Consider the following 43,046-nt stretch of genomic DNA (forward strand, 5'->3'; position numbering starts at 1 on the left):
TCTCTAAACATCAGTAACTCCATATATGCTTATCTAATATGATGCCAATGTATTACTGATGCTGATTCTGTCAAGTAATTTCTCATCATTTATTTAGATACTATTCGTGTCAAGCATGGACTTTTTTCTATGGAGTCGTAATAGATCACTGATGACTTTATGGATATGATGCTCGTGATATATGAGTGGTAGGGGAAATAGGCGAAGCCGAAAATATGGAACGCTGATGACGCGGATGATCATGACCTGATTGATTTTGGGAGACAACATCGCCCCTAAAGAAATCACCGACTTTGATAGAGGGTGTTCCGGTAGATTCAGTCAGGATCATTCTTGCCCTTGTCTCTGTGCTGCTCTGTGTTTTGTTTCTGAAACCTAATAGGGAAATTTGTTCTGGACAAAATCCATCATTTCTGGATAGCAGTTTCGACAATAAATACCAAGGATAGCAAGATGGAAAATCCTTATCAACAAAATTGGCAAGCCAGTCGGGAACGGGTCGGTTGGAGTCCTTTGAATGAAACCGCCGCCGAAACCTATCGAAGGATCGGTTTCAAATGCGGCTTGGAAGTGCATCAACAACTCTTGACCGCACGCAAGCTATTTTGCCGCTGCCCTGCCGGTATCTATCACGATTTTGACAATTTTGACGCCGAGATCGTCCGCCACATGCGTCCCACACTTTCCGAACTTGGCGAATACGATGGCACCGCGTTAATGGAATTCAAAACGCGCAAAAAGATCGTCTATCGCATCAAGAACGACAGTGCCTGCACCTATGAAGTGGACGACACGCCTCCCTTTCCCATGAACCGGGAAGCTCTCTCACACGCGATGCAGATCGCGCTGCTGTTAAAAATCAAGATCGTGGGCGAGCTGCATCTCACACGCAAACAATACCTGGACGGAAGCATACCCACAGGGTTTCAACGCACCACGATTCTCGGCATCGAAGGCGAATTTCCCATATCCAACAAGACCATCCGCGTGATCCAATTTAGCATTGAGGAAGACAGTTGCCGCGAGGTTTCTGATCTTCGTCACACGCGTGTCTATTATGGAGACCGGCTGGGCATGCCCTTGGTCGAAACGGTCACTTATCCAGATATGCTGACTCCTTATGAAGCGGCGGAAGCGGCGCAACACATCAGATTCATCTGTCGCAGCTCCGGAAAAGTCAGAACCGGCATCGGAGCCGCCCGCGAAGATGTAAACGTTTCCGTGACCGGCGGGACGAGAGTGGAGATCAAAGGCGTGGCGCATATCCGTTGGATCCCCAAACTCACTCACAACGAGGCTTTCCGCCAAGTGGCACTTTTGTCTATGATGTCCGATCTCAAAGCTAAAAAGATCGAAAACTGGAAACTTACAAGCCAAATCCTCAAGCTCGAGGATTTCAAACACGTTCCGATCCCTGAAACCGCTTTGGCAGAGGGCTGGAAACTGATCGGAATCAATCTTCCCCAATTCAAAAATCTGCTCTCCTTTTTCACTTCCCCGGGAAGATGCTTTGCAGATGAGATTTCCGATCGTCTCAAGGTCATCGCCTGTCTCGAAAAGCCGAACATGCTGCACAGTGAAGAGCTTCTCCCAAATTTGCCTCAAAGCGCTTGGGATGTATTAAAGAAACTCCTCGGCGGGGGAGAGGACGACGCGCAAATCATCTTTTGGGCACCGGATGAAGATATCAAAACCGCGATCGAGACCATCGAAGAACGCTGCAATCTGGCGTTTAAGGGGGTTCCGAACGAGACCCGCAAGTCCCTGCCAGATGGTACAACTCTGTTTGAGCGGGTCCTTCCCGGAGCGGACAGAATGTATCCGGATACAGATTCCGCGCCAATCCCCATTGGAGACGAGATGATCGAAAGCGCGAGAGCTAATCTTCCCACCGGACTTCAGGACAGATTGAATCAACTGAAACAGTGGGATGTCCCCCGCGACGCCTATACATATATTTTAAGGAACAACCTGATGCCTGTGATCGAAAAGCTGGCAAGCGAACATTTGCTGCCCGAACGTTTCCTCGCGTTGCTCTATGCGCACCATCTCAAAAGCTTGCAGGGGTATCGGGATCTGCCCTTTGATCATGGCAGGATCAACGATCTTCTGCGTTTTGCAAAGAATCGGAATCTGGCTTTGGACATACTGCCCGCCATGCTGAAAGTTCTCTTTGAAAACCCGAATATGCAGTTTTCCTCCATCCTCGAAGTACTCGGATTTCGCGAAACTCCGCGCGAAGAGATATTTGCACAGATACCCGTTCTCATCTCGATGTTTTCCAGGATTAAAAGAGTGAGATATCTCGAAATGGAGGATAGAGCGATGCTCAAATGGATCATGGGACGCCTGCGCAAACCGGCTTTGGGAAACATCCCACTCGTGGAACTGAGCCAATATGTGAAGCACCTGCGGGAGGAAAACCATGCTTGATCTTTTCAAAGGCTATAAAGGCAGGGCGCTGGAAGTCCTAAAACACTTTCAAGCACGCGTTTGGGGAGACGCAAGCGTGGAAACCACCCGCGGCACTTTTCAAGGTATCATCCTTCCGAGAAGCGAAAACGACGACGATCAACACATCGTGATCAAATTGTCCACCGGCTACAACGTCGGTATCGACGTCAAAACGATACTGGACATGAAAGAACACGGATACAAAGAAGCGCATTACAAGATTCCGGAACGCGAATTTCCCTTCACGCCGGGCTTGCCGAAAGTGAAACTCATCGGCACCGGCGGAACCATCGCCTCACGTCTTGATTATCGCACCGGAGCTGTGATTCCGGCATTTTCACCCGGAGAGCTATATGGTGCGGTTCCGGAACTTGCGGAGATCTGCAATCTCGAAACTGAAAAACTCTTTGCCGTCTTTTCCGAAAATATGGGTCCTGAACAGTATAAAAAACTGGCAATCACGATCGGTAAGGAGATCCACAAAGGAGTGGCGGGCATCATCATCGGTCATGGAACGGATACCATGCACCACACCGCGGCGGCACTTTCCTACATGCTGCAAGATCTTCCCATCCCGATTGTAATGGTAGGTTCGCAACGCTCCAGCGACAGACCTTCCTCAGACGCGGCGCTCAATCTGATGAACGCATCTTTCGCGGCAGGACATTCGGACATCGCGGAAGTGATGGTTTGCATGTTTGGTCCCACCAGCGATGAATATGGCCTTTTACATCAGGGTACAAGGGTGCGCAAGATGCATTCCTCCTATCGCAGCACTTTCAGAACGATCGGAGAAGTTCCCATCGCCAGAGTGACCAGAGATTCAATCGTTCACATCAAGCAAAACTATAACAAACGCCGCACCGACAAACAGGTGAAAGTCCTGCCTTTCTTCGAAGAACGCGTGGCGATCGTATATTATTATCCAAACATGCATCCGGACATCATCGATTCCCTCACGGACAACGGCTATAAGGGCATCGTGATCGCCGGTACGGGACTCGGACACATCAACAAACCGGTCTATCCGGCTATCAAGCGCGCTGTGGAAAAAGGGGTGCACATCTATATGACCGTCCAAACCCTCTGGGGCTATGTCCACATGTTTGTCTATGACACAGGACGCGATTTGATGAGCATGGGCATCGTCCCCGGCGAAAACCTCCTGCCGGAAGTTGCCTACATCAAGCTTGGCTGGGCACTGGGACAATCCAATGATCCTGAAATAGTTCGCGAATTGATGCTAACACCCATTGCGGGAGACATTACCCCAGGAGAACCTTACAACGGATATCTCATCTTCCAAGGTGGTATTCCGGAAGTGGAGGAGTTTATCCGAAAGTACCACAAATAGGTGGAAGGGTGTAGCGCAGCATGCCACTGCTGCGAAGGTGGAAAGGAGGAAGGGTTAGATAATTTCCTCATAATCATCTCTCTGACACTCTTTCTCTGATTCCTCCATTTCTCTGTGGTGAGATCAATCTCTGATCTTGCTCCGCTATTACTCCGCTATTTCTCTGTGTTTCAAAAAAAGAAGTCCCCCAAAAGAATAGTTCAGATTTTTATTGACAAGACAAGGCTGCTGATACATCTTGCCCTAAATGCCTTAATGATTTGAGAGTGAAATAGATATAGATATGATAAACGAAACGGTTACACTGGCTGAAACCGAGGATAGCCCCTTTGGAAAAGACTTCGTGCGCTGTCATAGGATAGCTGCTGAGAGGTCTTTTAGTATTTTGGGACATAGCCCGCGTTTTCCATATTCACACACTCACTCACGAATTTTCATTTAATCGCATAACCAACAGCACATCAAAGCGTTACATTATTCGCTGCCTAAGCGAAGCGGCGAAGCTGCGAAAATCCCAAACACTGAGATTAGCTACAAGATTTAGAGTTTATTGGCTAACCGCGCAACACTAAACAAAGGACAACCATTGAACAATCAACCCCTATCTCTGGATTTGAAATCGAAGCTCGAATTCCTCATGTGGGATTATAATGTTTCCGCGCAGGAGAGCTACGAAGTTCTGATTGGGGCAAGGGAAATGGCGGGTCACTACGATCAGTTCAATCTATTCAGAAAGGTTTTGGAAACTTACCCGTGGTTCACAATCATGGAGATGCTGCCCTTATCAAGGATCAAAGAACTTCTAAACGATCAAGTAGTTTCCAAGCTGCGCTCAAAGCAATTACAAAAAAGATATGAATATATCCGCAACAGACTATCAGGCATTATATAGACTGCAGGATCAGGCGATTGCCGTTTTGTCAGACGTTCTTGGAGGTTTCTACCTGACCGGTGGCACTGCCTTGGACCGTTTCTATTTACATCACCGATACAGCGATGACCTGGATTTTTTCATCAACGCTGCAGATGACTTCAAAGACAGGGTAAACAAAATCTTCCGAAAGCTGAAAAGCTCCTTTGTTCTGGATGAAAGTCTCACTCTCGAGGCTGAGACATACACCAGATTTTACATTGCTGGTTTACCCAAACTGAAGATTGAAGTGGTAAATGATGTCCCAGAGCGTTGGGGAGCATCTAACAAAGCAATGGGAATTGATATCGATAATCCTGCGAATATATTGTCCAATAAGCTCGGATGCATTATGAGCAGAGATGAACCCAAAGATGTCTTTGATATCATCGTCCTGGCAGAAACATATTCTTTCAATTGGAAAGATGTCTATACTCAAGCGATAAGCAAGCAGATAACCAACGAAACCGATATTGCCATGCGCCTAAATAGCTTTCCCGTCCATTGGCTCGAAGATGTTCCTTGGATCAAAAAGGCTTTTAATCCAAAAGACATTTCCGCTAAACTTAACAAAATTGCAGATGATTTACTCTTTGCCAGGGATAATTCTCTTGGGCTGAACAAACCAAAGATCGAGAATGCCGTAACATCGCAAAGCTAATTGAGAATTACTGCTAATTGAGAATTGAGAATTGAGAATTGAGAATTGAGAATTGAGAATTGAGAATTGAGAATTGAGAATTGAGAATTGAGAATTACTGCTAATTGAGAATTACTGCTAATTGAGAATTGAGAATTGAGAATTGAGAATTGAGAATTGAGAATTGAGAATTGAGATCGTCTGATGCCTAAACAGAATCCTGTGGTCGATAAGTCATTTGCTTTTGCTTTGAAAGTTATAGAATTGTATAAGTACCTTACTTTGGAAAAGAAGGAATATGTCCTTTCAAAACAGTTTCTTCGATCCGGCACATCAATTGGTGCGAACGTTAACGAAGCAATTGAAGCTCAATCAAAAGCAGACTTCATTCACAAATTGTCTATAGCCCTTAAAGAAGCAAGAGAAACAAACTATTGGGTCAGGCTGCTTATAGAATCAAACTACCTTACAGCCTGCGATGCAATTCTATCCGACAGCACTGAACTCATCCGGATTCTTACTGCCATCATCAAAACCTCAAAAGAAAACAAATGATAATTCTCCACTTACGTAATTCCCCATTTTCAATTCTCAATTCTCAATTCTCAATTCTCAATTCTCAATTCTCAATTCTCAATTCTCAATTCTCAATTCTCAATTAGCAGTAATTCTCAATTAGCAGTAATTCTCAATTATTCCCCCACTAACCAACCGACCCATTAACCACCCGTTCCCGCCGCCTCACCCCATAATCCCCGCGGCATCCCGCCCGCATCTATATGCCGGGATGAAAGGGAACAGGATAAATTAAGTTTTACTAAAATAATTCTTGACAAACCCCCGCCTCCGATAATACTGGCGTCATCCCAAGGGGAAATATCAAACACGGAGGCTCTTATGAAAGCCACAGTAAAGGTAATGCTGCCGGGCTACACGGGAAATATGAATGATATCACATTCTATTTCAACCGCAAGCTCAACTGCATGGTCGCACGCAAGAAAGTGATGCCAAAGTTCGTTCCATCACACGAACCAATGCAACAGATCTTCGCATTTGCGCGTAGAATCGGTCTTTCGGAAGCTTACAAGCAGGATTGTAATCTCTACATCGACCGCTACAACCAAAAAAACCGCAAACATCATCGGGCGCACAGCTCCTGGCCCAGCATTTTCGCCAAGCTAATGTTTGCCCAGCTTATCGCAAAACCAGATCTCGATCTGACCACGCTCACCCGTGACGCCGCGATCGCTCAAAACCTTCCCTGCCGCAGCATCGCCGCTTCGATCCAAGCCGGTTTGCTGGAAAAGGTGAGGGATGGGGAGATGCTGACTAATCCAATATAAACTCGATTCATTTGAGTGTGACGCGGGCAGGGATCCTGTCCACGTCACACTTATACTGTAAAAACGATGATATCCCAATACCGAGCCAAACATCAATAGTGGATACATCAATATCATCTAAGCTCAAACAAAGAGCGAGGGAAAATGTGCCCATCTCGTAACACAATCTATACTCTACTCTGGACAATGACTGTGGTAGCGTTATCATTCCTTTTTACCGGCTGTGATAGGACATCAGACGTGGAAAAGGGATCTCTTACCGGAAAGGTAATCCTGGTAAACGACACTGATGACCCCTCTCTCGATCCGGTCGATTTTTCTGGAGTTACGGTTGCTCTTTATCCTCTTGCGATATTAGATACTACGATCGTGAGAATTAACAACACATTTCCGGACACAGGAATTCAGATTTCTCAAATGACGGAATTTGACCATCGTCTGCAAAACCCGATGGCTATAACGAGCACAGGTGCAGATGGGAAATTTCTGATTAAGAAAATCCCGGTGGGGGCGTACAATGTTGTTTTTCTAAAGGAAGGTTGGTCTATCAAATACTTATTTTCGGTTGGAATAGTTCAAAATGATTTGGTAGATGTGTCCGAGAATCAAATCAAGCCGGCTGTATATTTTTCAGGATATGTCAGCGAATCAGTTACATTCAAAGCAGATAAAGTATATATAGTGACGGGAACTACTTCGTTTATCGCGCCTGTAACCATAGAATCGGGGACTCAAATATATGTTTCTCCGGACGAATCAATTAGGTTCCATGAAAATATGCAAATTAGTGGTGGGACAGGCGCCAATTTATATTGGAAAATGGGATCTGCGCATAATTTGTACACCAATTCTGCGACTGTCATAGACTCTAACTTATACTTTACTGCTTTATCTATGTATGCAGGTAACATAAACCTTAATCATGGGCTTATTAGGCACGTTAGAGATGGTGTGAACTTTTTTTCAAATGGATCTTCTGCCTCCATGATGGACATCAAACATTTTAGCTCAGGCTTCTCGTTTAACAATTGCGGAGGGTCTGCTACCCGTATAAGTGCCAGATATGGCAGTTTGAAGGCAATACAAATTCTTAGCCCGACAGATTCTTTGACGGTCTCGCACAGCATTTTATATAAAACCCATGATGGTATATCAGCTTATACAGCCGGGAGAGCTCTGATAACCGACAACTATTTTCATATCAACTACAATGCGATTCGAGCTGAGAATAACAATGGCACGATATCCCATAATGAATTCAATTTAAACCAGTTTGACATCAATCTATATTCTTCATCCTACACAATATCAAACAACAACTTTTATTACACAAAAGATACAACGATAGCCCCAAGAGGATTTGTCTTGGTTTCGCGCAACAATTTCTACAGAACAGGTAAGTACTTTGTATCGATAAGAAAACTTGGTGGCACTGTCTTTAGCTGGGTATATGCCAATGTAGATGCAAAATACAATTACTGGGCAGTAGCAGATATTGATTTGTATATCTACGATGCACTCGACAACGCTCAATTCCCAGAATATCCCTGCCCGTTTTCCGTTATTTATCTTCCGAAACTCAACACAAAAAATCCATTTGCCGGGATTCGTAGATAGATTCTGCACACAAAAAATGAATTTGCAAATCAAGATAGCACAACAGTGTCTCGTCAAGCATTCCATGTCGTAAAAAAACACATCGTCATTCCAGCGAAGGCTGGAACTGGATTCCAGTTCCAGCCTTCGCTGGAATGACACGCTGGAATGACAAACGCACAGGCAAGCTTGACTTGACAATAGTGCATAATTATCATATTACGCCTCACCAACAAGGAGATCATAATGAATAGCTATTATAGTAAGATAGATTCGGAAAGGTTTGGATTTAAAATCGCAAAGTTCGGCAATGATGTTGATAACGCAATCGATGTTGTGGATGAGCTTAAGCGGGACGGATTTAGACTGATTATTGCAAGGACGGAGTTTACAAATCTTAGCTTGATTAATACTCTTGAAAAAATTGGCTTTGTTTATAAGGATGCTCAGCTAACGTTTGGCTACGATATGAAAAGAGAATTACCTCTCCGATTAACAAGCACGGTCATGATGCACCCATATCGAGATGCATTCCAAGATAGACTAATTCAAATCACGGAGAACTCGTTTCAAGAATATGGGCATTATTTTGCGGATGAGAGGCTGGATAGACATAGTTGTAGGCAGATTTATATTGACTGGGTTTATCGTTGTTGCACTGATAAGCTCGTATCCGATCATATGATAGTTGCCGTATTGGACGAAGAACCAATAGGATATTTAGCGCTAAAAACAGTAAAGGAGAATGAGCAATTTCATTTAGCCGGTATTATTGGAGCTGTGTCCTCCAAACATCGCCATTTAGGTGTTTTTCGGATGATAAATATCGAGAGTCTGTATTTATCAAATAGTCTTGGAGCAGCGCATTATGAAGGAAATGTTCATTTGACAAATTTCCCGGTAATGAAGACGTACACCAGCTTATCATATCGGATTATCCGGTCTGAGATAACCTTACACTTATGGTTGGACTAAATTATGAATCACTATCGGGAGCAGATTCAGATCATTGGATACGTGATTTCCAAGGTATTCAGCTACATAACATGTTCTCGAGGAGTGAGCTAAAGTGCCAAACCTAATATCTGTGGTAATTCCATTATACAATACAAGAGATTGCTTAGAGATGCTATATTCAAGGCTTTTAGAATCTTTAAATGAGACTCTCGCAGACTTTGAAATAATATTCGTAGATGACAACAGCCCTCAAGCAGATCACATTTTAATCAGCAAGATATCCAAAAAAGACGAACGGGTAAAACTGGTCAAACTCTCTCGCAATTTTGGGCAGCAAGCTGCGATTTCTTGTGGAATTAGCTATGCAAAAGGGGATTGGGTTGTGGTGATGGACGCCGACCTTCAGGATCGACCAGAGGAAATATCAAGCCTATATCAAAAGGCTCTCGAGGGCTATGACATAGTATTCACGGAGGTCAATAGCCGGAGAGACAATATTATTAAAAAGCTATATTCCAAAGCATTCCATACACTGTTTGCATATCTTACCGGCAGCATGGCAAATTATGGAATGAGGAATTTTGGAATTTACAGCCGCAAAGTGGTTGATGCCTTCTTGACGCTTGAGGAGCAATTCAGAGGTTTTGCCCTACTTGTGAGGTGGCTTGGTTTCAACAGTGCAACGATTCAAATTCAACATGATAAAAGGGAGACGGGCAAATCCTCCTATGATTTCTCAACAGGCTTAAGCCTGGCTTTGGATTCCTGGGTAACGTTTTCGGATAAACCACTGAGAATCACTGTGTCGGCTGGTTTTTTAATATCGTTGATTTCGTTCATGATAGGCTTATTTTATTTACTAAGAGCTTTGTTAGGGTATCGGGTTGTGCTTGGCTGGACAAGTCTTATCCTTTCAGTGTGGTTTCTTAGCGGCTTTACTGTTTTTTGTATAGGTTTGATAGGTCTTTACATTGGTAAGGTGTTTAAAGAGACAAAGAAGAGACCTCACTATCTAATCGATTACACGGAGAATTTGCCATGAAGCATTTATATATATTTGGCACAATCTTGTTCACTGTGTATGGGCAAATGATCATCAAATGGAGAATGAGTTATTACGGAGAATCTCCTGTTGCGTTTCAAAGCAAGGTCACATTTCTGTTAAACTGCTTGGCGGATCCGTATATAATTAGTGGGTTTGCAGCAGCTTTTATGGCGTCACTTTTTTGGATGTCTGCCGTATCAGTATTTCCTTTAAGTTATGCATATCCATTTATGGGGTTAAATTTTGTGATTGTCCTTTTCTTATCGGCGTCTCTATTTAAGGAGAAAATCTCAGTTCCTACTATTTTGGGGACACTGCTGATCGTCGCGGGAATTGCGCTTCTGAGTATGAAAAAGTGAAAACTATGATACCCTTTAACAAACCATACTTGTCCACAAACGAAGAACAATACGTGCTTGATGCTTTGAAGTCTGGAAGAATATGTGGCAATAATCAATACGCACAAAAAGTCTTCGGGCACTTGGAGCAAAAACACGGGCTGGAGAATTCTTTCCTGGTTCCGTCAGGCACATCCGCATTAGAAATGGGAGCTATTCTCGCTGATTTGGGTCCTGGTGATGAAGTGATTCTACCTTCATATACTTTTAGCTCGACTGCAAATGCAGTAGTTCTTACCGGAGCAAAGCCGGTATTTTGCGAGATTGATCCGGGCACGATGAATGCCGATGTAGGGCATGCGGCTTCACTTGTTTCAGAGCGGACGAAGATGCTCTTGCCCATAGATTATGCCGGTATTCCATGCGACCTTGATGGCTTTTTATCCCTTGCTGAAATACATAATCTCTCTTTGATGGTGGATGCCGCTCAGTCTTACGGAAGTTATTACAAAGGGCAGGCTTGTGGCAGCATGGGGGATTTGGCTGCATTCAGTTTTCATGAAACAAAGAATATTAGTTGTGGCGAAGGCGGTGCCTTGATCGTGAACAATCCCGAGTGGATTGAACGGGCTCATTTTTTACAGGAAAAAGGGACGGATCGCAGATTGGTGCTTTATGGTCAAAAAACAAAATATCACTGGGTGGATAAGGGATCAAGCTATTTGCTTTCTGACATCCTGGCAGCGTTGTTGTTGTCCCAATTGGAGAGCGAAGACATCATTCATGGTTTACGCAGGAAGGTAGCGGATGCTTATTTTGAGTTATACAAACCTTATCGGGATTGGGATTTGATCAGCTTTACACCCTATGATAAATTTGAACAGGTGAACAACCATGCCTTTTGGGTTATATTTGACACAGAGCAGAAAAAAGAAGATTTTATCATGAGCCTCAAGGCAATGAATATCCATGCCTACATAGGCTACCTACCCCTGCATTCATCCCCAATGGGAATCAAATTGGGCAATGACATAAATGATCTTCCTATTACCCAAGATGTTGCATCCAGGATTGTGAGGCTGCCTATGTATGCCAGTCTCGCAAATGAAGGTCTGGATTACTGCCTTGAAAAAATGCAGAATGTAATGAAACAAATCTATGGAGAATGATGACCAAGCAAAGAGTGCATGAGCTGAAAAACAGACTCTCAAAACATCTTGGTGAGTATTCTCAGAGCGTCGAATTCGAAATGTTTTTTTCGGCTCTAATAGACTTTAATCCCTACAATTCGACGGAAGAAATCTTACAGTGGTTGAAAGAACTTAACAATACCCAATATTTTAGTGTTGAAGAGATTTCTTTTTCGGAATTACAACAATGGCATTTTGATAACATAACAGGAGATTTAAAACACAATAGAGGGAAATTCTTTAGCATAAGAGGTTTTCAGGTTTTTAATAGCTGGTCAGGAGAATTGCTTTGGGATCAACCAATCATCGACCAACCTGAGATCGGTGTCTTGGGCATCCTGTGTAAGAAAATGGATGGTGTCTTGTATTTTCTGATGCAAGCAAAAGCAGAACCGGGAAATATCAATACATATCAGATTTCACCAACTGTTCAAGCGACACGTAGTAATTACATGCAAGCGCATGGAGGTCTCAGCACCAGATATTTGGAGTATTTTAACGGTGTGGCACCGGTCAAGATTATATTTTATCAATATCAATCGGAACAAGGTGCAAGGTTCATGGAAAAAAGGAACCGGAATATCATTGTTTATGACGAATCCAGCTCTCTGATCGAGCTTAGTGAAAATCACAGATGGCTAACCATGGGGCAGATCAAGAGCATGATGGAACATGATAATACGGTGAATATGGACTGCCGGTCGGTGATTTCGCAGATCAGGTATTGGAATGAAGAGAATGTTCTTGATACTGAGAAGTTGCTTTGCATATTGAACGACTATCGGGACGTGATCAGCCGAAGCGACTTTTGGTTGAAGTCTGTGTCCCAGTCTTTTGCAATTCACAAATCAGACAATGAACTTAACGAGATTAAAAAAAAACTGGACTGGAAGCGGTTTTTTTGTTTTATGAGCAAAAAACCAATCTCTCTTAACGAGGTCAAGCATTGGAATATTGGAGATAAGACAATTGAACATATCTCTGCCAAATACTTCCAGGTTTTGGCTGTACGTATCAAGGCAAGCAATCGAGAGGTCGATGGTTGGGATCAACCCATTATGAGTCAGCGTCATAATGGAGTGATCGGTATACTTGCTACGGATATCGGTGGAGAGATTCGTTTCTTGGTGCAGATGAAGATTGAACCTGGATTATACGATCTGGTTGAGCTGGCTCCGACCGTTCAGTGTATAGAGCAGAATTATGATTCTGACCCCAAGCCGAATTTCTTAGAGGCTTTTAGACGCGGACCGTTTATCTATGGGGCAAAACAATCTGAGGAAGGTGGCAGATTTTACCGCGAATGCAGTAGTAACATCATAAAAGTGATCGACAGTGTTGATATCTCAGATGATCAGAACTATCTCTGGATATCGTTGAAACATTTGAAAGAACTGGTTCAGACGCAACAAATGCTAAACGTGGAACTGAGAAGCCTGTTAGCATATTTCTAATAAGGACATCGATGAAGAAGATAAGATTTGGAGTGATTGGCTGCGGGTATCAGACTACCAAGAACATGGCGCCTGCCATGGCAAAATGTTCATCAGTCAATATTCACGGTTTTTATGATCTTGACTCCGGCAAAGCCGAAGAGATGGCAAAAAAATATGGTACGAGATCATACAACCACATCGAAGAGCTACTGAGTGATACTGAAATAGATGCCATATATATTGCCACCCCGGTTTCCTCACATACAGAATTATCACTATTAGCAGCCGGTTATGATAAGCATGTTCTCTGTGAAAAACCGTTGGCATTAAACGACTCAGAAGCACAGAAAGTATCAGCACTTTTTAAGGAACTGAACTTGGTTTTGCTCGAGGGTTTCATGTATCAATACCACACACAGCATCAGTTTGTAAGAGAAATGATAGCCAAAGGGGAAATTGGGGTTCCGATTGTGTTTTATGCATGGCTTGGGTTTCCGCCCTTTCCTGCCACGGATTTTCGCATGATCAAGGAAATGGGTGGAGGCGCTTCATTAGACGCAGGATGCTATGTGAAACATGCAGCCGAGATGTTTTTTGGGCGTGCCCCTATCGATACTAATAGTGTAGTAGCTGATGATGAATCCGGACTGGATATACACGGGTCGGTGCTCATGGATTTTGGCATGGGGCAAAGCGCCATTCTGAGTTATGGTATGGATAACTCGTATAAAAACTCATATTCAGTTTGGGGTACCAAGGGAGAGATTACTCTTTGCCGGGCGTTTTCGATCCCAGAATATGAGATTCCGATTTGTCGTGTTGTAAATCAGGGGTTAGTAAGGGAGTATCAGCTAAAACCATGCAATCATTTTGTAGTGGAATTGGATCAGTTCACACAGATGATAGCAGATAAAGTATATTAACGCTCCAAGATGTTGTTCAAGTTTGGAGAATTTAAGATCAGTACAAACTACTAAAAGCGCCGTAGGATGTTCATTAGAAAAACATTATGGATAATTTTAAGAAAGTGACTGCCTGGCTTTCAGAAGGCATGCCACTGAATGCAAAACTGACGCACGCCCGTAGATACGTGATGCTACTTGTTTGGCTACTGCCAGTGGTTGGGTATATATACAAGGCTCTGATCAACACATTGCACTTGAAACGTAGCGGTGATGAGGGTTTTTTTCTGAAAGAGCTTGGCAGGTTTCAGCAGGATGGGATGTGGACGTCCTTTTCTGATGGTATTTCCCATCTACATGTCTTGCTCGTCAATTTTTTAAGCTACTTTGTGGGACAGCCATTATTAGCCGGGCGAATACTCAGTTTGCTGCTACTTCCTTTAGGATTTCTGATCGGTGTCTGGATTATAAGAAATCTCAGATTATCGCACGCAGTGGAGGTGTTGACCTTGGCAACGCTTGCTTATGTTCTGGTATTCAGCCAGTCAGGAAAAATGTTTTACCGTTTTCTGAGTGATCCGCTGATGATCGTGATTGCCTTGGGATCTATACTATACATTCAGCGGTATTGCACGGAATACCGAATTAAGTATTTGATTAGCGCTGCCATACTTGCCGGGATGATGTTTTGGGTGCGGTCTTTTGCTCTGTTAATTTTTGGTGGAATGTTCGCTTTCTTCCTTTACTTATTCATTTTCCATAAACCAAGAGTAAAACACTTTTCTGCGATGCTATTGTTTATAACTATTGCCTCAAGCACTGCACTAATCGTCCAAATCCCCAGTATCCATAACAAGGGCAGGATTTCTTTTGAAGATAAGAGCGGCGATGGGGACTGGAACGAACGTAATTGGATCACAAGGATAGACAGAAAAAGCAATGGTGGTGTATTTTCCTACTTAAGGGTTACATGGGATAGGGTCGAACAATTCAAGCAAGAATACGGTGAACATAGCATTCCGAGATCGTTATCGGAGAGATTTGCCAGGGATCCGAAGTTTATGGTTGATAGCTTTGTTTCCAATATGGTTGTGAGGATACCGTATGTATTGTTGATCAGCATCGGATTTTACTTTTTGTTGTTGCTTGATTTGATTAGACGACCCAAGTGGTTGTTTTGGGATTTACAGAGCTCTTTCAAGCTGCTTTTGTTATCTGTTTTTGTTAGTGTTAGCTTGGGTCTTTCGCTGATCATTGTAAACTACATCGAGCATAGATGGCTCTTTGCGGCAGTATTTTGCGCCCTGATATTGTCATCGATGCACTTGGATAGATCTGTGATGAGAAGATACCGCAAGTATTTGATTGGCAGTCAATGGATTTTTCTATTGTTGACCGGTGCTGCAGAATTGATCGGGTTAATCATAATTTGATAGTGCTGTTTTAGTTGATAATCGCAACCAATTAATGGCGTTAGGGTGTTCCGGTTACTGCCAAAAGTTATTTACAAATAGATTGGCTTGCAAAAACATTGCTTTGAGCCAAATTACGCCTACGGCTCGCGAGTATATATTCCATTTTCGCTTTATGCAGCATTTATTTATAACAAAGATTGCGGCGACAAGACCTTGTAATTTACATTTTTAGGAGCAAAAGTGATATCGGTATTTGGATGTAAAACAGGAAATGAAGAGATTGCCCTGGTCACAGAGGTACTTAGATCCCAATGGCTGGGCTTGGGCAGGTACGTCGAAGAATTTGAAAGCGAATTTGCCAAGTATAGGAACCTTGATAGCTTTGTGATGGTGGATAGTGGTTCCAATGCCTTGTATATGGCGATAAAACTCTTGGATTTGCCACCTGGGTCCGAGATCATACTGCCCTCTTTCACATGGGTATCCTGTGCACAAGCAATACTTCTGGCGGGACATAATCCAGTCTTTGCCGATGTGGAAATTGAGAGCAACAACATCACTGCTGATCTGATTAAGCCGCACATCACCCCAAAAACTGCTGCTGTGATGGTGGTTCATTTTGCTGGTAAGCCAGTGGATATGGATCCCATTTTAGCCTTAGGTATTCCCATAATCGAGGATGTCGCCCATGCAGTATCCTCAAGCTATAAAGGGAGGACCTGCGGGAGTATCGGAGACGTCGCGATTTTCAGCTTCGACGCAGTGAAGAACTTAACGGCTGGAGAAGGCGGCGGCGTAGCGATGAAAAATCCCGACCTGAAAGCCAGAGCAATGCAATTAAGATATTGTGGGATCGGCAAATCAGGTTTTGAGGCTGCTTCTTCCGGAGCTTCTCAAAAAAACAGATGGTGGGAGTATCACATTCAGGAACCTTTTATTAAAATGCTGCCCAACAACATAACTGCCGCCGTTGCTTTGGCTCAACTGCGCAAGATCGATGACCTACAGGAAACGCGAAAAGTGTGTTTCGATCAATATCAATGCGAGCTAAAAAATGTAGGAGATATCTTATGTCCGCCAGATCCCGCATCTTATGAGGAACACTCCTACTTCACTTATGTAATCAGGACAGCCAAACGTGATTCCCTCGCCAGATTTCTTCTGGATAAAGGGATTTATACGACGCTGCGCTATCATCCTCTTCATCTAAATCGCATATATGGCAGCCATGTGAGGTTGCCCAACTCTGAACTGCTCAATGAAACTGCACTAAGCATTCCCCTGCATCCCAATCTCAGCGAAAGTGATATGGATTACATCATCTCAAGCATCAAGGAATTTTATGGAACAAACCACGTATAAGATAAAGAAGAACAGACGAATAGTTACTAAGAACAGGCACGATCAGATCAACGGATATCTGGTGCCGATAATTGATATCGGGGACGAGTTTATTTCTCCCGAACAGTTTCCACGGCAAGTATATCTTACAGTTGTAGATCCAGGCGAGATCAAGGGTCCGCACTTCCATAAAGAGCGCTATGCCATGTACACTTGTATCAAAGGCAATATCAAGATCGTTCTTAAACTTGAAGACAAATATGAAGTCCTTTTTTCCGGCGAAGATCACGATTATGCCACTTTATGGATCCCTGCCGGGATACCGACCGCGGTGATAAATATGGATATGGATAATCCGAGTTTCATATTAAACACTCCCAATCCCTCATTTCTCGAAACCCCCTTTGATGATCATAACGTGGAGTTTGATCCCTCAGTTCTAAATAACGATGCATGAATTTGGCTTCGACTGAGATTCAAGCCCCAATAATAACTAAAAAAGTAGAGGAAGTATTATGAAAGGTATAATTTTAGCCGGTGGTGCAGGAACACGGCTTCACCCCCTGACGATCGCCGTAAGCAAGCAACTGATGCCAATATATGACAAGCCGATGATCTATTATCCGCTTTCAGTGCTTATGTTGGCGGGAATACAGGACGTTTTGATTATCACCACTTTGGAAGACCAGTCCGGTTTTAAAAAACTGTTCGGGGATGGAAGCCAATTGGGGATGAGAATTGAATATGCCGTGCAGCATGTTCCCAACGGACTTGCTCAGGCATTTGTAATCGGTGCTGATTTTATAGGAAAAGACAAGGTGTGCCTTATTCTTGGGGATAACATCTTCTACGGTTCAGACCTGCAATTGAAGGTAATGGGATGCACTGATCCAACAGGCGCAATAATCACAGCTTATCCGGTCAATGATCCAGAAAGATTTGGGATAGTTGAATTTGATGAAGAATTTCGGGTAATCAGCATTGAAGAAAAACCCATGTATCCCAAATCGAAGTATGCAGTCCCGGGATTGTATTTCTATGATAATAGTGTATTAAACATTGCCAGAGAAATAAAACCTTCTGCCAGAGGCGAATATGAGATCACAGATGTGAACCGGGTTTATCTCGAACAAGGTAAGCTAAGTGTTTTGCCATTGGGAAGGGGTATTGCCTGGCTGGATACGGGAACCTTTGAAACGCTTGTGCAAGCTTCGCAATTTGTGGAAATCATTGAACAAAGACAGGGATTCAAGATCAGTTGCATTGAGGAGATTGCTTACAGAAAAGGATTTATCGATGATGAGCAGCTAATTAGATTAGCCGAACCGATCAGAAAAAGCGGATATGGGGAATATTTAATCAGCTTGCTGAAACGAGAGTTTTGATCTGGACAAGCCTGTGAAATTAGCTGTAATGCAACCTTATTTTCTTCCCTATCTGGGTGCATATCAGCATGTTTATGCCGTGGACAAATACATCATTTACGGGAGTGTGAACTTTAGAAATAATGGATGGTTCAATCGGAACCGCCTAATGGAAAAAAATAAGGGACCACGATATTTCAATATCCCAATGATTGAAAGTAGCTTTCTTAAGACATTTAGAGATATAGAAGTTGACCCGTCACAGAGGTGGCGGGTAAAGCTATTGAGAACTATCGAGCTAAATTACAATAAATGCGATTATTACGCTGTGACATTTGATTTGATCCGGGGAATAGTGCTGTGTGATTTGGTTCATCTGGATGAGTTTAATGCCAATTCGATGATCATGGTAAGCAAACATTTGGATATAAATACCCAGATAGTATTGGATCGTGGAAACTATGCGGCTATCGAAACGGAATTAGGAAGCAAATTTGATGAAACGATTGAATCGGGAGATATCGTAAGCCATGATCTCGATAAAAAAACTGCCCGAATTATCGAAATCTGCAAACAAGAACAAGCCGCTACTTATGTCAATCCGATTGGTGGTCAGGCTCTTTATTCAAAGAGTGTATTCAAAGCTAATGGAATTGAATTGTTGTTCTTGAAAACCAGAGAGATACGCTACAAACAGATGTATGATTCTTTTGAGCCCAATCTGTCCATACTCGATGTTTTGATGAACTGCGGAAAGGATCAAACAAAAGAACTAATCAAGGAATATGATTTAGTGTGACAACAATACATCAATCCATCGGCGGGTATTTTGAGTTAGAGCTCCAAGAGGGGAACCAATTTCACCCTGATGCCATAGGGCTGAATAGCGCTCGAAATGCTTTGAGACTGATCCTAACTGATCGGAATATTAAAAAGATCTATATCCCTTTCTATACCTGCTCGGTGATATTAGATCCGATAATAAGTAGCGGGTGCAGTTATGAGTTTTATCAGCTTGACCGGGATTTCTTGCCAGATATCAGATTTGACGACATGGACGCGGGGTCTTTTTTTCTCTACACAAACTATTTTGGCTTGTGTGATAAGCAGGCTATGGAAATCTCAAAAGTATGTCCGAATCTGATAGTTGATAATTCCCAGGCTTTTTTTTCCCGTCCGATAAATGATGTGCCAACCTTCTATTCCCCCAGGAAGTATTTTGGAGTCCCGGATGGGGCATACTTATACCCGGGTTCGATTGATGGCATTGACATACAGTCCATGCAATATTGCCACTCACATGCTCGATGCTCCCATCTGTTGAAAAGGATCGATTTGTCGCCTGAAGATGGGTATGGAGATTTTAAGGATTGCGAAAAGCTGATTTCAAGCGATGCCGTTTGTTTGATGTCAAAGTTGTCGAGGAGGATTCTTGGCGGTATTGATTACAATTTGATCAGCCAGCGTAGGAGAAGTAACTACCAAACACTGCACAAAGAACTGGGCTTTCTCAATGAGCTTGAACTTGCCAATATCGATATAGCCGATTCAGCTCCATTGATCTATCCATTGTTGCTGAAAAACACCGGGTTCAAGGAAAGGTTAATCAGAGATAAAATATACATAGCAACGTATTGGGATAACGTTTATCAGTGGACCGCCTCTGATTCATGGGAATGGTATTTAACGGATAATCTCATAGCCCTGCCCATCGATCAACGCTATAATGAGTCCCAGATGAAAGTAATAATTGAGAAGGTACTCACCTTCCATGCCGATGATAATATGGAAAAACTAAGCGGAACAAATAATTGAAAACCGCACCAGTGTTTATTGGAACCCTAAACAGGTCGGACCATTTCAAGCAAGCCGTGGAGAGCTTAAAGCAGAATCAATTAGCCCAAGATACTCATCTATTTATTGGTTTGGATTATCCATCCAAGGATGAACACTATTCTGGGTACAATCAAACATTGGATTATCTTGAGAATATCAAAGGATTCAAAGAAGTTACCGTATTCAAAAGATCGACCAACATGGGCGCAGCAAAGAACTTCAAAGATGGGCAGGACAATGTCCTACAGCTATATGACCGGATAATTATTTCCGAGGATGACAACTATTTCTCTCCGACCTTTTTGGCATACATGAACGCAGGATTGGATAAGTTTGAATCTGATAGAAGGATATTCGGTATTTGCGGGCACAACTATCCAATCTCTTTTGAAAGTAAGTACTCTGGAAACTACTATGCTTGGCAGGGTGCATCAGTTTGGGGTTTTGGAACATGGCGAGATAGATATCAATCGCTGAATTATACTATTAACGACCTATGCGCTTATTTGAGGAAGCCGGTAAACGTCATCCGCGCATATAGGATAGCACCGCATTATATCGCAAGTATGCTCGGCAAAGTTCAATCTAAGGCTGATTTTGATCCGTTTTCAGATGCTGTTATTAACCTGTATTTGAGAAATCACAACCAGTATTGCATCTTTCCCACCTTATCCAAAGTAAGGAATTTCGGACATGATGGAACTGGGCTTCGCAGCGGCATTATTCAGGGGGATAATCCCTTTGTGACACAAGCAATTGATGATGCAACCAGCTTTGAGTTTCAGTCCAATACAGAGGAGTTATTTGAGAATCCAGCCATAAATAGAATGCTGTTTCGTTATTTTTATCGGGGACCTATGCAAAGCCTAAAAACCCTATGGGCGTTATTGAAGTATTATATTGGAAACAGAGCTTGTGTTCGGAAAACTTAGTTTCTCCCCCAAAAAATGCAAATTTGATTACGCAAACAAACGGACGATAAACCGGCAGAATTTATATGTCTAACCGATTGATAATCAACAACAGCATAATCCTCTATATCCGGATGCTTGTATCTACATTCATCGGAATTTTTATGTCCCGATATGTTCTGAGAGCTCTTGGCGTATCGGACTATGGACTGTATAATGTAGTCGGCGGGATTGTTACCTTAATGGCATTTATAAATACGGTAATGGTATCAACGACTTACAGGTACATTGCACATGAAACCGGCAAACCGGATGGCAACGTAAACAAGATATTCAACGTAAGTCTTACGATACACATTGTAATATCATTAGTAGTTGTTCTGGTGGCATATAGCATTGGCTTGTTTTACATTGTGAACTATCTGAATGTTCCTGAGGGGAAGCTTTCTGATGCAGTCTTTGTATATTGTTTTTCCTTGTTAAATATAGTATGTGTAATCTTGGGAACGCCTTTCCAGGGATTACTGATATCTAAGGAGAAGTTTTCGATAACGGTGCCGATCGAACTTTCCACAAAGTTCATCAACCTTGGCTTGGTAATACTCCTGAATTTTTTGCCTGGCGACAAACTGCGGATTTATGCAATATTCGTCACTATGGTGCATCTTTTAAATCCTGTTTTGTATGTACTATACTGTTTCCGTAAATACTATCAGGAAGTTAAGTGGAAATTTCAGAAAGAGTTTGGTGTTTATCGGGGCATGATTCGTTTTTCTGGCTGGATAATGTTTGGAGCTGCGGCTTCAGCCGGAGAGCATCAAGGCTCAGCGTTGATCATCAATCGGTTTTTTGGCACAACTATGAATGCAAGTTTCGGAGTCGCCAACCAGGTGGGATCAATGGCCAGGATGTTTACTCATGGTTTAAGCCATGCCGTGGTTCCCCAGATTACCAAGAGCCACAGTGCGGGAGATCATCCCAGATCAGAACAGCTTGTGATGTTGGCATCTAAATACTCTTTTTTTTTACTACTTATTCCTGCGCTTCCGATTCTACTGGAGACAAACTATATTCTGGGAGTATGGCTGACAATTGTGCCTCCCTATACTAGTATTTTTATACAAATGATGTTGATCAAGGAATTGATTCAGTCATCTAAAGCGGGGTTACCAGCCTTGATCCAAGCTTCCGGAAACATCAAGTGGTTTCAGATTATTACAAGTGCTACATCCCTGATGGTATTACCGATTTCCTTTATCGCGTTTATGCTAAATAAACCACCCTACTTTATTTCACTTATATTTACTATTACTTCGTTTGTGACATTTGTCACCACCCTGATTTTGATGAGAGTGATCCTGGATTACGATGTTCCCTTGTATCTAAAACGGTGTTTTTCAAGAATGCTGGTGGTCACGCTGTGCATGCTGCCTCTCTTAGCGATAAACAAACTGCTTGTTAGTGGAGCTTCCAGATTTTTTATTACTTTGGTTGCCTCGGAAATCTGGTTGGTTTTCATGGTGTACTTAATTGGCATGGAAAGGGATGAACGCACTGGAATGCGCAAATACCTTCTTTCAATCTCACAGACAATCAAAATCCGGATCGGTGTTGGCAACAGATGAACAACATCAACGCCTTAAGGGGAGGAGTATGAAGATTCTTTGGATCACTAATGTCATGTTTCCTGATGTCTGCCGATATATGGGAATTTCTCAGCCTATCTCCGGCGGTTGGCTATTTGCTCGAGCAAAGCAACTGGCTCAAATCAATGATATTACACTTTCCGTAGCCACGGTCTATAAAGGGAGACATCTTATTGAATTGGAGATTGAAAATATCCATTACTACTTGTTACCGGTACGAAGAATGGATACTTATCAGAAAAGTCTGGAACAATTTTGGGGCGATATTTGCAGGAGTTTTCAGCCGGATATCGTGCATATCAATGGAACCGAATATCCATTTGGACTGGCTTGCATGAGAGCTTACAGGGACACCAAGTACGTAGTTTCTATCCAGGGACTGGTGTCTGTGATCGCCAGATACTATTTTGGCGGTATAAGCGTCCGGGAGATCCTTATGACTACTAATCCGGTTGAGCTACTATCAGGGAGATCGATGTTTTCTGGAAAGCGGAATATGGGCAAGCGAGGAAAATACGAAACAGAGTGTATCCTGCGAGCGGATCTAATCAGTGGAAGGACAACCTGGGATCTGGCTCACGTTCGGTCGATAAGTCCACAAGTTCAATATCATTACTGCAGCCGGACTCTTAGGGATATTTTTTACGAGTCCCCCAAGTGGAGTATCGAAAAGAAGAAACGCTATTCGATCTTTCTCAGTAAAGGCACTTCACCCTTCAAGGGTCTGCATATTGCTATCAAAGCTGCGGCAATTCTCAAAGCGGAGTATCCTGAGATCATTATCCGTATTGCGGGAAAGGATATGTTGAAACGTAGCAGTTGGAAAGATAAACTGAAGTTTAATGGCTATCAAAGATACATACTGAAGCTTGTGAAAGAATTGAAGCTGTTTAACAATATACAATTTACTGGGCCTTTGAGTGAACAGCAGGTAGCCATGGAACTGTTAGACTCGCATATATTTGTTTGTCCCTCATCGATTGAAAACAGCTCGAACTCCATTGCTGAGGCTCAGATTCTCGGCGTTCCCACCGTTGCTTCCGATGTAGGGGGTAACATGGATATGGTGGAACATGGCATCAGCGGTTTCATTTATCGCTTTGAGGAAGTTGAATTGTTGGCTCATTACATCAAGCTAATATTCGATAATGACAATATTGCAATCATGCTATCTGCTCATGCTATAAAGGCTGCCGAAATGAGACATGACCGCCAAAACAACCTGATCGCGGATAATGAAATGTATAAAATGATTAATAATGGGGACGCTTGATGCTACGTGTGAAACCTGATTATAGGTTGTGTTTTATGGACAAGAGATCATTGCTATTTTGGGATTTGGTAAACTGCTGGACTTTACGGGCTTAGTATGAGACTGCGAGATATCGAGATTATCATTGTTTGTGTTTTTCTCTTGCTAACCATAGCAGAATTCATCCAGGTTGCCGTCCAGTTTAGGTTGTTTGGTCCGAATTTATTGCACTATCGGATCTGGCAGTACTTAGTTGTGATTGTTATTTTGTTAAACAACCCGAAGGCGTTTACCACCAAATCCATGCGAATTATGTATCTATACATGGCAATCTATTTTCTTTTGGCAGCGGTAGGGCATTACGTATCAGAAAGATATGAAATCGTTGGTACCAGCACCCTCAGTGTGCTGCCCATATCGCTTGGTGTAGTTATCCTGATGAAGGAGCACTATTTTCGCCCAGAGAAACTTCAAGATTTGCGTCTTGTAATTAGGTTTGCATGGTTGGCATACATACTTGCGTGTATTACAAGCTTGGTAGTAATATTTCTATATCCTGCCTCAGTTCGAGGAACTGAGGCAGGATTCTTCAGGGAAGAAGCGAGATCATACCGGGGTTTTGGATTGGGAGGTTATGGATTCTTTTCATCCTTACCATTCTTAATCCCAATTCTATTTTACCAGTTTAAACACAGTCTTCAGGAGAATTGGCGTAAGTCCGTGTATTTGGCGGCTTTGATCGGCTTGTTTTTGTTCACGGTGTATAAGGGTGTCATAGTAGCTCCCTTTCTGCTCGCAGTATTCGCACTGATATTTTCTCAGTTGGGGAGAAGAAGATTTAAAGCCAATATAATTGTTTTTATCATCTTGGTGATTGTGTACGTTTTACTACCTAACCAGATAATCGGAGGTGCGTTTTTAAGCGTAGCCGATGTCGTTCCAAATCGAGACATGAGCAACAAATTTAGGGACATTGGCACATCTTACATTTCTGGCTTGGATATAGTGGAGGCAGAGGAAGGCTCTACCAACACGGTAGAACATAGAGCCTCAAGGATCATGATTAATATTGAGCAGTTTTGGAAGAATCCCTTGATCGGTGCGGGAACTGCTGGCAATCCACATCTTTACTGGCTGAACCTTCTCGCCCAGTTTGGATTGATCGGAGCTTTTCCGCTATTTTGGTTAATCTGGGTTCAATTTGGTTATCTAAGACGATTTAGCGACGATTTCAAGTTCTATTATATCCTGAGTTTTGTTTCGTATGTTGCTTTGCTCTTTATCAAGGCATCGGGCGGATATCACTTCTATCTGGCCATCTTCTTCATTGTCCCCGGGTCATACTATTTAAATAATAGTTTTTACCCTAATAGTCCCGTCGAAACCGACGGATACACGCACGAAAGCCCCAAAAGTGCCCGCAATATTGCGTAAAACATGCACATTAATCTTTCTTATAAATAAGAACTATTTGGAGTACTATGGTCAGCCTTGATACTGTGCAACGGAAGAAAATATATCTGGCGGGTCATTCTGGTATGGTAGGTAGGGCTACCTTGACTGAATTGACAGTAAACGGATACACAAATATACTTACCACGCCTCCAGATTTTGATCTCAGGCGACAGGATCTGGTAAACAGATATTTTGAAATCCATAGACCAGAATCAGTAATAGTAGCAGCCGCAAGGGTTGGGGGTATTTTGGCGAACAGCAGGTACCCTTATGACTTTATTATCGATAATCTGTTGATCGAAGCAAATCTGATAAATGCTGCAGTGAAGTTTAATGTACCGGATCTGATATTTTTGGGAAGTTCCTGTATTTATCCCCAAAAAGCTTCTCAGCCCATTAAAGAGGAATCTTTGTTGACGGGTTCGCTGGAGCCGACAAATGAGTGGTATGCCATTGCCAAGATTGGAGGGATAAAGCTCTGCCAGGCTGCGAACCGGCAATTCGGCTTGAATTATCTCTCTCTCATGCCAACCAATTTGTACGGAGAAGGAGACAATTTCGATCTCCAGACAAGCCATGTGCTGCCTGCAATGCTCAGGAAGTTCCATGATGCAAAACCAGATGGCTCAGTTCAGCTTTGGGGGACAGGGTCTCCAATGAGGGAATTTATGCATGTACGAGATTTGGCGAAAGCCATCAGATTTGTGCTTGAGCACGAATGTCCAGAAGATATCTATAATGTGGGTACCGGGGAGGACATATCCATCAGAGATCTGGCAAAAATGATCCAAATGACAGTTGGTCATGAGGGTCCAATAGTGTGGGACAGTGGTAAACCAGACGGCACTCCGCGTAAACTACTCGATGTGAGCAGGCTTCATTCAATGGGCTGGAAGCATACGATAGAGCTGGAAGATGGCATTGCCGCAACCTATAAATGGATGATTAACAACACAAAGACATTACGGGAAGTGAAACATGGAAGCTAAGGTCGCATTGATCACCGGCATCACCGGGCAGGATGGCTCGTACTTGGCAGAACTATTGCTGGATAAGGGATACATCGTCCACGGAATCATCAGAAGAGCCAGTTCCTTCAATACTCAACGCATAGATCATCTATTTAGTAACCCACAAATTTACAACCAAAGAATGTTTTTGCACTATGGTGATCTGACTGATTCAAGTAATATTAACCGTCTTATTGAAAAAATCAAACCGGTAGAAATCTACAACCTTGGTGCGCAAAGCCATGTTCAGGTATCATTTGAAGTTCCGGAATATACTGCGGAGGTTGATGCAATCGGAACTTTGCGGTTTCTTGACGCAATCAAAGAAAGCGGTATCAAATGCCGATTTTACCAAGCTTCAACTTCCGAGCTGTTTGGCAAGGTGCAGGAGATTCCACAGCGGGAATCCACACCATTTTATCCCAGGAGTCCTTATGCAGTGGCAAAACTTTATGCATACTGGGCAGTTGTAAATTATCGGGAAGCTTATGATCTATATGCGTGCAATGGAATACTCTTCAATCATGAAAGCGAACGCCGTGGTGAAACATTTGTCACAAGAAAGATCAGCGTGGGTGTGGCAAAAATCATGCTGGGGAAGCAAAATTATTTAACCCTCGGAAATATTGATGCCAAACGTGATTGGGGATATGCACCCGAGTATGTTGAAGGTATGTGGCGAATGCTGCAACAAGAAATAGCTAGCGATTATATTCTTGCCACAGGTGAGACTCACACGGTTAGAGAGTTTATAGTGGAGGCATTCAGATATTTTGGAGAGGAGCTTGTCTGGGATGGAACAGGCGTTGATGAACGGGGATTTTTAACCTCCAACGGTAAGCAGGTGGTGCATATCGATCCAAGATATTTCAGACCAACGGAAGTCGAAATCCTGATTGGAGACAGCAGTAAAGCCCAAGCAGAATTGGGATGGAAATCACAAACTACATTCAAGGAGTTGGTCAATTTGATGGTCTTGTCTGATTACGAGAGGTTGAAACCAGTCCCAGGTCGCCAATGATAAATCGACTGTCAACAATTCATCAGCAATTACGCCTCTATTTCCAACGGTTGCTATCCAACGCTTATATGTTTGGGTATAGCTATCTGATTGGTTTACGAATTACTAAATGCAACTTTTATGGTCTTCCGTGCTTTAGGTTTGCGGCAGGTTCATCAGTTCAATTCGGTATGGGATGCACATTTCGTTCAAGTCATCTATCCAATATGATTGGGATTAATCATCAATGCATTTTCAGCACATTCAGTAATAATGCTATCCTGAGCATAGGCAAGAACTGTGGTTTCAGCGGAACCGTGATAGGTGTCTTTAGCAGAGTAACCTTAGGTGACAACGTGAGATGCGGAGCAAATACTGTGATCACCGATGGCGACTGGCATTCAAAAGATTCCCGGGTAGGGAATCCGTTGCCGATCTACATCGAAGACAATGTATGGATAGGCCTCAATGTCCTGGTCATGAAAGGCGTCACAATCGGGCAAAACTCGATCATTGGTGCAGGAAGCGTAGTGACCAAGGATATTCCGGCAAATGTGATTGCTGCAGGCAATCCTTGCAAAGTGATAAAAGAAATCAAATGACAATGAATACAGGATGTGTAAACAGGATAGTTTTCTTATCCGGTTCGGGCTTTCCCGATAACAAGTCAGCCTATGTTAACAAGCTTACATTAATGTCAAAAGCCTTACTTGAATCGGGATACCACACGGTAATATTGTCCAAATCGGCTTCAAAAAATCAGTCGGTAAAACGACACGGATTTCATGAAGGGATCGAGTATTTATATCTATCGGGAAACAAGAGTAAGATAGGGCGGGTTACACAGTTTTTATCGTATTTACGAGCACATTACAGAGAGTTGGTCTATCTTATCCGCCTAAGTAAGCGCTCGGTGAAGTGCGCATTAATCATGTCATACACTCCTGCCCTAATGGTTATTTATTATTGGATTGTCGCAAGAATTCTGAAACATAAGCTCATAATCAGTATCATGGAGTATCACCTCAGCACTGCTTCAGGGTTTACCAAAAAGGTAAATGCGTATTTCTTTGACCATTTATCTTATGGATTTTGCGATGGTGTAATTCCTATCAGCCATTATCTTGAAGATGTTGTTAGAAAAAGATTCACTCACAAACCCACATTGATCCTTCCGGTTCTTGCCGATTATCATATTTCAGTGGATACCGCTGACTCTCTTACGTTAATCTCGGAATTAGGAGCGCAAAAGTACTTCCTGTATTGCGCGGGGATTGGTTATAGAGATACTTGTGAGTTTGTGACTCGTTCCTTTATCGAGCTTGGCAACCCTGATGTAAAGCTTGTAATGGTCTTGTCCGGTCATCCGCGTAGCATTGCAGAGTTCCGGAATCAATATGAGAAATATGGCAACATAGTGGTGCTAAGCGATCTTACGTATAGTCAGCTTTATTCATGCTATCAAAATGCACTGGCGCTTTTAGTTCCTTTGCGTGAGCAGCGGAAAGACGAAGCCCGCTTCCCACAAAAGATTGCCGAGTATTTATCGAGCGCGAGACCGATTATCACGAACGGTTTTGGGGAGATTAATTTCCATTTCAGGGACAAAGATAATGCTTTTGTTGTAGACAACTATAATGAAAGTATGTTTTGCGAGGCAATGAATTTTGTTCTCAATAACCCCAAAATTGCCGAAGGTATAGGTCTTAGGGGAAGAGAATACGGTCTTAGTCATTTCCATTATCAGGTTCACTCTACCAGACTCATGTCCTTTATCGAATCATTATGAAATTAATCACATGCAGTCTCTACTTTAAAGTGCTCTTTCATAAGGCATGAAACACATTGATATCTGATCCTCCATCCGTAAAGCTCATGTTTTTAGGCGATATAAGCCTCAATGATGACTACAATAATCTATATGTTAGCGGTGAGAAACCTTTTCTGGCAGTTGGTCACATGCTCAGGGAAGCGGATTTGGTTGTCGGCAATCTGGAGTGTTTTTCAACGGGAAACCAAGGTGAAAATGTTCTCAAAGAATACAACCTGAAGGCAAATCCAGAAACCTTAAACTATCTATGTGATCTCAAATTGGGATTGGTTGGGTTAGCAAATAATCACGCGTACGACAATTTGGATAGTGGATTTCAGAGGACGATTGAGTTTCTGCGGGACAACAAAATCGCCTATATCGGAGCAGCACTTGATGGGCGTGAGCATATTCCCTACATCTTTGAAGCTAAAGGTATCAAAATTGCCATTTTCAATTACGTAGCAATGGACACAAACCCAAGAATTCCTGCTGATGCAAAGGTGAAACTCAATTGGTTCAATACGGATAAAGTAACCAAGGATATAGCCCTCTTACGCGCTTCGGTTGATCATATTGTGATTTTCCCTCACTGGGGAGGTTTGATGGAAGGATCAATGTATCCGGATCGGGAGTTATTACAAACCGCCAAAATGCTGATTGTTGCTGGGGCGGATTTGATAGTCGGGCATCATTCACATACCATCCAGCCGTACGAAATCTATAGAGGGAAATACATATTTTATAGTCTTGGCAATTTCTGCTTTTCGGATATCGTAAAAAAAAATGTCAGATCCCAATCTGATTACGGCAGAACACGCCATTCGGTAATCCTTGACATAGTCTTTTCCAAGATTGGATATACGGTGTGTCCGAAACCTATAACCAATAACAATTGTTATATTGTTTGCGATTCACCCTCGGGTATCTTCAACATTCCAAATCTGTCTAAATTCAGAATCTTGTATGATAGCCGAATTGTCTGGGGCATCTATTATTTTTACGAGAAGAATATCTATAAAATCATCAGATACTTTTTTTCCAATCAGCGTAATCCTCTGAGGCAGTTGTTTTCCATCAAGCCGTATTTGATGAAGAAAACCATGACAAATCTGCTGCGCACGATTTTCAAAACTGGCCGATAACGCCGTATCAGAAAATGATTTGAAGTGCGCTGAAACTATGTTTACTCACAGAATTTCGTTTAATTTTAAGATCAAATTATGGAGCACACTTTATGCGTAAGACTTGGCATCTATCGAACATATCAATGAACAATTCGATTGGCGGTCAATATAATACGGAAATTCCGGTGTGGGAAAAGTTGTGCGATAATGGCTTTACTGTGTACATTGATGGCTATATCATGCCTCGATGCGCCTATTATCAGGATTTGAAACACCTGAATCAAGTGGAATTGGCGGAGTATCTATATAAAAAGCACGGCAGAGATTTCGTAAAATTTATCAAAGGTGTTTTTTGTGTAGTTATATTACACAAAGACAAGTTTCTGGTATTTACAGACAGGCATAGTATCAACAATTTTTTTGTTTATCAAAAAGCAAACTCATTTATCGTAAGCAACTCCATGGATTTGATATCAGCCAGAGTTGAGCTTGAGGTGGACAAGGAAAATGCCGCTACCTTTACCTTATTGTCTCATTTTATCAATGGGGCAACGATGTTTGAAAATGTAAAATCGTCAACTCCTGGGATGTACATTGAATATGATGGGACTCTGCTAACAGCATCCAACTATTGGCAGGTATCTGACCTCCTAAAAAAAGACAGAGAGATATCCCTACACCCCTACAATAATTATGCAGATCAGTGGAATGATCTTATCGGCAATTATCTGGAATACTTAAAGCCCTCTGGTGTTTCCATTACTATAACCGCTGGCAACGACAGCCGGATGGTACTTGCCTCTTTGTTGGCTCACGGCACTAAAGTTCATGGCTTCACTTACGGGAATCCAGAATCTTATGAAGCGGTAATCTCCAAAAAGGTTGCTGAAGCCGGAGGATTTGCACACTCACAGTATTTTGCGGAGCATCCCGATGCAAGCTGGATGGAGAAAACTGCCGCCAACTTGGTTGAATTAGGGAACTCAATGGTTAGTATTCAACGTGCCCACAGATATGATGCTTATGATGCAGAGCATAAGTATTATCCGGATAATAACATGATATTTACCGGTTTGATGGGCGGAGAATATATAAAAAAACCCGGGATAAACTCACCGGCACTTCATCCTTTAATTCACGAAATAGGCAAGTATAAAAGCAAATCAGAACTTTTTCACTTCATCACAAAAAAATTAGTAGCATTGAGTATTCGCACGGATGTGGTTGATGTCAAGAAAGTGTGTGATCAGCTGCTTGATTTTATGAATCTTGCCAAAGGATATTCTGATAGTGAGCGTTCGTTCATTTTTTTATACCTGTACTACGGGTGTGCGCATCATTCACAGGATTCCCGCATCTTGTCGCACTTCTACGATTATCCCGTCAGTCCTTTCATGGATATCGATTTCCTCCAGATGCTTGCAGGATACAAACAGTGGTATGTCAACAGCACTCAGAGTGCTTACAATCGCTTATTTCACTCCGAGTTTCTTGTTGCCATTACACATATATTAGCACCGCAGTTATCCCAAGTTCCTTACGGGAAAAGAGGTAAATATACGGCGGCAGATATGATGTCAAAAAGGATTAAATACGTGATCGATAGGATTAGATATATTTTTATCAACGACAGAAAAAAATACCCTCGGAGTTTTGTAATTGGAAAATGGATGTATGACTTTTGCAAAAAAAGGCTGGCTTGTTTTGACACAGGACCCGGAGATATATTTGTAAGGGATATGCTATCTGAAAAACTCGAATTGCTCAGGGGAATTACGATTGAGGCAGATTGGCAATCAATCACTAACCCTGTCAACCTTCTTATGAACGAGGAACGTTTTGAGAAAAAAAAAAGTAGCCATTCTTAAAAACGAAGATGCTTTCGATCACCTTGGATGGGTAGCTGCTTGCATGCTACACCCAGACGACTTAGAGTTTGAGATCATCGAGATTACACGCTATGATTGGTTGGATCAGATCAAAAGATTCAATCCGGACTTATGCCTCCTAAAGCCTTCAGGAAGAACCGAACTATATCGAACTCTGTACCAAGAAAGAACTGATATTCTTGTAAACGAACTTGAATTGATGACCATTCCCTCGTATCAAGAACTCCGCATCTATGAAAATAAAAAGTTCTTTGCTTATTGGGCGGCTGTGAACAATCTGCCTCATCCGCAAACCTGGGTGTTTTACTGCCGGCATGAGGCACTACGAGCTGTGAAGAGCATGGGATTTCCGATTGTAGGCAAAAAGAGCATCGGTGCCTCTGGAAATGGAGTCCGCATTATATATGACATAAGAGGATTGGAAAAATATATCTCAGCAGCATTTTCATCGGGAATAGGGTCTCGAACTGGTCCAAAATTTAACAAGGGGAAACTTTTCAGCAGATTTTGGGATAAACTGATACACCCCAAACAACTCAGAAATCGATTGAATGCTTATAAGATGATTGCTTCTGACAAACAGAAGGGATTTGTAATTTTACAAGAATATATTTTGCACGAGTTTGAATGGAGAGCGGTTCGAATCGGAGATTCTTATTTTGCGCATAAGAAACTGAAAACTGGGGAAAAAGCATCTGGCACATTACTCAAGAGCTACGAAAATCCACCTTTGGATCTACTTGATTATGTCCGGCAAATAACTGAGCGTTTTGGATTTTTCTCGGTTGCTATTGATCTGTTTGAGACCAGTGGGAGCGAATATTTGATCAATGAGATACAGTGTATCTTTGGACAATCAGATTCATATCAAATGATGGTAGATGGCATCATCGGAAGGTATATCTGGCGCGAAGGTTCGTGGGTTTTTGAGGCAGGTGATTTTGCCGTTAATGGCTGCTATAATTTGAGATTGGATTGGGTGTTATCTAAGAGAGATGAACCCCGATTGCCTTAGCCTATTAACACACGGTAGGACTAATTGAGAGTTTTGTTTGTTGTTACCGGAAACAAGGGTAGATTGAGTTATGTTTTCGAAAATCAGCTAAGAACTTTGGCGCCTCACCTATCTGAATACAAGATACATTTGATACAAGGCAAGGGGGTCATTGGTTACCTTAGAAATGTTAAGCCTCTCAATATAACTATTAGGAACTTCAAGCCTGACTTGATCCATGCCCATTATTCCCTTTGTGGATTTATCGCAGCGCTATCTTTCTTCAGACCTATTGTAGTTTCCCTGATGGGCAGTGATTGCCGCAACAAACTTTCAATCTATCTAATCCGCTTCTTTAATAACGTCAGATGGTCATATACTATTGTAAAAAGCAACGAGATGGCTAATATCCTATCGCTCCGCAAAAGGACTTGTGTCATCCCCAATGGTGTAGATTTTGATAGATTCCCATTTATAGATAAAGATGTTGCCTGTAAAGAAGTTGGATTCGATCAATCAAAGAAGAACATCATTTTTGTGTCCAATCCGAATCGAGCAGAGAAAAATTTCGCCATTGCTGAGAAGGCAATATTGTTGCTTGAGGGAGAGGATTTCGTACTTCATGCGATATACGAGATACCGCATTCGATGATAAATATATATATGAGAGCAGCGGATGCCATGATCTTGACATCATTCCATGAGGGCTCTCCAAACGTAGTTAAGGAGGCAATGGCATGTGGTTTACCAATAGTGTCAACGGATGTTGGAGACGTTAAGCAAAACACTAAAGGGCTTGATAACTGTTTTATTGTTGGCATGAATATACATGAAATTGCTGCCGGATTGAGAAATGCAGTCAATTCCTCAATATCGAAGGAAGGGAGATTGAATCTGATCAAACTTGGTTTGACAGCAGGCAATGCTCGCGATGCGATTCTGAGGATCTACGGCACACTGAAAAAATAGAGGCACTAATGAGGATAATACGTCGGTATTATAACTACTTGCGTTATGGGATCAGAAACAAGTACTTACGCCCGAATATCAAGTATAAATTGCACGCATATAACAAGGACTATTCGGACAGAATATGCAGTTTTTTCCAAACCTGTAATTTGAACATTGCGGTAGTGTTTTCGGGCTTGAAACAGGTTCGCTACAGTCTTGGTGCTGAGGATCCCTATAGTCATGTAGATACAATTCTTAACAACTCATTTGAAACAGTTATTGTCCCTACCTTCACGCCAGCGGTTCTATATACTGGCGTGTTTGATGTTTCTGCTACGGAGAGTGAGAGCGGAACTTTTTCGCAATTATTCTTAAAGAGTGCCGAGGGGAGGACTCTCAGTCCATTTAAAAGTTTCGCATTGAAAGGATTGATGACGCCAGAATTACTTAGTCTGCATACTTTCAACGATTATATAGCAGGCGGGATGTTCCATTTTTTCAACTCTAATGATGTTGTATCCGTTAATGTGGGAACAATGGACATCAGATTTGGAACAATTCACTATCTTGAAAGTATGTGTAATCTTCCCTACATTCGACATAGAGATGTTAGAATAAGGGTGATTGATTCAAATGGGATATCCAGATCGAGTGAATACTGTCATCTTGATTATAAAATTAGAGTGAAGTTTTCCCGAGATAAAATAGAAAGAGATTTGCACAGAGCAGGCATTATCAAGGTCTTGATAATCAACGACATGATTGTTCGCATAATTCCAGAGATAGACTGTTCTGATTACCTAATCAAGCGCCTGAAAGCAGATCCCTATTATCTTGTGGATTAAAGCAAACAATGTTAAGAGTAGCGTTAACTCATGATGTCGATAGAGTAAGTAAATCCTATCAATACCTCACTAGATCGATTCGTTCCATACGCAAATGTGATTTTGGCTCATTGCTGTTAGAGTTGAAGTCTCTTAAGGAGCATAAGAAACCATATTGGAATTTTGAAGATATTATGGAAACAGAAGAAAAACTAGGAGTGAGATCGACCTTTTTTTTTCTGATTGAAAGCATTCCCTTCAAGTTATGTAGCCCCTCCGAATGGAAATTATCGCTGGGTCGCTATAATATAGACAATAAGAGGCTCGGAGAGGTAATAACGAATCTTAAGGAGCAAGGTTGGGAGATAGGTTTGCATGGATCCTACCGATCATACAACAATGCGGATCTTTTGCGCAAGGAAAAAATGCAACTGGAGCGCGTTGTCGGACATAATGTTATTGGTATTCGTCAGCATTATTTGAATTGGGGAGACGATACTTGGGGATTTCAAAAAGCTGTGGGCTTTAGATACGATTCCACGCTTGGATTTACAAACAAGATCGGATACTACAAAGATTTATCTTCTCCATTTCAACACGTTGACGGGGGAGTAATTGAATTTCCATTGGCGATCATGGATTCCTGCTACATGGAAACTAAAGATAGAATTAATGAATTGAATAGGATAGTCGAACAAACCGATCGTTCAAATGGAGTTCTGGTTTTAAACTGGCATAGCAACAGTTGGAATGATTTTGAATTCCCAGGATACAAGAAAAACTATTTACAGATTATCCAACGGCTGCTTGACAAGAACGCAGTTTTCAAGACATTAGGCGAGTTTTGTCGAGACTACGAAAATATCGATCTACAAAGTAAGGCGGTTAAAAAGCAAAGCCAATGAAAGAGTTCAAGATAATTCAAAGTTCAGAAGTTTCCCGGAATGCGTGGCAGGAGTATGTCGAAAACCACCAATATGGGACAATCTTCCACTTACCATATATGTATGATGTATATAAAGCATCCGCCAATCACGATGCATATGCTTTTTTTGCAGTTGATGCAAACAACAATATAAGAGCTCTGTTGTCTGGCTATCTCCAAACCATAAAGTCTGGATTTTTATCTTCCATAACAACACGCTCTGTTATGTTGCAAGCACCTATATTCAGCTGCACAGAAGCATTGAGAGCGTTGTTGAAACACTATCAAAGCTGTATGAAAGCGAATGCAGTGTTTTCAGAAATTAGGAATCATTACATGGACAAAGATTACACAGATGTTTGCACGCGGGAAGGTTTTCAGTGGGAAGGACATTATAATATCCTTAAGATAATACCAGAAAAAGAAGAACAACTTTGGAAAGATATCAGCCGAAAAAGAAAGGACGGTATTAATAAATCAAAGCGATTCGGTTTTATCTTCGGCTGGGATAATGAAACAGAGATTTCAGGGGCATTTTACAAATTGTTAAAAAATCAATATTCTAAACTGAGACTTCCAATTCCTGAGAGCGATTTTTTTCATAATTGTATCAACTTCGACACGCAATCGTACTGTAAATTTTTTAATCTCTTTGACGGACAAGGAATGAGCATATCCTTGATGACATTTCAGTTCAAAAGCATTCTACATGTTATGTATATTGGTATTGATCAATCACCGGAATTCATAAAGAAGCGTCCGGTGGACTTTTTCTACTATCAACTGCTAAGATGGTGTGTCGAGAATAAAATCAGTGTCTTTGATTGGATGGGAGCAGGGAAACCGGGAGCACACTATGGAGTTAGAGACTTCAAATTGCAATATGGTGGTGCTCTTGTAGATGTTGGCAGATTTCTGTCTATCCACTCAGCTACCAAGTATATATTGGCGAAAACAGGATTCAAAATGTTACAATCGCTAAGGAGACGGCATTGAATATACTCATTGATGTTGGGCATCCTGCCCATGTACATAACTTCCGTAATCTATACCATGACCTGATCAAAAGGCATGAGATTGTGGTAACATGTAAATCAGTTCCTATTATCATTAAGCTTCTCAAGACTTACAATATACCGTACATTGATCTTGGAGAAAAAGGATCGCACATCGCTGATAAGTTTATCCGGCAAATTGGGTTTAACCGCAAGATCCGCGCGATCATTCATGAGCGAAATATAGATGTGGCAATGGGATTATCATTTTCAATAATATATGCCACGAAGCTCACAAAAGCTACATCCTTGCTCTTTGATGATGATGATCAAGAGCCACAGCCTTTGACTGCTAAATTTGCCTCACCCTTTGCGGACTTTATCTTATCTCCTGATGTTTTGTCTTATGAGAAGCTCAAGAACGCACTATATTACCCAGGGTATCATGAAATTGCGTATCTACATCCAAGAGTATACAAGCCCAATTCTGATCTGCTAAGCAAGTATGGTATTCGAGAAAATGAAAAGTACTTTGTACTTAGATTCAGCGCTTTTAAGGCACATCATGATATTCATGCATCCGGGATGAGTGTGGCACAAAAGCACACACTTGTTAATATGTTGTCAGAATACGGGAGGGTTTTTATCACGATGGAATCAGAAATTCAGGCTGAATTTGAACAATATCGCATGCCGATTGAACCTCATGAAATGCACGATTTTCTCCACTATTCTCAATTGTTGGTATGTGATGGGCAAACTATGTGCACGGAAGCTGCCATGCTTGGAGTACCTTCTTTCCGATGCAATTCCTTTGTAGGGAGAGTAGCTGTTCTTGAGGAGGAGGAGAAAAAATACGGGTTGACTTATGCCTTTTTACCTCGACAATTTGATTGGATGCTGTATAAAATCGAAGAACTTATAAAAACGGCTAACTATAAAGAAACTTGGCAGTTGAAAAGACAACGTTTGTTGGAAAATAAAATCGATGTTACTGCTTTCTGGGCTTGGATAATTGATAACTACCCAGATTCATTGGAAGAGATTAAAAAACCGAATTTTGATTTTGGAAGATTTAAGTAATATTAACTGGAAAGAAAGGATACAAATGTGAAAAAAATCGTGACGGTTGTTGGTGCAAGACCTCAGTTTATTAAGGCAGCACCAGTTTCAAGAGTAATTCGTGATTTCTACGATGAAGTTTTGGTTCATACTGGTCAACACTACGATCAGAATATGTCGGAAGTCTTTTTTAGGCAACTGAACATACCCCACCCAGACATCAATCTAAATGTTGGTTCAGCAAGTCACGGCGAACAGACAGCGGGGATAATACTAAAATTGGAAAAAGTGCTTCAGGATGAAAAGCCCTCTTTGGTAGTTGTGTACGGAGATACGAATTCGACCTTGGCGGCATCAGTTATTGCTGCTAAGATGCTGATACCTGTTGCACACATTGAAGCTGGCTTGAGGAATTTTGATATGTCGATACAAGAAGAAATCAATCGGGTCGTAACGGATAAATTATCCACTTATTTATTTGCCCCAACTAAGACAGCTGTAAAGAACCTCACATCGGAAGGGATAGTTTCAAATGTGTTCCACACAGGAGATGTCATGTACGATGCACTATTGTATGGATTGCAGTGTGCTCAATCATGTTCGGATATTTTGATTAGACTGAATCTAGTTAGTAGAGGGTATTGCCTTGCTACTATACATCGTGCAGAGAATACAGATAATTATGACAACTTGAGGAATATTATTGCAGCGCTTGGGCAATTCGACGAAAGAGTCGTTTTTCCTATTCACCCGCGAACTAAAAAGGTCATTGATAGTAATAATCTTGACATTCCCGATAATATCCTCCTAATGCCTGCGGTCGGGTATTTTGAATTCATCCTTCTGGAATCGAATGCCCGGATGATTGTTACAGATTCTGGGGGGGTTCAAAGAGAGGCATACTGTTTAAAAGTTCCTTGTATTACAATTTTTCCAACCACATCCTGGGTTGAAACTGTCGAGGATGGGTGGAATAAACTTGCACAAGCTTCAACGGCTTCAATATTAGACACATATAACTCAACCTATGATCTGTCTCGCCATAACTCTCATTTTGGGAATGGCAACGCCGCGCTGGAAATTGTAAATATCATTAAGGAGTACATTTAAATGTCTTTTGTGAATAAGATGAGGCGGGTATTGATATTGGCTCCTCATACTGATGATGGGGAATTTGGGTGCGGAGCCAGTATAGCAAAACTAACAGAAAATGGTTGCGAGGTGTTTTATGGCGCTTTTTCAATTGCTGAGGAATCAGTCCCTCATTGTTTTCCATCCAATATTCTCGAAACTGAGGTGAGAGAAGCAACGAAAATACTCGGTATTCAGCCAGACAATTTGATCCTCTTTAAGTACAAAGTACGCAACTTTGCAATTGAAAGACAATCAATATTGGATGATTTGGTTTTGCTCAATAAGGATATCTCTCCCGATCTTGTATTTATGCCCTCATTAAACGATTTACACCAAGATCATCAAACAATAGCAGCTGAGGGGTTAAGGGCATTTAAAAAAACAACTATCCTTTGCTATGAACTACCATGGAACAACGTTGTATTTTCTAATAACTGTTTCATATCATTCAATGAAAATCACCTCGCGACTAAAGTCAAAGCCCTCGATTGTTATAAATCGCAAAAACATCGAAATTATGCATCTGAAGAGTTTATTAGAAGTCTTGCAATTACCAGGGGCACTCAGATTGGAACCAATTATGCGGAAGTCTTTGAGGTAATTCGCTGGGTTATCAATTAGTCTGCTTTCACAAAGAATGTGGTGAACAATATGAAGTATGAGATAGCTAAAAAAAACGTCAGAATACTGGCGGATGAAATCAATATAGGGAGTAATGTTCGATTTGGTGAGAATGTAAATGTGGAATTGAGAGGAGTTTTTTCGGTTGGGAACAACTCATCAATTGGGCGCAACACTACGATTTTGGGCAATAATGTAAGATTCGGCTCCCACCTATTCTTAGGACCGGGTGTAAGTATTGGCGGTGGTGGCAGACAACATCCAAATGCAAGCTTAACAGTCGGAGACAGGTGTTCGATCTATGCGAATCTAATCAATGTTTGTGAAGAGGTCTATATCGGTAATGATGTTGGGCTCTCTCCTGAAGTTGCAATCATAACCCACGGTTTTTGGCTTAGTGTTCTTGATGGATATCCGATGAAGTTTTCAGGAGTGAGTATCGGGAATGGCGTTATTATAGGTTATCGATCAGTAATTCTTATGGGGGTTGAAATTGCGGACTATTGCGTTGTTGGATCACAATCTGTTGTCACAAAGAGCTTGGATAAAAAGGGGATATATGCCGGCGCCCCCGCTAAGTTTTTGGCTGAGATTCACCCTTTGCCGCCAGAGAGAAGAATTGAAAAAATGGAAGAGATGCTCATTGAATATGGTAAAATTGCTCAATATCATGGAATTAAGCCAAGAATAAAGATGATTTATCCACTTATTTTCATCAACGAATTTCAGATAAACGTTGAAACACTTGATTATGAGGGTGTCGAAGATAGAGAAACGGATGATTTCCGAGATTATGTGAGAAAATGGGGTATCCGAATCTACACAGATCGGGCATTTGTAAATTGTTATACAGTTGAGATATGAAACAGAATAGGTATAACGAGGTTTCAGAACCTATAAGGGCTTCTGTGTTATTCCATCTCCTATTAGTAAGTTACCCTAATATTGAGAATAGATCGAAAGGATCAACATTGAGTAGCGTGTTTTGTACAGATTGAGTGATATAATTCATTCAAGCGCGTCCTATCTTCTTTTGTGCAAGGATTCACTCTATCAGCGAGAGATATCCAGCGCCATTATTAGAAATCGTAAGGCATTCTTTTCAACCCGATCGGAGCAGCCTAAGGCGCTCTTGCACAATCTTGGTTTCCCAAAATCTATTAAAGTGTAAAGGGCGCACACAGCCATGATGAGAGATTTTACAATACTAACTTATACTGAAGTTATTGAAGCCCTTCTGCAGAGCGGATATGCTTTTCGGACATTGCATGATTATCTAATGAAACCAAGTGGCAAGAGTGTGATATTGAGACATGATGTGGACAGGGCACCACTTAACTCCATGAGATTCGCACAAATCGAACACGATAAGGCGATTCAGTCCACGTATTTTTTCAGAATAGTTAGGCAATCATATAATCCGCAGATTATCAAACAGATAATTATGCTTGGCCATGAAGTCGGTTATCATTATGAGGATCTGGACTTGTGTAATGGCGACTTTGAAAAAGCCTATGACTCCTTTAGGGTAAACTTAGACAAACTTAGAAAACTCTATCCAGTTGTAACAATCTGTATGCATGGCAGCCCTCTATCAAAGTATGATAATCGCTCATTATGGCAAAAGTATGATTACAAATCACTTGGGATCATCGGTGAGCCATATTTTGACATAGACTATTCCAAGCTATTCTATATCACCGATACAGGGAGAAAGTGGAACTATCGCGAGGTAAGTTTTCGAGACAAAGTTGATAGTTCGTTTAAACTTGATATCAATAGCACTAAGCATCTGATTTCTTTGATTCAGAATGGGGAGTTGCCAGATCAATTAATGATTAATACACATCCCCAACGGTGGAATGATGGATGGGCTAAGTGGTTGAGGGAGCTGGTGATGCAGAGAGTGAAGAATCAGGTGAAAAAGACACTCACTCGTAAGTAAGGTAGGTAGAAAGTCCAGATTGATCCTGATATTTAGTAGAGTAGAAGCTGGTAACTGAAATGAGATTAGATTAGATTAGATTAGATGTGGCGCATCATAAACTGGCTTTTACCTATTAACAGTTTTCACATTAGAAACTTAGCCCTTGATTTAATTCAGCACTGTAGCAGGGGGAATATCATTGGACATGCAAATTATTATTATCACTCCGCGCTTTTGTGAGCTATGTATCTGCATAACTCAGCGTGGAGCATAAGGACGATACATGACATTCTTAATCACCGGCGGTGCCGGGTTCATCGGTTCTAATATTGTAAAAGAGCTCCTCATTCGGGGAGAGGAAGTCCGGGTTTTGGACAACTTCGCTACCGGGAAAAGGGAAAATATCCTTTCCCTCAAGAGAAGCCCGAAACTAACTATGATCGAAGGGGATTTGCGGAGCTTTCACATTGTCAGATCAGCCGTCAAGGATGTCGATTACATCCTACACCAGGGTGCCTTGCCTTCGGTGCCGAGATCGATCAATGATCCGATTACTTCCAATGACGTGAATATCCTCGGGACCTTGAATATCCTCGAAGCGGCAAAGGAATTTGGCGTGAAAAGGGTGGTGCTGGCATCATCCTCATCTATTTACGGCAACAGCGAAAACCTACCCAAGATCGAAACCATGCCGATCAATCCGATGTCGCCTTACGCGCTCACAAAATACGCACAGGAGCGTTATTGTCAGATATTTTATCAGCTCTATGGTCTGGAAACCGTTTCGCTGCGCTACTTTAACGTGTTTGGACCCAATCAGGATCCTACTTCTCAATACAGCGCAGTGATCCCCAAATTCATCAAACTGATCATGCAGGACAAAGAACCCATCATCTATGGCGACGGATCTCAATCCCGGGACTTCACCTATGTGGAAAACAACGTCTGGGCAAATATCCAGGCTTGCACTGCAAGAAAAGCGCCCGGAGAAGTGATCAACATCGCCTGTGGGCAAAGATACACTCTGATCGAACTGGTGCAGATGATCAACGATATTCTTGGCAAGAACATCGAACCACGCTTTGAACCAGACCGTGCAGGGGACGTGAAACACTCTCTGGCGGGGATAGACAAGGCGAGGGAACTACTGGGGTATGAGGTGAAAGTGGATTTCCGTGAGGGCTTGGAGCGGACGATAGATTTCTTTAGATAGAACTCTGATGACATGATTAAAGTGATTTACCTGATTTACTAGTAGAGCGTCCCATAATTAACGTTCTATAATTGAACTTCATTCATTTTATACTTCCATCTAAACACGACCGGTGTTTTATTGATTTCATCCAACCCTTGGTAGATGCGTTCGACCAGTTCTTGCTTTGATCCAACTC

The 43,046-nt window shown here is 41.9% G+C and carries 39 protein-coding genes; all 39 read left to right on the top strand.

Features of this window, described 5'->3' with window-relative positions:
• Nucleotides 1-453 precede the first annotated feature (453 nt).
• Nucleotides 454-2,433 carry a Glu-tRNA(Gln) amidotransferase subunit GatE gene (gene gatE, locus Q8M98_11535; GenBank protein MDP3115382.1) on the top strand — a complete coding sequence of 660 codons (1,980 nt, stop codon included), beginning with the start codon at nt 454-456 and terminating at the stop codon, nt 2,431-2,433.
• Complete coding sequence (gene gatD, locus Q8M98_11540; protein MDP3115383.1) at nt 2,426-3,808, top strand: Glu-tRNA(Gln) amidotransferase subunit GatD; 1,383 nt, start codon at nt 2,426-2,428, stop codon at nt 3,806-3,808. Before gatE ends, gatD begins: the two co-directional genes overlap by 8 nt.
• Nucleotides 3,809-4,662: 854 nt before the next feature.
• On the top strand, nt 4,663-5,379 hold the full coding sequence (locus tag Q8M98_11545) for a nucleotidyl transferase AbiEii/AbiGii toxin family protein (GenBank protein MDP3115384.1): 717 nt from the start codon (nt 4,663-4,665) through the stop codon (nt 5,377-5,379).
• 183 nt (nt 5,380-5,562) lie between these two features.
• Nucleotides 5,563-5,913, top strand: coding sequence for a four helix bundle protein (locus tag Q8M98_11550; protein ID MDP3115385.1), 351 nt, complete (start codon nt 5,563-5,565; stop codon nt 5,911-5,913).
• A gap of 342 nt (nt 5,914-6,255) precedes the next feature.
• A complete protein-coding gene (locus Q8M98_11555) occupies nt 6,256-6,702 on the top strand; it encodes a hypothetical protein (GenBank protein ID MDP3115386.1) in 447 nt (148 codons plus the stop codon).
• A 240-nt stretch (nt 6,703-6,942) separates the two neighbouring features.
• Nucleotides 6,943-8,319: a right-handed parallel beta-helix repeat-containing protein gene (locus tag Q8M98_11560; GenBank protein MDP3115387.1), complete on the top strand. Its 1,377-nt coding sequence runs from the start codon at nt 6,943-6,945 to the stop codon at nt 8,317-8,319.
• A gap of 225 nt (nt 8,320-8,544) precedes the next feature.
• Entirely contained in the window at nt 8,545-9,273 is a 729-nt protein-coding gene (locus tag Q8M98_11565) for a hypothetical protein (GenBank protein MDP3115388.1), read from the top strand.
• Nucleotides 9,274-9,367: 94 nt separating this feature from the next.
• The gene (locus Q8M98_11570) at nt 9,368-10,297 is read left to right on the top strand and encodes a glycosyltransferase family 2 protein (GenBank protein ID MDP3115389.1); all 930 of its coding nucleotides are present in this window, start codon (nt 9,368-9,370) and stop codon (nt 10,295-10,297) included.
• A gap of 47 nt (nt 10,298-10,344) precedes the next feature.
• Nucleotides 10,345-10,659, top strand: a complete 315-nt coding sequence (locus Q8M98_11575) for an EamA family transporter (GenBank protein MDP3115390.1) — start codon at nt 10,345-10,347, stop codon at nt 10,657-10,659.
• 5 nt (nt 10,660-10,664) lie between these two features.
• Nucleotides 10,665-11,807: a dTDP-4-amino-4,6-dideoxygalactose transaminase gene (gene rffA, locus Q8M98_11580; GenBank protein ID MDP3115391.1), complete on the top strand. Its 1,143-nt coding sequence runs from the start codon at nt 10,665-10,667 to the stop codon at nt 11,805-11,807.
• Complete coding sequence (locus tag Q8M98_11585) at nt 11,807-13,282, top strand: NDP-hexose 2,3-dehydratase family protein (protein MDP3115392.1); 1,476 nt, start codon at nt 11,807-11,809, stop codon at nt 13,280-13,282. Before rffA ends, Q8M98_11585 begins: the two co-directional genes overlap by 1 nt.
• 11 nt (nt 13,283-13,293) lie before the next feature.
• Nucleotides 13,294-14,187 carry a Gfo/Idh/MocA family oxidoreductase gene (locus Q8M98_11590; GenBank protein ID MDP3115393.1) on the top strand — a complete coding sequence of 298 codons (894 nt, stop codon included), beginning with the start codon at nt 13,294-13,296 and terminating at the stop codon, nt 14,185-14,187.
• 86 nt (nt 14,188-14,273) lie between these two features.
• Nucleotides 14,274-15,599, top strand: coding sequence for a hypothetical protein (locus tag Q8M98_11595; GenBank protein ID MDP3115394.1), 1,326 nt, complete (start codon nt 14,274-14,276; stop codon nt 15,597-15,599).
• A gap of 222 nt (nt 15,600-15,821) precedes the next feature.
• Entirely contained in the window at nt 15,822-16,943 is a 1,122-nt protein-coding gene (locus tag Q8M98_11600; GenBank protein ID MDP3115395.1) for a DegT/DnrJ/EryC1/StrS family aminotransferase, read from the top strand.
• Nucleotides 16,924-17,379 carry a WxcM-like domain-containing protein gene (locus Q8M98_11605; protein ID MDP3115396.1) on the top strand — a complete coding sequence of 152 codons (456 nt, stop codon included), beginning with the start codon at nt 16,924-16,926 and terminating at the stop codon, nt 17,377-17,379. Before Q8M98_11600 ends, Q8M98_11605 begins: the two co-directional genes overlap by 20 nt.
• A gap of 58 nt (nt 17,380-17,437) precedes the next feature.
• Nucleotides 17,438-18,307, top strand: coding sequence for a glucose-1-phosphate thymidylyltransferase RfbA (rfbA, locus tag Q8M98_11610; GenBank protein ID MDP3115397.1), 870 nt, complete (start codon nt 17,438-17,440; stop codon nt 18,305-18,307).
• 13 nt (nt 18,308-18,320) lie between these two features.
• Entirely contained in the window at nt 18,321-19,085 is a 765-nt protein-coding gene (locus tag Q8M98_11615; protein MDP3115398.1) for a WbqC family protein, read from the top strand.
• Between the two features lie 164 nt (nt 19,086-19,249).
• Complete coding sequence (locus Q8M98_11620) at nt 19,250-20,101, top strand: hypothetical protein (protein ID MDP3115399.1); 852 nt, start codon at nt 19,250-19,252, stop codon at nt 20,099-20,101.
• Nucleotides 20,098-21,054 (top strand): hypothetical protein, encoded by a 957-nt coding sequence (locus Q8M98_11625; GenBank protein ID MDP3115400.1) that lies wholly within the window; start codon nt 20,098-20,100, stop codon nt 21,052-21,054. Before Q8M98_11620 ends, Q8M98_11625 begins: the two co-directional genes overlap by 4 nt.
• Before the next feature lie 533 nt (nt 21,055-21,587).
• On the top strand, nt 21,588-22,658 hold the full coding sequence (locus tag Q8M98_11630; protein MDP3115401.1) for a hypothetical protein: 1,071 nt from the start codon (nt 21,588-21,590) through the stop codon (nt 22,656-22,658).
• Between the two features lie 28 nt (nt 22,659-22,686).
• Nucleotides 22,687-23,952, top strand: a complete 1,266-nt coding sequence (locus Q8M98_11635) for a glycosyltransferase family 4 protein (GenBank protein ID MDP3115402.1) — start codon at nt 22,687-22,689, stop codon at nt 23,950-23,952.
• Nucleotides 23,953-24,048: 96 nt separating this feature from the next.
• On the top strand, nt 24,049-25,365 hold the full coding sequence (locus Q8M98_11640) for a hypothetical protein (GenBank protein ID MDP3115403.1): 1,317 nt from the start codon (nt 24,049-24,051) through the stop codon (nt 25,363-25,365).
• 47 nt (nt 25,366-25,412) lie between these two features.
• A complete protein-coding gene (locus tag Q8M98_11645) occupies nt 25,413-26,375 on the top strand; it encodes a GDP-L-fucose synthase (protein MDP3115404.1) in 963 nt (320 codons plus the stop codon).
• Complete coding sequence (gene gmd / locus Q8M98_11650; protein ID MDP3115405.1) at nt 26,365-27,417, top strand: GDP-mannose 4,6-dehydratase; 1,053 nt, start codon at nt 26,365-26,367, stop codon at nt 27,415-27,417. The genes Q8M98_11645 and gmd overlap by 11 nt, the downstream gene beginning before the upstream one ends.
• 356 nt (nt 27,418-27,773) lie before the next feature.
• On the top strand, nt 27,774-27,998 hold the full coding sequence (locus Q8M98_11655) for a DapH/DapD/GlmU-related protein (protein MDP3115406.1): 225 nt from the start codon (nt 27,774-27,776) through the stop codon (nt 27,996-27,998).
• A gap of 410 nt (nt 27,999-28,408) precedes the next feature.
• Complete coding sequence (locus Q8M98_11660; GenBank protein ID MDP3115407.1) at nt 28,409-29,185, top strand: glycosyltransferase; 777 nt, start codon at nt 28,409-28,411, stop codon at nt 29,183-29,185.
• A gap of 56 nt (nt 29,186-29,241) precedes the next feature.
• A complete protein-coding gene (locus Q8M98_11665) occupies nt 29,242-30,351 on the top strand; it encodes a CapA family protein (protein MDP3115408.1) in 1,110 nt (369 codons plus the stop codon).
• A 125-nt stretch (nt 30,352-30,476) separates the two neighbouring features.
• Nucleotides 30,477-32,201 carry a hypothetical protein gene (locus Q8M98_11670; protein MDP3115409.1) on the top strand — a complete coding sequence of 575 codons (1,725 nt, stop codon included), beginning with the start codon at nt 30,477-30,479 and terminating at the stop codon, nt 32,199-32,201.
• A complete protein-coding gene (locus tag Q8M98_11675) occupies nt 32,173-33,237 on the top strand; it encodes a hypothetical protein (protein ID MDP3115410.1) in 1,065 nt (354 codons plus the stop codon). The genes Q8M98_11670 and Q8M98_11675 overlap by 29 nt, the downstream gene beginning before the upstream one ends.
• A 24-nt stretch (nt 33,238-33,261) precedes the next feature.
• Nucleotides 33,262-34,185 (top strand): glycosyltransferase, encoded by a 924-nt coding sequence (locus tag Q8M98_11680; protein MDP3115411.1) that lies wholly within the window; start codon nt 33,262-33,264, stop codon nt 34,183-34,185.
• 176 nt (nt 34,186-34,361) lie between these two features.
• Nucleotides 34,362-35,012, top strand: a complete 651-nt coding sequence (locus Q8M98_11685) for an AAC(3) family N-acetyltransferase (GenBank protein MDP3115412.1) — start codon at nt 34,362-34,364, stop codon at nt 35,010-35,012.
• A gap of 173 nt (nt 35,013-35,185) precedes the next feature.
• Nucleotides 35,186-35,896, top strand: coding sequence for a hypothetical protein (locus Q8M98_11690; protein ID MDP3115413.1), 711 nt, complete (start codon nt 35,186-35,188; stop codon nt 35,894-35,896).
• Nucleotides 35,893-36,912, top strand: a complete 1,020-nt coding sequence (locus Q8M98_11695; protein ID MDP3115414.1) for a hypothetical protein — start codon at nt 35,893-35,895, stop codon at nt 36,910-36,912. Before Q8M98_11690 ends, Q8M98_11695 begins: the two co-directional genes overlap by 4 nt.
• Entirely contained in the window at nt 36,909-37,994 is a 1,086-nt protein-coding gene (locus Q8M98_11700) for a DUF354 domain-containing protein (GenBank protein ID MDP3115415.1), read from the top strand. The genes Q8M98_11695 and Q8M98_11700 overlap by 4 nt, the downstream gene beginning before the upstream one ends.
• A 27-nt stretch (nt 37,995-38,021) precedes the next feature.
• Nucleotides 38,022-39,083 carry a UDP-N-acetylglucosamine 2-epimerase (non-hydrolyzing) gene (gene wecB / locus Q8M98_11705; GenBank protein MDP3115416.1) on the top strand — a complete coding sequence of 354 codons (1,062 nt, stop codon included), beginning with the start codon at nt 38,022-38,024 and terminating at the stop codon, nt 39,081-39,083.
• Nucleotides 39,084-39,728, top strand: a complete 645-nt coding sequence (locus Q8M98_11710) for a PIG-L deacetylase family protein (protein MDP3115417.1) — start codon at nt 39,084-39,086, stop codon at nt 39,726-39,728.
• 30 nt (nt 39,729-39,758) lie between these two features.
• Complete coding sequence (locus Q8M98_11715; protein MDP3115418.1) at nt 39,759-40,592, top strand: hypothetical protein; 834 nt, start codon at nt 39,759-39,761, stop codon at nt 40,590-40,592.
• Between the two features lie 415 nt (nt 40,593-41,007).
• Entirely contained in the window at nt 41,008-41,673 is a 666-nt protein-coding gene (locus Q8M98_11720) for a hypothetical protein (GenBank protein MDP3115419.1), read from the top strand.
• Nucleotides 41,674-41,938: 265 nt separating this feature from the next.
• Nucleotides 41,939-42,868, top strand: a complete 930-nt coding sequence (locus tag Q8M98_11725; protein MDP3115420.1) for an SDR family oxidoreductase — start codon at nt 41,939-41,941, stop codon at nt 42,866-42,868.
• Nucleotides 42,869-43,046: the final 178 nt, after the last annotated feature.

It is taken from the genome of Candidatus Cloacimonadaceae bacterium (genome assembly GCA_030693415.1).
In the GTDB taxonomy this organism is placed as follows: Bacteria; Cloacimonadota; Cloacimonadia; order Cloacimonadales; family Cloacimonadaceae; genus JAUYAR01.

Coding starts and splice junctions, on each gene's coding strand:
- Q8M98_11575 (MDP3115390.1), top strand. CDS start 10,345: ATGATCATCAAATGGAGAATGAGTTATTACGGAGAATCTCCTGTTGCG.
- rffA (MDP3115391.1), top strand. CDS start 10,665: ATGATACCCTTTAACAAACCATACTTGTCCACAAACGAAGAACAATAC.
- Q8M98_11725 (MDP3115420.1), top strand. CDS start 41,939: ATGACATTCTTAATCACCGGCGGTGCCGGGTTCATCGGTTCTAATATT.
- Q8M98_11715 (MDP3115418.1), top strand. CDS start 39,759: ATGAAGTATGAGATAGCTAAAAAAAACGTCAGAATACTGGCGGATGAA.
- Q8M98_11555 (MDP3115386.1), top strand. CDS start 6,256: ATGAAAGCCACAGTAAAGGTAATGCTGCCGGGCTACACGGGAAATATG.
- Q8M98_11635 (MDP3115402.1), top strand. CDS start 22,687: ATGAAGATTCTTTGGATCACTAATGTCATGTTTCCTGATGTCTGCCGA.
- rfbA (MDP3115397.1), top strand. CDS start 17,438: ATGAAAGGTATAATTTTAGCCGGTGGTGCAGGAACACGGCTTCACCCC.
- Q8M98_11595 (MDP3115394.1), top strand. CDS start 14,274: ATGGATAATTTTAAGAAAGTGACTGCCTGGCTTTCAGAAGGCATGCCA.
- Q8M98_11670 (MDP3115409.1), top strand. CDS start 30,477: ATGAACAATTCGATTGGCGGTCAATATAATACGGAAATTCCGGTGTGG.
- Q8M98_11695 (MDP3115414.1), top strand. CDS start 35,893: ATGAAAGAGTTCAAGATAATTCAAAGTTCAGAAGTTTCCCGGAATGCG.
- Q8M98_11565 (MDP3115388.1), top strand. CDS start 8,545: ATGAATAGCTATTATAGTAAGATAGATTCGGAAAGGTTTGGATTTAAA.
- gmd (MDP3115405.1), top strand. CDS start 26,365: ATGGAAGCTAAGGTCGCATTGATCACCGGCATCACCGGGCAGGATGGC.
- Q8M98_11645 (MDP3115404.1), top strand. CDS start 25,413: ATGGTCAGCCTTGATACTGTGCAACGGAAGAAAATATATCTGGCGGGT.
- Q8M98_11585 (MDP3115392.1), top strand. CDS start 11,807: ATGACCAAGCAAAGAGTGCATGAGCTGAAAAACAGACTCTCAAAACAT.
- Q8M98_11640 (MDP3115403.1), top strand. CDS start 24,049: ATGAGACTGCGAGATATCGAGATTATCATTGTTTGTGTTTTTCTCTTG.
- Q8M98_11605 (MDP3115396.1), top strand. CDS start 16,924: ATGGAACAAACCACGTATAAGATAAAGAAGAACAGACGAATAGTTACT.
- Q8M98_11660 (MDP3115407.1), top strand. CDS start 28,409: ATGGAGTATCACCTCAGCACTGCTTCAGGGTTTACCAAAAAGGTAAAT.
- Q8M98_11710 (MDP3115417.1), top strand. CDS start 39,084: ATGTCTTTTGTGAATAAGATGAGGCGGGTATTGATATTGGCTCCTCAT.
- Q8M98_11550 (MDP3115385.1), top strand. CDS start 5,563: ATGCCTAAACAGAATCCTGTGGTCGATAAGTCATTTGCTTTTGCTTTG.
- Q8M98_11590 (MDP3115393.1), top strand. CDS start 13,294: ATGAAGAAGATAAGATTTGGAGTGATTGGCTGCGGGTATCAGACTACC.
- gatD (MDP3115383.1), top strand. CDS start 2,426: ATGCTTGATCTTTTCAAAGGCTATAAAGGCAGGGCGCTGGAAGTCCTA.
- Q8M98_11690 (MDP3115413.1), top strand. CDS start 35,186: ATGGAAACAGAAGAAAAACTAGGAGTGAGATCGACCTTTTTTTTTCTG.
- gatE (MDP3115382.1), top strand. CDS start 454: ATGGAAAATCCTTATCAACAAAATTGGCAAGCCAGTCGGGAACGGGTC.
- Q8M98_11720 (MDP3115419.1), top strand. CDS start 41,008: ATGAAACCAAGTGGCAAGAGTGTGATATTGAGACATGATGTGGACAGG.
- Q8M98_11545 (MDP3115384.1), top strand. CDS start 4,663: ATGAATATATCCGCAACAGACTATCAGGCATTATATAGACTGCAGGAT.